The following is a 57,446-nucleotide window of genomic DNA, read 5'->3' on the forward strand; positions in this document are numbered from 1 at the left end:
GAAGCCACGCTATACCAAGCCCTGCTGCGGCCGCGCTGGCGAGCGCCGCGCCGTTGTCGGAACTGAAGCGCCCCTGCGGCTGCACAGTGACGACCTTGTCGCCATCCATAAACCGCCACGCCTCGGCACCAATCAGGGCTTGATGAGCGACGATTTCGTCCGGCGTTTCAGGCGAACCATGCGCTCTGATATAGTCCGGGCTCGCTACCAGCTTGCCGTAAATCTGACCGACGCGTCTTGCAATCAGGTTCGAGTCGCGCAAGGCCCCGACCCGGATCGCGCAATCATAGCCATCCGCAATCAGATCGACGAAGCGATCGCTATAGTCGGCATGGATCTGGAGCCGCGGGTGGTGGCGTGCCATCTCCGCAAGCACGGGTGCAAAGTGTATCGGGCCCGATGTTAACGGGACGGCCACCCGCAGGCGCCCGCGAAGATCACCAGCAGGCGAGATCGTTTCCCGCGCAAGGTCGATCTCGGCACAAATCCTGGCGGCATGTTCTCGAAACGTAGTCCCAGCTTCCGTGAGACCGGCGCCACGGGTCGTTCTTGCAAGAAGTTGGATGCCGAACGCTTCCTCAATCCGGATGAGGCGCCGACTGACCATTGACTTGGAGACCCCCAGTCGACGTGCCGCGGGAGAAACGCCCCCGGCATCGGCAACTTCGACGAAAGACCGTAGATCCTCGATATCCATTCGGCGTTCCCCGCTTTGCGATACGGCCTGGCCTTCAGCTATCGCGCTGCCCTCACGATTGGCGCGACTTCAGTGCCAAGAAGTTCGATCGATCTCTTCATCGCTGCCGTGTCGAGAGAGGCTGTGCTCATCTGGAAGGTGATGCGAGAGACGCCGCCAAGCGTTTCACTGGCCTGCAGCATCTTGGCTGCGACCGTCTGCGGATCGCCGACCAGGAATACGCCCTCCGGACCTGCCATGGCTTCGAACTGCTGGCGCGACGGGGGCGACCAGCCGCGCTCTCGACCGATCTTCGAGGTGAGATGCGCCCAGCCGGGAAAGAAAGCGTCCTTCGCTGCAGTGTCGGTCTCGCCGACAAAACCCATTGCGTGAACGCCGATCTTGAGCACTTCGGGGCTATGCCCCGCGCGGCTGCCAGCTTCGCGATAGAGATCGACAAGCGGACGGAAGCGCTCGAAGCTGCCGCCGATGATTGCGATCATCAGCGGCAGGCCAAGCGCACCGGCGCGAACGAAGGATTGCGGCGTTCCACCCACCCCGATCCATATCGGGAGCCGTGATTGATGAGGACGCGGGAAAACACCTTGCCCCCTGAGCGGTGGGCGAAAACGACCTTCCCAGTTGATGCTCGTCGTCTCGCCAAGCTTGAGAAACAGATCGAGCTTCTCCGCAAAAAGGTCGTCATAATCCCGCGTATCCAGGCCGAAGAGCGGGTAGGCCTCAACGAACGAACCTCGGCCGACAACCATTTCCGCGCGGCCCTTAGAGATCAGATCGAGCGTTGCGAACTCTTGAAAAACCCGCACCGGGTCGGCGGCGCTCAGAACGGTCACCGCGCTGGTCAACCTGATCCGGTTGGTCCGGGCCGCTGCCGCAGCCAGAATGACAGTCGGTGCGGAGTCGAGAAACTCCCCGCGATGATGCTCGCCTATGCCGAACACATCGAGCCCGACGCGGTCCGCGACGACGACCTCCTCGATGAGCTCGGCCATGCGCTCGGTCGCCGAAGGAAGCTTGCCTGTCGCCGGATCCGGGAGGATAGCTGCGAAACTGTCGATACCGATTTCCATTTTTGGCTCCTGGATATTTGCCAGTTTACGCCGGTGACTGACGCTGGAAATTCATCATGCGCACAATCAGGCGGGTGCTTCAGATACTTCGACCTGTCATGAAAAAGGGACGACGAGGTTCAACGCACCGTCCAGGCACTTGCGATACGTTCATCGAGAACCCCGTCATTGTCTGTTAGATTTTAGTGACCGCCTTTGGTGGTCGGCACTGGCGTGTTGAGCAACTGCTGCTCCCAAAGATACGCGATGCCGCTGCCGCTGAAGTGCTGGATGAGAATCTGGGTCAGCTCCTCGACATGCCCGGTGCGCGCCCAATCGCGTTGCCATTCGCCAGCGAGCGCCATCACGGTCATCACGTTCGCGCCGGCCGCGATCATTCTCTGGATGGCAACTTCATGAGACTCCTTTGAAATCCCGCCCGACGCGTCGGTGATCACGGTCACGTCCCAGCCTTCGCCGGCAGCCTGTATCACAGGCATTGCGACACAGACCTCGGTCCACAGCCCAGCGATGATCAGTTGCTTGCGGCCGGTCGCCTTGACGACGTTCACCACATTCTCGTCCTGCCAGGTGTTCACCCAGGTGCGATCGATGACTTCCTGGTCCGGAAATACGTCGGTGATCTGCTTAAAGAGAAGTCCGCCGCGCGCCGCGATCACGCTGGTGAGAATGGTCGGAACATTGAAGGCTTTTGCCAGCTTCGCCAGCGCGGTCGTTTGGTTGACCACAGCTTGCGGGTCATGGCTGTTGAGGTTGGCCAGCTGGTAGGGCTGATGATCTATCAGGACGAGGACGGAGTCTTCAGGGCGGAGAAGTGAATCAAGGCCGTTACGAAAGGTCATGGTTTCATCCTATGTTGGCGGTTTATTGAAGCGCGTTTGCTCAAAAGACATGCGCCCTCCGAGGCGCTGCCGCGGGACGAAACTTGTCATTCCCGTTTGTGATGCGGTAGTGCTCGTTCCTGATGAGCTGTGTCGCAAGACGGGGAACGCCAAAGTGGACATTGAAGACCTGCGGACTTTTGTTGAAGTAGCGGATGCCGGAGGTGTTTCAGCTGCCGCGCTGCGACTTGGCGTCTCCAAGTCTATGGTCAGCCGCCGGCTCATGCGGCTCGAAGCGGAGCTTGGTGTCCAGCTCCTTGCCCGATCCACCCGCGGGGCTTCCCTGACCGAGGCCGGCGCAACGTTTCGGGACTATGCAGCCAGGGTTTCCGCCGAGATCGATGTGGCCAGGGAAACAATTGTGCCCGCCGGTGAGCTCCGCGGTCGCCTCAGGGTTGCCGCGCCACTTTCCTTCGGTCCGACGCATTTCGCAGCGGTGATTGCGCAAATGGCACGCCGCCATCCTCATCTTCAGATCCAGACCTGTTACAGTGATCGTTTCGTGGATCTGATCGCGGAAGGCTATGATTGTGCGATCCGCGTTGGCACCCTTCAGGACTCCAGCCTGATCGCAAAACGCGTCGGTCCCCTCTATGGGAGTTACGTCGCAAGCCCGGATTATATCAAAGCCCATGGCTCTCCGGAGACGCCGGACGAGCTTGTCGCCCATCAGGCTCTCATGCAGGGAACGGAAGCCTGGCAAGTGATGGATGGAGACAAGGTGATAACCGTTCGCCCACAGGGACGCTTCAAGGCCGATAACGGGGCCGCTCTCGCTGTCGCCGCAGCAGCCGGTCTGGGTATCGCCGCACTCCCTGACGACCTCATAAAAGATTATCTCGACTCAGGAGAGTTGGTTCCGGTCATGAAACGCCATCCACCGCCCCCGGCCGGAATATATGTCGTCAGACCGCCCGGGCAGCATCCCGCAAGAAAAGTCCGGGTGCTGACCGAAATGCTGATCGAGTGCTTTGATCACGGCCCTGGTGCCAAAGGGTTACCCCGCATGTAAATGGGTATGCGACAGGAGGCGATTGTATCCTCAAAGTCAGGGCACCATCACAACACGCCCCAGCGGCTTGGCTGTCTCCGCATATTCATGCGCCTTCGATGCGTCGCTCAACGGAAACACGCGATCGATCACGACTTCCACGCGTCCCTCGGCCACGGCCTCGAGAAGTTGGCTGACGGTCCTGTATACGGCCGGCCTCTCGAAAAGCGGCCCCATGAAGACACCGTGAAGCGTTTGATTGTTCTGCATCGGTTGCCAGAGGTCGACATTGAGGCTGCCGCCACCTGCATTCCCGACGAATACGAGGCGACCCTCGGGCGCGAGTGCGGATAGCGAGGCCTGCAAGGTCGAGCCAACCGGATCGAGAACGAGGTCGGCACCCTTACGCCCGGTCAGTCGAAGAACCTCCTCCACGACATCCTTCTCCAGGCGATCGATGACATGTGATGCGCCGAGCTCAGCCAGGCGTGCCTGTCTCTCACTGCCGCTGGCCACGGCGATAACGGTCGCCCCGGCGTCACGCGCCAGTTGGATGGCCGCCAGACCGACGCCGCCAGCGGCAGCCTGAATCAGGACCGTCTCGGTTTCACGCAAGCCGCCTTTGGTGATCAGGCAGTGATAGGCCGTGCCGAAGGAAATCGGCAGCGCGGCGGCCTGTGCCATTTGACCGCCGTCCGGAACCAGCCATGTCCGCGAGGCGGGGACGGACCAGAGCTCCGCATGGGATCCATGCATATCGAAGGCAGTCACCTTTTCGCCGACTGCCCGGTCGCGCACATTTGCCCCGATCGAGATAACGGTCCCGGCAGCAGCATAGCCGACGATCCAAGGGAATTGCTGTGGCGTTGACCGGCGATTGATCAGATCGCCGCCCTCGATCGAAATCGCCTCGACGGCAATCAGAACATCATCCGGCCCGCAAATCGGATCGGGCACATCGGCATATCTCAAGACTGCCGGAGGACCGGGGTTGTCGTAGACTGCGGCTTTCATGCGCTTTTCCTTTTTGATGAGGGAAGCTTGCGATGGAGTACCTGCCGCTGTCTATTTCGACACTGCTACTCCGCTAAACGGCTCAGGAACGGGCCGGACGTGCAGGCGATCCTGGCCGGACATGATGTTACCCTGCACCTGCTCGGACAGTCGCTCGTTGTCCCGTTGACGGACGTCTTTGGCGGCTTCCTCCACGTCAAGCTCGGCATAACCCAATGCGCGAAGGCCCTCCGCTCCCATCAGATACGCGGATTCGACCGTCTCGCGGATCTGATAGTCCACGCCGGCGCGGATCAGGTCCACCGCATGCCCGCGATCATAGCTGCGCACGAGGATCTTTGCCTGCGGGAATTCATGCTGCGCCAGCTCCACGATCTGCATTCCGGCCTTCGGGTCGTCGATGCAGATCATCAGTGCTTCGGCGGAACCCGCGCCGGAATGGCGCAGAGTATCGAGCCGGGTGCCGTCGCCGAAAAAGACCTTGAACCCGAACCGCCCCGCTTCCCGGATCCGGTCGGGACTCATATCAATCACGGAGAGCCTGACTCCCTTGGAAAGCAGCAGTTGCGAAGCGATCTGTCCGAAGCGGCCGAAACCGATGATGAGCACCCGTCCATCGAGATCCCGGGCCGCCTCAACGCCCTCCATAGAGGCCTCGCTTCGCAGCAGCCGGTCTGCCGCGATCATGAGAAGCGGCGTCAGAACCATGGAGAAGATCACGACGGTGGTGAACAGCGCGTTCTCGCGCGCATCGATCACGCCGCCCGCGGACGCGGCGGCGTAGAGCACAAAGGCGAATTCGCCGCCCTGCAGGAACATCGAGGTGCGGTGCAATGCCTGGCGGCTGGAACTGGCAAACAAACGAGCAACTGTATAGACCACGACGCCTTTTGCGACGGTGAATGCGACCAGCATGGACAGCAGAAGCCGCCATTCCGCGGCAACGACGGAAAGGTCGAGCGACATGCCGACGGCCATGAAGAACAGGCCCATCAGCAGGCCGCGAAACGGCTCGATATCGCTTTCGATCTGGTGCCGGTAGCTGGAGCTCGACAGCATCACCCCGGCAAGGAATGCGCCCATCGCCATGGAAAGACCAGCGCCGGCCATCAGCAATGCTGCTCCAAGCACCACCAGCAGCGCACCGGCCGTCATCACTTCTCTCGTTCGCGCACGCGCCAGCAAGGCGAAAAACGGGTTCAGGCCCCATCTTGATACGCCCAGAAGTACCAGTAACGCGCCAATCGCCAGCAAAACGTCCATCCACCCCGACTGTCCTTGGGACAGAGGCGACAGGAAGGCAACCACCGCCAGAAGCGGCACGATCATCAGGTCCTCGAAGAGGAGGATAGATACCGATTTCTGGCCCTCGGCACTCGATATCTCGCCGCGCTCCTGCAGGACCGACATGATGACGGCCGTCGAGGAAAGGACGAAACCTGCCCCTGCGATGAAGGCAACGGGGCGGGAAAGGCCAAAAACCAGCATGCCCGTCAGCGTCAGGGCCGCGGTTGCCGCCGCGACCTGCACGAGGCCCAGCCCGAAAATCTGACCACGCATGGCCCACAGCTTGTACGGGCGCAACTCCAGTCCGATCACGAACAGGAACATCACCACCCCGAGTTCGGAGAAATGCAGAATGGACAGCGCATCGGTGAACAATCCGATCACCGACGGACCGACAAGCACGCCGGCAGCGAAATAGCCCAAAACCGAACCGAGACCGATCCGCCGAAACAAGGGCACCGCGACAACGGCCGCTCCCATCAGAACGATCGCAGGCCCGATCGTCTGCCCCAAGCTCGCTTCAGCCATGCATTCGCCCTTCCGATCTCACATGCTCGAGCAACCGCGCGCCCGCCGAAGATAGACCATACCCGCCATTCAGTCTCCACCGCGTTGGTAGCGTTGCAGTTTTAGGCTGAATAGTCTCCATATTCGCAAAACTGTGTCCCAAAAAGTGGAACGCAATCCCTGATTTCAGCGATACAGCTCTGCAAGTAATCCCGAGTGCAGCGATAAGAGTTGAGGTGACCTACTCTACTACCTGCGCATTCAATTCGCGCGCAAGACCGCGATTGAAGACTGCGGCTGACTGGCACGCCGCCAACCACAGCGAACCGATTGTCATCCGCGACCTGGCGGCCTCTTCCGGCATGAGCGTCACCTCCTTTCACATGCACTTCAAGGCTGTCACGGGATTTAGCCCGCTGGCCTTCCAACGTCATATACGCCTCCTGGAAGCGCGAAAGCTTCTTACCGCCGGGAGCACCAACGTATCGCGCGTGGCATATGAGGTAGGCTACACAAGCCCGTCGCAATTCAGTCGAGAGTATAAGAGCATGTTTGGCACTGCACCCGTGGCTGACCTGCAACGCTGAATCCTGCCTCGGATAGTCCGCCGCTCTTGCGTTGACTTACACCAGCCACGATCTGCGATCCACGGCGTTCCCTTCCGCGTTTATCGGCTTCAGGACGCGCGAGGGCCAAATCCATTCGGCGTTCCCCGTTTAGCGACACAGCTTCGCGCCATGGCGGACTATCGCATCGTTTGTCGAGATGAGATCAAGGCCTCAGGACGTGCACTTGGGAGCATGTCCACCGGCAAACCTGCTCAAGCTCGAAGGGCAGCCAAGGACACATTCATAACCCCTTTAAATCCGCTTTCCGGGTCAATCCACGGAACCTCTCCATGCCTCCAATCTCAATCCCAGGCCTGCCGCTCAGCCGCCGCGATGCCCTGATCGCGGGCGCAGCACTTGCCGCGAGCTTCGCATTCCTGCCGAGCACCGCGCGTGCCGGCAAACATGTCACTTTCAAACTGTCAGAAGGAGAACTCACCATGGGCTTTGTCACGACCAACGATAACGTTCAGATTTTCTACAAGGACTGGGGTCCGAAGGACGCCCAGCCCATCGTTTTTCACCATGGCTGGCCGCTCAGTTCCGACGACTGGGATGCGCAGATGCTTTTCTTCCTGTCGAAGGGCTATCGGGTCGTCGCGCATGATCGGCGCGGACATGGGCGCTCGGAGCAGGTTGCCGAAGGTCACGACATCGACCACTACGCGGCCGATGCCTTTGCCGTCGCCAAGGCGCTGGACCTGACGAACGCGGTTCACATCGGCCATTCCACCGGTGGCGGCGAAGTGGCCCGCTATGTGGCCAAGTTCGGCGAGCCCGCGGGCCGGGTGACCAAGGCTGTCCTGGTCGCCGCCATTCCTCCGCTGATGCTGAAGACAAACGACAACCCCGAAGGCACGCCGATTGAGGTCTTCGACGGCTTTCGGTCGGCACTGGCCAGCAACCGTGCCCAGTTCTTCCGGGACGTCCCGGCGGGCCCGTTCTACGGCTTCAACCGCGAGGGCGCGACGGTCCATGAAGGCGTGATCCAGAACTGGTGGCGGCAGGGCATGATGGGCAGCGCCAAGGCGCACTATGATGGCATCAAGGCCTTTTCGGAAACCGACCAGACAGAGGACTTGAAGGCAATCACCGTGCCGACGCTGGTGCTCCACGGCGAGGACGATCAGGTCGTTCCGATAGCCGCCTCGGCTTTGAAGGCGGTCAAACTTCTGCGGAACGGCTCGCTGAAGACTTATCCCGGTTATTCTCACGGCATGCTGACGGTCAATGCCGATGTGCTGAGTGCGGATATCTTGAAGTTCATTACCAACTGAGAGCCTGCGGGACGGAGCGCCCGGCTCTGTTCCGCAGTTCAGTCGAGTCAGCGCCTTTCCCAGCCCCCCAGCTCGGGTTCCCCGAGCCAATCTCAAAGGAGTCGGTCCATGACCATTCACAAGTTCACCATTGCCGACGCAGCATTCGAGCGCTCGCCAGGGCAGGACGGTGACATCTTCACCGGCAACCTCCTCGATCAGCGCCATGGCGGGCCGGTCACCGTCGGTTTCGGGCGCTACGGGCCAGACCAGATCCTGGAAGAGACGATGGCCGTGCACGACACAATGGTGATCCTTGAAGGAAAGATCACCGTCTCCAATGGCCACAAAACAGTGACGGCAGGCCCCGGAGAGATCATCGCCATGCAGAAAGGCGACAGGGTGACTATCCGCTCCCACGAGAACGGTGCCGTGACCGCTTATGTGACCTATCCTCATTGGCAGCAGCCAGAGGCGTGAGCGGCGATGGGTTGCGTTTGAAAGACCCATCTCGATCTCCCCCCATTAAAAGCTGCCGCCACGTCGCGCACGGAGGATGTCATCCGACAAAGCAGGATTGCAGCCAGCCCTGGCCCTTCAGGGGCGTACCTGGCCACGCAAAAGCCATCCGAAACCGCCTAAGCTAGATATCCCGCCACGGCGTCCCTTTCATATTGATGATGCCGGTTTTGCCTTCAGTCTCGGCGATCGACGACCTGCGGCGTGGGCTGGAATGGAGTAGGAATTGGTTGCGGGGACTCGCAACCAACGATTCCTGCGATTGGTCGAGCGGCATATTCCAAGTTTGGCGGGATAAACTGATCGACCAGAGAGATAGATGTGCCTGCCAAAAGCACGGCGCATGCCATTCTCGACCGACACGGCTGGCTGCGCGACTGCGTCGGAGTTCTTTGGACAAAAGAGGAGCGGCCGTAAAGCGATCAACCGCCTGGCCGCGGTCAGATGGCGATCGACAAGGTCTGCAGCAGCGGTCTAACCTTGTCGAGAAACGCCTCGCTACCGCAGGCGAAGCGCAGCTTCTGGGAAAGCTCCGTTCGATCCCAGTCAATGGTATGCGAGACACCGAGACTTGCGAGAATTGGAAGCGCGGCCATCACATCCCAGGTTGAATCACCAATGGAGAGGTACCCATCGGTCTCGCCAAGCATGACTTCGATCAGCGAGATCGTGGCGGCGCCGCAAAGCCGGAAGCTGATGCCGAGGTCTTCCGAGATGAAGCGAATGGCTTCGAGCCGGTCAGCTGTCGATACCGTGGGATGGAAACTGAAGCCCGTCGATGCCCGCGACATGACGAATGCCGGGAGTGGCTTGATCGGCTTGCCGTTAAGCTGTGCCGGGACCGCCGTCCCGCCCGCAATTGTCAAGTCGCGGGCGGGCGCGTGGATCACGCCGAACACCGGCCGGCGGTTTTCGTAAAGACCGATCGACACCGCCCAGTTCTGGCTGCCGCGGACAAAGTTAAACGTTCCGTCGATTGGATCGATAACCCAGATGCGCCCGGACCTGCCGGGGACATTGCCACCCTCTTCGCCGAAAATGCCATCCTCGGGAAAGGCGTCCCGCAGCTTTCGGATCAGGAGTTCCTCGACCTCCCTGTCAGCTGCGGTCACCAGGTCGAGATGGCCCTTCGCTTCGACCGGCAAACTCGCCAGAGATTCAAAATGGGTCAGGGCCAGCTTTCCAGCGTCCCGTGCGATGCCTTCAACAATGGCCTTGACCGAAATAGAGGAAGAGCGAGAGGCGCGCACATCAGCCACGCGCCAGCTCCTTGAGCCTTGCCATCTGCGCGACATCGTCGCCCATGAGCTGGTCCAGCTGGCCTTCCCGAACCCACTGGACGATCTGAGCCTCGACGTCGATCCCATATTGCATCAGCTTTTCATGATAGCCCCCCGGCAGATAGGTGAAGACGGCAAAATCCTCGTCATGCAGCTGGCGCGCCTCGCCGCTTGCAAAGTGATAGATCTCGATGTTCATCGCATCGAGATCGGCTTGCCGGGCAAGAGCGGCGGGGTCGATCAGGCGCGAATGCATCAGGCCGACGGTCGCCACTTCCGGTATCGCGGCCTTCACAGCCTTCAGCTGAACGAAGTCGAAGGAGGAGAACTGCAGCAGGTCGGCGCAGCCCAGTTCATCGATCAAGGCGCGCAGCTTTGCAATGATCACCTCGTTGCGGTCATAGATCTTCAGTTCGAGCTGGAAGACGATACCCAGTTCACGGCCGAGGTGAAGCGCGTCGCGCAGCAGCGGGATGCGCTCGCCAGCGAATTTCTTGCCGAACCAGCTGCCAGCATCCAGTTTGGAGAGTTCCGCATAGGTCATGTTCTGCACGATGCCGTGGCCGTTGGTCGTGCGGTCGACGGTCTTGTCGTGCATCAGCACAAGCTCGCCGTCGCTCGTCATGCTAAGATCGGTCTCGCAGGTGACGAGCGGTCCGGCATGTTCGAAGGCCTTGCGAAATGCGGCCAGCGTGTTTTCCGGAGCGCCGGCGCTGTGACCACGGTGGCCGCCAACGCGCAAGGTTTCGAGGTTCATTCGGAGCGGATTCATTGTCTTTTCCTTTTTGGACTAACGCAGGCGCGCGTCGAAACGGTCGCGCAAATAGTCGCCGAGCAGGCTGATGGAGAGGGTAGTGAGGACGATGACGACACCGGGGAACGCGGCGATCCACCAGGCTATCGCCAGATAAGTCCGGCCATCGGCCACCATCAATCCCAGGCTGGTCGCCGGTGGCTGGATGCCGAGACCGAGGAAGCTCAATCCGCTTTCGAGCAGGATGATTTCCGGAAAGTTCACAGTGAACTGTACGATGAGCGGGCCGGCGATATTGGGCAGCATATGGCGGAAGTAGATGCGTCGCGGCGGCACGCCGACGATGCGCGCCGCTTCCGCATAACCTTCCTCCAGCGCGCTGATGACGAGGCCGCGCGTTAGGCGCGCATAGCGTTCCCAGTTCTGGAAGCCGACGAGGAAGACGAACAACAACGGGCTGGAACCGAATATGGCGAGCACGCCGAGCGCGATGATGATGAAAGGGATCGACGCCATTGAATCGGCAAATCCCATGAGGACGTTGTCGATCCAGCCACCGAAATGAGCGGCTAGCAGGCCGAGTGTGATGCCGATCAGCGCGCAGACGATCGACCCGGCGAGCGCGATCATCAGCGTGGTCTGGGTAGCAACCAGCACGTTACTCAGCACATCGCGGCCAAGATAGTCGGAACCCAGCAGATGGCTTGCCGACGCGAAGGGCCTCGCGAAACGCGAAAGCGGGTCCTGCGAAAGATAATCGAAAGGCGATATCCAGCGCGCTGTGATGCCGATGGCGACAACGATGCCGATCCACAGGCAGCACAAGCCAATGCTGGTCGGCATGCGGCGGAAGGGAGCCCATAACGAACCCCGGATCGGGCGGGATGAGGTCACGACCGTCATGTCAGTGCTTCCTGATTTTCGGATTAAGGACGACATAGAGAACGTCGACACCAAAGTTGATTATCACCATAAAGGCCGTGAACAGCACGATCATCGCCTGCGCGACCGGCAGATCGCCGGTGCTTGTCGCATTGACGAAGCCGCTACCGAGGCCCGGCCAGGCGAAAACGGGTTCGACAAGAACGGCGCCGCCGAGCAGGCCGCCGGCGACGAAGCCGAGTGTCGTCACCATCGGGATCGCCGCATTCGGCAGGGCATGGCGCAGGATGATCTCCCAGTTCGGGACACCATCGGCGCGTGCCGCCGCGATGTAGGGCTGGCCGAGCACATCGATGAGGGTCGAGCGCATGAAGCGGGCGACAGCGGCGGCGTTGAACAGTGCGAAGGTGGCCACGGGCAGGATCGCATGTCTCCAGGTCGAGCTGCCGGAACTGGGCAGCACGCGGAGCCAGACCGCGAAGGCGAAGATGAAGACTAGGCCGAGCAGGAAGTTGGGAATGCTGTAACCGAGAACGGCGCCTGCCATGACGCCCTTGTCGACGGCGGATTCCCGGCGCACAGCCGCAATGATGCCCGCCGGGATGCCGATCAGCAGGCTGAGGATGACGGCCGGAACGGTCAGGGCGAGCGTCTTGGGGATCCGCTCGCTAACAACCGAGAAGACTTCGCGACCGTCGGCAAATGAGACACCAAAATCGCCTCGCAGCGCGTTAGCGAGATAGAACAGGTACTGTTCGAAAATCGATCGATCCAGCGCCCATTTGGCATTGAAAGCGGCGAGCGCCTCGGGGCTGGCATTGTCGGACAACATTTGCTGGGCCGGGTCGCCGCTCAGGCGCAACACGATGAAGACCAGTGTGACGGTGAAGACCAGCACGACGATCGCCCTGAAGGCACGGGCAACAATGAACCCGGTCATCGCGCTATTTTCTTCTGTTGCGGCGCAGTTGCCTGCGATTTGATCGGCCCGACGAACTCATCGGCCCGGTGGCACGCCGCCTGCTGTCGGTCGAATGCCCGGAGCAGCGGCGTCTCGACAGCGCACCTGTCGATAGCAAAAGGACAGCGCGATCGGAAAGCGCAGCCCTGCGATACCTTGCCGGCATCGAGTTCGCCCTTGATCGGCGGCTCGATACTACGGATCGATGAGTCCATGGTCGGTACAGAGGCGAGCAGCGCGCGCGTGTAGGGATGACGCGGATGTTCATAGACGGCCCTGATGTCACCGGTCTCGACGATGCGGCCGAAGTACATCACCACGATGCGATCGACCAGATGGCGCACGATCCGGAGATCATGGGTGATGAAGACATAGGCGAGATCCAACTGCTGCCAGAGCGATCTCAGCAGGGCCACGACCTGGGCTTGCACGGAGACGTCGAGCGCGGAGACTGCCTCGTCGAAGACGACCAGCTTCGGGTCGAGGATCAGCGCACGGGCAATGACGACGCGCTGGCGCTGGCCACCGGACATCTGGTGCGGGAAGCGGTTCATCATGGCGCCGGACAGGCCGACGCGCTCCAGCATCGCGGCCGTGCGCTCATAGGCTTCGGTCCGACCGGCGACACGGTGGACCAGTATTCCCTCGGCGACCTGCTCGCCGATCGTCATCTGCGGATTGAGGGCCGACAGCGGGTTCTGCTGTACCAACGATGTGCACTTGCGGAATGTCGTCCAGTCCTGCGCGCTGCGGTCCCTGTGGTTGACACCCTCGAACCACACGTCGCCGCGGGTCGGCGGCGTGAGGCCGAGGAGAAGGCGGCCAAGGGTGGATTTTCCACTTCCCGATTCACCGACGACGCCAATGCGTTCGCGGGCCATGAACTCGAAGCTGATGGAATCGGCCGCCAACTGGCTGGTCGGCCTGGCGAAGAAGCCGGCCTTGTGACGATAGGCTCTGGTCAGATCACGGGCAAGGAACAGAGGCGTGTTCATGCGGCCACCGGATGAAAACAGGAGACCTCGTGAACGGGACCGATCATGGCGGGAGCAGGGAAATGGGCGGCACATTCGCCGCTCGCGCGCGAGCAGCGCGGATGAAAATGGCATCCCCCGGGAAGGCTGTCGAGAAGCGGAACGGAACCGGGAATGGGAACGGGCGGTTCGAGATCGGCGGGATCGATGCTCGGCATGCAGGTGATCAGCGCGCGGGCATAAGGATGCGCCGGGCGCAGCAGCAACTCGGCCACGGGCGCGGTCTCGATGATCTTGCCGCAATACATCACGGCCGCGCGGTCAGCGAGCCGGGCAATGACGCCGAGATCGTGGGAGACGATGATCAGAGCCATGCCCGTCTCGGCCTTCAATTCCTCAAGCAGGTGCAGAATCTGGGCCTGCATTGTGACGTCGAGCGCTGTGGTCGGTTCGTCGGCGATCAACAGTTGCGGCTTGGCTGCCAGCGCATGGGCGATCATCACACGCTGGTTCATGCCACCGGAAAACTGGTGGGGATAGGCGCGCAGCCGGCTTTCGGCACGGTCGATGCCGACCCGTTCCAGCAGCCGCATGGCTTCGAGCCGGGCGTCGTTGCCCTTCAGACCCTGATGCCGGTAGAGCGCAGATTCCAGATAATATCCGATCGTATGAACCGGGTTGAGGCTGCTGGTCGGATCCTGAAAGATCATTGCGATCGTCGGATCGGCGGCCTTGCCTGACTTCAACAGGTCGCACGCAAACTCGATGCTGCCGCCGGTGCGGGCGATCCCGCGCGGCAGCATGTTGGCGATCGCATAGCAGGTCATGCTCTTGCCGCAGCCGGACTCACCGACCAGGCCGAGCGTCTGTCCGGCCTCTAAGGAAAAGCTGATCCCGCCAATGATCGTCACGTTTCGTGCAGGGACCTCGACGACGAGATCGCGGACGGTCAAGAGCTTTGACATGGGTATTCTCCGGGAAGCGGCGCGCACAAATGCGCGCCGCCGATGCACTGGATTGTTGTTACGAGAAGCTGAGGTTGTTGCGGAATTCCATCATCTCGAAGCTGATCGGCTTCCATTTGACGTCCTTGCGTGCGGCATAGACGTCGAACGGCTGGTAGAGAATGACGGCAGGTGCCTCCTCCTCGAAGAGGTCACGTAGGCGGTTGAAGGCATCAAAACGCTCCTTGCCGTCAGGCAGTTGGGCCACCTTCACACAAAGCTCGTTGAATTCCGCCGGCGCTTCCCAACCCCAGCGCTTCTGGACGCCACGGCCGGGACCGAATTCGGACACCATGGTCGTGTATGCGTCGGTCAGCGACATGCCGTTCGACCAGTTGCGTATCATGACGTCGTCGTCCTTCGGGCTTGCACCCGGAGCGTAGATTTTCGGCTCGACGGTCACGCCGATTTTCTTCCACATCTCGATCATCATCATCAACGCGGGGATTGCGTTGGCGTAGTAGTTGCCCATCGTGTGATAGGTGATCGGCATTCCGTCGTAGCCGCTTTCCTTGACTAGGCGCTTGGCTTCCTCGACATTGTACTCCATCGCACGGCGATTAGGATCGAAGGTCTTGCCCATGTGCGGGAAGTTCATGCCATTGGGGATGGACGCCTTGTTCTTCCACAGGGATTCGACCATCAGCGGACGGTTGACGGCGAGTGCCAGTGCGCGGCGAAGGGTCTTCGACTTGAACATCGGCTTGTTCATGTTGAAGGTGAACATGTGGAAGTTCTCGATCAGCGTGCCCCGGGTTTCGATGTCCGAATAGCCGTCGATCAGCGCCATGTCGTCGGGCGTCAGGGTGGTGATGATGTCGTATTCGCCGCTGATCAGCCCGGCAACGCGGGTGGCGGGCTCGGCCACCACCTGATAGGTGATCTTCGAAGCGGTCGGCTTCTCGCCCCAATAGGCATCGTTCGCTTCGAGGACCACACGGTCATTGGCGACGAATTCGAGGAACTTGTAAGGACCTGTGCCGACAGGCTTGTTGCCGAAGGCGACCGCGCCGAGGCTCTTGTAATACTCCTTCGGGACGATGCGGCCGAGCCAGGAGGCAAGAAACCGTTCGATCAGATAGGACGGTGTCTTCGTGCGCAGCACGACCGTATGCTTGTCCTCGACGACGGGCTCGTCCCAATCCGGCGAAAAGTTGCGCCCGTTCGGGATTGTCTTGATCGCCTCGTCGCCCCACAGGCGCTCGGACGAAAAGGTATAGGCGACATCGTCAGCGGTCAGTTCGACGCCGTCATGGAACTTGACGTTCCGGCGCAGCTTGAAACGCACCGATCTGTCGTCGATGCGCTCCCAGCTCTCGGCAAGCTGCGGCACGAGTTCGATGCCGTTGCCCGTCGCGCCATTGCCGAACCAGTCGCGGGTGATCAGCGTGTCGAAGATCTGGTTGACGATGCGGGGGCCGACATTGCTAATGGCATTGATCGGCTCAAGGGAGGCGGGCACCCCGTTCACGCCGATTCTCAATTCGCGCCGGTCTTGCGCGAAGGCGAACTTCAGGCCGGTCGTCGATGCCAGCGCCGCGACGCCTGCACCGATGATGAACTTTCTGCGGTTGGTCTTGAGCATCTAATATCTCCTGCGTGGCAAGATGCTGTTGATCGAAGGGGATGAATCAGTCCGCTATGACGAACTTCTTGCGCAGCTTCTCGGGGGCTGCGTCGATGATCGACTTGGCACCGCGATCGGTGACGATGGCGCCCACGTCTTCGATCTTCGCGACCACGGACATGCTGGATTTCGTGAATTTCGAATGGTCGGCGACGACGATAACCCGCCGAGACACCTCCATCATGGCCCGGGCTATGCTCGCGTTCATGGGCTCGACGGTGCATACCAGTCCGCGATCGACATCGATCGACGCTGCATTGAGTATCAGCTTGTCGACATTGAACTGACGGATGAACTGCTCGGCCAGCGGCCCGCGGAAGGATCGGTTTGTTCCGGTATATTCCCCTCCGACCGAGTAGATGCTACGCCCCTCTTCACGCGTCAGTTCGGCAACGATATCGAGACCGTTCGAAATAATTGTAAGGTTCTTGCGTCCGCCCAGTTTCCTCGCGACTTCCAACGCCGTAGTGCCGGCGTCGAGGATCACCGTGTCGCCGTCGACAATCATCCCCGAGACGACGGCGGCGATGGCGGCCTTCTCTTCCTGGTTCAAAACGGAACGGGCCGCGTTTGTCTTGTCCTGCGCGACCTGATTGACACTCACAGCGCCGCCATGGGTGCGACGGAGCAACCCAGCACCCTCAAGATCGCCGAGATCACGGCGGATCGTTGCCACCGACACGTCAAACCGCTCAATCAGCGTGCGCAAATCGAGAAAATTACGTTCACGCAACAGCTCGACGATCTTTGCCTGACGATCCTCTGCCTGGGTCAGCAATGGCCCGCTCCCTGCAACTGAATGACGTATATCGCTCATACACGAGCGATATCTATCGGCGATCAATGACAAGGATGTGACGTATTTGGGCAAATCTGCCCTTTGAAAATAAATGTTTCCGACAAAACCAACCCAGCCAGGCACCTGGTTGAGCGAAATCGATCATGACGCACTCGATCTTGGCGGGGGCCTACATGTCGCGCGCGGGCGCACTACGTCGTTACGGCTACGAAGGTAGCGTAGGATTATCACGAGGGTAGGATTTGAACCTGCTGACAAAGCGTCGCCTGACCATTGGCAGCAGCGTGTGAGCTCGAGACAGTGGGGGTTTCTGATGGGTTACGACAACGTTGCTTTGACGAAGCGCAGCGCGATACCTCGACAGCCGTAGAATTCAAAATCGTCGCAGACATCGAGTTTGGTTCCACAAGCTCGATGTCCGTTGCGCAACTGATAGCATCAGTGACAACAAGTCGAGCGTGCTACCCTTAAGACGCCTTCGCCCTGGTCTTTCTTGCGTTGGCGTGCATGGGGCCATCATCGTCGGATGGTGGGTTTTTCAAGGCCTCGATCATGGCCGCATGGCTGTCGATGATCGCATCGACATCGGAGCCGAGCTTGTGGTTGCGGTCGAGCAGGCGCTGCATGGCTTCCGCGGGAATGGAGACGACCGTGCTCGGCTCATCCGCGGTAAGGCTAACCGGGCTTCGCGAATTGCGTAGAGCTTCCCGGATGGCGAAGATCTGTCCCGGCAGGAGACGGCCGATGCTGCGCTGGCCGGCCGGCAAGGCGACCGACATCGAAAGCGCGCCCTCCAGCACGATATGAAAGAGCGTTGCCGGCGTGTTCTGCTCCTGCAGCGTCTCGCCTGCGGAATAGCGCTCGATACGGGATTCTTCCGCCAGCTCTTCAAGCCCGGTGACTGGGCCGCGAAAGGCACCGCTACTGACGATGAGCCGCAGGCGCTCCTCGGCTGTATTCCCCCAGTCGACCGGCGTTTCCATCACGGCGACTGCGCCGCCGCTGCCCGTGCGCATGATCGAAATCCCATGCCGGGGCAGAACATGCCACATGCGGTCGATGAGGGCACTGCGAGCGCTGCCGATCTTGCCGGGCGCATCCACCATGACCCCGACCGAATAGCGGATTCCGCCGGCGGTCCATTCCTCGATCTGGCAAAATGCGCTGTCGGGACCGGTACTTTCGGGCACGCGCCTCGCCACGTCCAACAATGCGGAGACCACCTGCTGCGGCCGGTGGCTGGATGGGATCATGATCGAAATCTGCGAGGGGAAGGGACTGCCGTTGCGTACGATCTTAAGTGCGCTGCCAGCAAGCTCCGATGTCGGCACCACGACCTGCTGCCCGTCCGCATCGAGCGTCACGGCGCGCCAGTCCACCTGGGAGACACGCGCGAAGCCATCGTCGCGCTGCAGCCAGTCGCCAATTGCGAAGTTGCGGCCCGAAAGCACGATGAGCCCGTTGGCAAGCCCGCCGATCACGTTCTGGAGCGCAAGGCCGAGCACCACCGATCCGACACCGAGAGCCCCGAAGAGGGTGGCGAGATCAACATCCCAGACGAACGAGACGATGAAGGTTCCGCCAACGATCGCGATGGCGACCGCCGCCAGTTCGTAGAAGAGCTTCGGCGCTTGGCTCTCCGTCCGGCCGCGGAGTGCGAGCAGCAATATCTGGCCGAGCAGCAGGACGGCATAAAGCACGAAAATGCCGACGGCGGTATCGATCAGCCGGATCGCGAACCCGTCGGAGGGAAAGGAGGAAAGTTTGTGGATCAGGATCCACAGGGCCACTGCCGGCAGGACCCAGTTCTGGATGACCCGGAGCGGCCGGCCGAATTCCGATGCCTCGGCCCGCCGCTCGATCTCGGAAATGACAAGCGTCAGGAGAGGGTAGCCGACAACAACAACGCCAGCCCAGGCTAGAATGTCGAACCAGGAACCCTCGCTCATCGCCTTCTCCTCCTCTCAATCTCGGCGTCTTTCCTCGCCTCAAGCATTAACGGCGACCGCTTGCCTGGCGCCCGCCAGGCGCTGCCAGGTGTCAATCTTGTCCGAACCGCTCATCACGATCTGGCTTTTTTCCTGGAACCCGCCGCCTTCCGGCAGATGCTCGATGACCGTCTTCGTCACCCTGACCGTATTCGGGTCCGCGTCGAAGACGATGCGGCGGGCCCTCAGCACGGTGACACCCCACATGCTGTAGATCGTTCGCTGGCGGCCGACGAGACCGACCTCAACATCGCCGAAGGTGACGCCTGCCTTGATCGCCAGCGGAATGTTCCAGCTCCGCGCATGACGCGCGACGATGTCAGCGACGGTATCGACAAAGGCGAGGATGCGATTCGCCCCGTCCAGGCGGGGCGTTGAGAGACCGCAGGCGGCGACATAGGTCTCGCCGAATGTGTGGATCTTCTCCACATTGGCGGCGGCAGCCGCCTCGTCGAGATCGCCGATGAGCTCGTTGATCAGCTTCAGCGTATCCTCGGATTTCTCGGTGACGAGGGTGTTGATGCCGTCGATATTGATGACGGCGACGGCGACGTTCCTAACGGTTTCGGCCGCGGCCTGCTCGCCCTCCTTCATCCTTTCGGCGGCGATCTCCGGGAAAACGTTGCGCAGCAACGCCTCGTATTCTCCGGTCTTCTGGGCGATCTTCGCGCTGCGGGCGGTGATTTCGTCGGCCATGGTGTTGAAGGCTCGGCCAAGCTCGCTGAACTCGTCGCTGCCGGAAACCTCTATGCGCGTCGTCTCGTCTCCCGCGGCAAGCCGGTTAACCCCGCCGAGAACCTCCCGGATCGGCCGGGTAAAGGCGCCGGCGGCGAAAAGCGAGACAAGGGTTAGGACCGCCGCAGCTCCTGCGGCGACCTGCGCCAGGCGCTTGCGGAAATCGCCCACCGGCGCCAGCGCCTCGTCCGCGTCCTTCTTGGCGACGATGCCCCAATCCATGCCCATGGCATTGACCGGCGACCACGAGGCGAGTGCTTGAACGCCCCGGTAATCGGAAATGATTGCCGTGCCGGAACGTCCCTCCAGCGTCTCCTCGGCCGCGACGCTCTTGACCGGCTGGTTCAGGATGGGCGAATTGAAGCGGCGGATGCGTTCGATCGCCTCTTCGCCAACTCCCATCTCCTGAAGACTGGCGTAATAGGCATCGGGGCTTTCCCTCTGGAAGCGCGACGCGCTGCGCATGGTGCGCTGCGGCCCGACCAGATAGACCTCCCCCGTTCGGCCAAGTCCGACATCCGCCCAGCCTCCGTCGAAAGTCATCACCTCGTCGATCTTGTCGATAGCGACCTCGGCGGCCAGCACGCCATAGAGCTGCCCGTCCCGCGCGATCGGCGTCGCCACGAAGGCGGCGGGCGCGAGATAGCTCGGCAGATAGGCGCTGAAATCCTCGAGTGCCGCGGAACCCTCCGCCGCGCCTTTCTTGAGGGCGGCTGCCACGGCCCGGCCAAGTCCCGATTGCGCCAACGGCCCGTTGAAGACGTTTCCGCCGAGATCGATACCCTTGTAGACGGAATAGACGACATTTCCGGTCGTCGCATCGATCAGGAAGAGGTCGCCAAGTCCTCCGGCCTCGGCGGTCTTCCGGAAGAAGGTGTGATAGCGCGCATGCGCAATGTCGTAGTGATTTGCAGAAGGGCCCGAAAGCAGGTCCACCTTCTCGTCGGCCGGGCGCTCGTTGCGGGCGATATAGTCGTTCTGAAGCCGCAGGCCCGCGGGATCGCTCGGCATGTAGGAGAGAACGTCAGGCTCCGCGGTTGTCAGCCCCTTCACCCTGGCCAGCACCTCGTTTTCGTAAAAAGCAGTCAGTTCCGGCAGGGGTTCATTCTCTCCGCCGAGAACGCGATAGCTGCTGCCGAGCACGATCATCGCGTCGGCCGTCACCGGCGCCTGGGCGAGCGTCAGGAAGTTCAGCTCCGTTTCCGAGAAGTAGCGTTCGATCTCCGCCTTCTTGCTTTCCTTCAGCGTCGTGAGCTGGTCGAAGATCGCCGACCGAAGGGAGGTCGAACCGCTGCGGTCCGCGACGAGGCCGGTTGCGGCGATCAAGGCGATGCCACTCAGAAGCAGCAGGGCCAGAAGTTTCGATCGTATGGAGAGTTGGCGCAGCATATGAGACTTCCTGATAGAAAATCGACTGAGTGCCGAACGTGTCCGGCGGCAATCAACGCGGCGTCCATCAACCGATGGAAGAATCGATCTCGAGCAATCGCGGCCGGCCACGAAAAGGTGGCGGGTAAGAAAAATAACTCCGTCAGGTGTATTGATGATGCCATGAAAGGCAGAATTATCAACAGGCTAAATCTTGTAATGGGCGGCAGCCTTCCGGAAGCATACTGCCCGGAAATTTTCGGATGCCGTCGCCGACCGCAACGACAGGTGGAACGGCCGCCCGCAATTCGGCCGCCGCCCACTCTTCGATCTTGCTCTTGTCCGGGCTCCTCAGATGTCCCAATCTGACGAAGCCACGGAACCGCTCGCGACCGGCGCATCCTCCAGCGAATATGCCCTTATATAGTCGACCTTGAGCTCGGCCCCATCCTGCAGGGCCGCACCCGGAGTGCCGGCCGTGCCGCCGACCGCAAGGTTCACCAGCATGTACATGGGATCGTGCATGTCCGCCGGCGTATCGGCGCGTGCGATCGCCACATCGTCGAAATACCAGACGATCTGATCCTCATCCCAGAGCACGCCGTATGTATGGAAACCATCCGTGCTCGGAACCTTGACGGCGCTCGTCTCGCTGGTGCGCGAACCGGTCTCCTGCGTATGAACGGTCACGTGCACCGTATTCGGGTCCTGGCCCCGCATCTCGACCACATCGAGTTCGGGCGGCCATGAACCGTCCGCGGGCAGGAGCCAGAAGGCCGGCCAGGTGCCCTGATCGGTCGGCATGTCGGCCCGGATTTCGAAGTAACCGTAGGTCTGGGCGAAGGAGGAATAGGTATTGAGCAGGCCGGAGGTATAGTCGTAACCGTTCACTTCCTCGCTGATCGCGTCCGGCGTCGGCGCTGCCGTGATCGTCAACACGCCGTCGCCGACCGAGAACGGATTGACCGACGAGGTCCCCGCATAGGAGGGGTTGATGTACCACTGCAGCTCGCCGTTCTCGGTCAGCGTGCCGCCGTGTTCGGGAGCCCACCAGAATTTCGCATCCCAGGTGCCCTGGTCTCCGTTTCGCAGCGACAAGCTGTCGAATTCATCGGCAAATGTCTGCGTGAATCCGGAGCGGTCGAGCGTCAGCTGGAACTGATCGGCGCTGAGGTCGGCGGCCGTCGTGTCGGCGAGAACGAGGCTCTCCCCATCGCCCAGCGCGATCCGGAGATTGGCTCCCTCCTGGGTGGAGCTGCCGACGATCTGCTCCAGCGACGAAAACGCATAGCCGTTCAGGCGGATCGTATCGTCGCTGCCGAAATCGGTGATGAGATCGCTGCCATTGCCGCGCGTGAATATGAAGGTGTCGGCGCCCCCGCCGCCGATCAGCACGTCGTTTCCACCGCCGCCGTCGATCGTCTGGCTTCCCGATCCGCCGGAAATGATGTTGTCGATTTCGTTGCCGAAGGCGTAGCGGCCATCGCCAGTGACCCTCAGGTTCTCGAAGTTTTCGGGAAGCGTGTAGCTCATCCAGGTGTCGATGGTATCGACGCCGGCGCCGGGGGCTTCGACCGCGCGGTTGATGTTCGAATAGAGGTAATAGATATCGTCGCCCGTACCGCCATACATGGTCACGTTCACGGAGGCGTCGCCCCAGATCGAGTCATTGCCCGCCGTGCCGTAAAGCTCCGGCCCGGAGCCTCTGGCGGAGAACCAGGCGCCTGACGCACCGCTATAGAAAAGCGTGTCGCCGACGGCATTCTGTATCGTTTGGGGCATTGTCTACTCCTTTGGTGATCGTCAATTTTCGAAGACGCCCGTGCCTGCAACTTCTCCGGCACGGGCGGCGTTTGCGGCTATTCCTCCCTGAATGCGCGGGCCATCTGGTCCGCGAAAGGTTTCGCCAGATAGGCGAGAACCGTATGCTCGCTGGTGCGGATGAAGGCCTCCACCGGCATGCCGGCGGCGGGCATCAGCTTGCCGAGCCGCGACCACTCCGCCGATGGCACATGGACCCGGATGCTGTAGTAATTTTCGCCGGTACGCTCGTCCTTGGTCAGATCCGCCGCCACGCTCATGACCTGACCCGTCAGTGCCGGCGTGGTGGGCTGATTGAAGGCGGAGAAGCGCAGCTCGACATCCTGGCCGACGCTCACCTGATCCCTGTCGCGCGGCGAAAGCCTGAGTTCCGGGGTCAGCGCATCGCGGTCGGGCACGATCCGCATGACGGGCTCTCCGGGCGTGACGACGGCACCGGCGGCATGAACGGCAAGCTGATGAACGATCCCCGCCTGCGGCGACCGGATATCGGTCTGTCTCAACTGGTCCTCGGCCGCGACCAGCCGCTCCGAATATTCCCCGGTTTCGGCTTGGGCCCGGCGAAGCTCGTCCGACACCTCGCTGCGGTGATCGTCGCCGATCTGGATGATCTGCAGTTCGGTTTCGGCGATCTTTCCCTTGATCTCAGCCGACGAGGCCACGAGGCTGCCGAGTTCGCCTTCGAGGTCCGCCGCCTCGCGTTCGAGCGCATAGACCCTGGTGCCGGGAATGACGCCCTGTTCCGCCAACGGCCGCAGGCTGGAAAGCTCCTTTTCGATAATGGCGATCGCCTTGCGCTTTCCCTGCTGCTGCGCCGTTAGCCCCTCGGCCTGCATGCCAAGCTGGCGTATGCGTTCGTCGAGCTGTGCCTCGCGCCCTTTCCGGGAGGAACGGCGATCGGCAAAGAGCTTGCGCTCTTCCTCCATCACGCTCGCGTCGGCCCCGGCCGGGGGGGCAGGGAAAGCGATCGCTTCCCTGCCGTCGCGCTCGGCGGTCAGCCGCGCGATGCGGGCCGAAAGCTCAAAGAGCCGTCTCGACACGATGGCGAAATTCGCGCGCATCTGCGTATCGTCGAGGCGAATGAGCACCTCTCCCGCATCGACGCGGTCGCCGTTCTTGACGAAAAGCGCGGCAACCGTCCCGCCGCGCTGATGCTGGACCGGCTTCGGATAGCTATCGACCACGAGGGTTCCCGCCGCGATCACCGCCCCGCTGAGATTGATCGTGGCGGCGAGCCCTCCGAGGACGCCGACCAGCAGGATGATGCCGGCGAGAGCCAGCATCGTCAGGCGGCGGATGGCGCGTTCGGCCAGTGGGGCGCGCACGTTCATCATTCAGCCGCCTCCGCGCCGGCGCGAAGCAACCGGACTGCCGTGCCTGCGGCCTGCGCCGGCGTCGGTTTCAGCACCTTGTCCTTCGGGCCGAAGGCCTGCACCTGACCGCCGGCGAGAACCAGAACCTTGTCGACGGCCGCAAGGGCACTCGGGCGATGCGCGATCACCAGCGCGATCCCGCCGCGCGCCTTGATACCGGCAACCGCCTGGGCAAGTGCCGCATCGCCTTCCGCGTCGAGATTGGCGTTCGGCTCGTCGAGAACCACGAGGAAGGGATCGCCATAGAGCGCGCGGGCAAGCGCGATCCGCTGTCTCTGGCCCGCCGAAAGTGCCGCCCCCTGCTCGCCGATCTCCGTATCGAAGCCATCCGGAAAGCGCACGATCATCTCGTAGACGCCGGCCCGGCGCGCCGCCTCGATGACCCTTTCCGACGCAGCGTCCGGATCGAACCGCGCGATGTTCTCGGCAATCGATCCCTGGAAGAGCGAAGCCTCCTGCGGCAGGTAGCCGATATGCCGGCCGAGCTCCGCTTCGTCCCATTGCATCAGGCAGGCTCGATCGAGCCGGACATTTCCGCCAAGCGGCTGCCACAGCCCGACGATCGCGCGTGCGAGCGATGATTTTCCCGATGCGCTCGGACCGATGATGCCGATCGCCTCCCCTGCCCTCGCTTCAAATGAAACGTTCCGGATGATCGGCGCCTTCGATCCAGGAGCGGCCAGATGCAGGTTTTCGACCGAGACCAGTTCCTTCGGCCTGGAGAGCGCGACTTCCGGCCCTTTGACCGCCATCGCCGCGTCGAGCGTAAGGAGCCGCAGCCAGCTCTGCCGCGCGGCCACGAAACCGCGCCAGTGACCTATGGCGAGTTCCAGCGGTGCAAGCGCCCGGCTCGCCAGGATGGAGCTGGCGATCATGATGCCGCCCGACGCCTCCTGGCGGATGACGAGGATTGCCCCCACCGCCAGCACCGCCGATTGCAGCATCATGCGGACGACCCGTGAGAAGGTCGAAAGCGAGCCGGTGATATTCGTCGCGCGCAGGTGATTGGCGAGAAAGCGATCGTTGATCCGCGCCCAGCGGGCAGCGAGCCGATGGCCGAAACCCATGGCTGCCGCGGCGTCGCTATTGCGTTTGGCGGCCTCCGCGAAGGCCAAACGCTCGGCCGCGAATTTCGCAGCCTCCCGCGCCGATTTGCGCGACGTCACATCCGCCAGGATCGCGAGAGCGATGAGGAGCAGGGCCCCCGCCAGCGCGGTGACGCCGATCCATAGGTGGAAAAGAAAACACAGGAAGAGATAAAACGGTATCCACGGCAGGTCGAACAGCGCGGCCGGCCCCGGCCCGGACAGGAAGCCGCGCACGTCGTCCATATCCCGTATCGGCTGCAGCCCCGTTGGAGCGAGGCGAGCCCGCGAGGGAGCCGACGTAAGCGAGCGAAACACGGTCTTGCCAAGCCGTTCGTCGACCGACAACCCGACCTGGGCAAGGAGCCTCAGACGGATGAGTTCCAGCACGCCCAGGAATGCGAAGAGCGTCGCCGCGATGATGATCAGTCCGGCAAGAGTGGGCAGGCTGCGGCCTGGAATGACGCGGTCATAGACCTGCAGCATGAAGAACGAGCCCGTCAGGGCCAGTATGTTGATGATGGAACTCGTCAACCCTATCCCGAGAAGCGCCGAGCGCAATGAAGACAGGATGGTGAGCATGGAGGCACGGGGCGGATTTGAATCTATTCCCGGCAATTGGCCCTCGCTACTGCTTGGTCGAAGGAACCGGATCACCAGCCGCGGCGGCGATCAAAGGCCCTGTTTCATCCTCAACCCTGCCGGCGGCAGAAGGGAGAGGCTCGGGAGGCGCAAACGCGATCAATGATGAAACAAATCCGATGGGAGGCCAACCGCCCCATGTCCCAAACTGACCGCCAATCAGAACTATTGCGCTGCAGCATGAACAATATGTCACAGCTTTAAGGCATTATGTTTCGATTTGGGACATCGCTCCGGGATGCCGACACGGAGATTGCGACCCCACCATCGCCGCCTGGACCAGAATGGACGCATTTGCCGTTTACTATAATTTTTACGACCTAATTAACCTTTCGGTAGTGAATTGCCTCCGGGGGCAACGGAGATACAGCCATGCCATATGGAGCGATATTCATTGCAGCTCTCGCCGCCTGCATCCTCACCATCGCAGCGGTCAACGACGACGAGCCGATCGAACAGAAGCCTCGTGATCCGGGAGTTGCCCAGTACCCGAATCCCTGAGTACCCCCCTGAGGCACCGATGAATTATCGCAAACCCGGCGCGCTCAGCTTCGCCATGATGCTGATGGCCTTGATGATGTCCGAGCCGGCGGCCGGTGCCCAGCCCTGCCGGGAAGAAGCCTTCGAGACGGCGAAATACGTCGTCTGCACGCTGGATCCCGCAAAAGCCGACCTGCGATTGTTCTGGAAGAATGGCGATGGCAAGCCGTACCGCCGTTTTTCAAGCCTGTCCGATGCGCTGCGCGCCGAGGGACGGGCGCTGACGTTCGCGGTGAACGCCGGAATGTATCTGCCCGATTTTTCGCCCATGGGGCTTTATGTCGAGAACGGCCGGGAGCTGCGCCCCCCCGATATATCGGACTTTCGGGGCTCGGCTGGCCCGGTACCCAATTTCTACAAGAAGCCGAACGGCGTGTTCTTTCTTGACGGCACAAGCGCCGGCCTGCTCCCGACCGAGGAGTTCTTGAAGCCCCGGCCCAAGGTGCGGTTCGCAACCCAGTCCGGCCCCATGCTCGTCATCCGCAACAAGCTACACCCGGCCTTCATCGTCGGATCGCAAGACAGAACCCGCCGGAGCGGCCTCGGGGTCTGCGGCTCAGGCGCCGTCCGTTTCGCGATCAGCGAGGACAGGGTGAATTTCCATGATTTCGCGCGACTCTTCCGCGACCATTTGAAATGCCCCAACGCGTTGTTTCTCGATGGCGGACGCGGTGTTGGGATTTACAATCCCGCCATGGGCCGCAACGACTACTCCTGGCATGGCGGCTATGGCCCGATCTTCGGGCTTGTCGAATAAGGCGGGAACGGCAGCGCTAATCCCCTTCGACGCCCCGGCGCCAATACGACACGACCAGATGCTCATGCTTTTGCAGGCCGCGCTCGCTGCGGACATGTTTGCGGATGGCGCGAAAGTCGTCGAACTCGCATCCGGCCCAGACATAGACCCTCTCCTCCCCGGAAGGAAACGCGGCGCCTTCCATGGCCGGTAGCAACAGATTTGCCGTACCCGCCGGGGCTCCTCCACGGAACAGCCAGGTCACCTTGAGCCCGACCGGGTGGCGGAGCGGCTGGACTTCCGCTTCGTCCGCAACCTCGATGAAGGCTAGTCCCGTCGCCTCATCGGAAAGAGCCTCCAGCATCCGGGCGATTGCCGGCAAGGCGGTTTCGTCGCCAACGAAGAGATACCAGTCGGCATCGGCCAGCCCGCCGCCGCCCGGACCGGCAATCCCGATCCGGTCGCCGGGCTTTGCGCTTTGCGCCAGGCTCGATCCGGGACCCGCATCCGAGTGGATGACGAAATCCAGATCCATCGTACCGGCCGCCACGTCCACCGACCGCACCGTGTATTTGCGGAACTCCGGACGCTTCGCCGGATCGGACCATTGGATAAGCCCATCCGAGCCGACCGTCGGCCATTGCGGTTCTTGCACATCCGGGCGCTGGACGAGAATGTTGAGATGCAGCGCATCCAGCGGCAGGAAACGTTCCACCCGCTCTCCAAGAAGTGTCAGCCGGCGCATGTGAGGCGTGACATCCCGCACCGTTTTGACTTCCATGATCTCAAAATTCGGTGGACGGGAAATCTCATCGCCTGCTCCTTGCCAGGCAATGTGTGGAGACTGGCCCTCGGCAAACTCGATGATGTGGGAGGCGACCGCCAGCCGGGTGAAATAGATGCCTTCCATGTCGGTCGCCTCGACATCGACCCGAATGGCCTTCCCGTCAGGAACGAAGCGGGCGCTGGAGGTCTTGAAGCGCAGCAGATGCGTGTCCCCCTCCTCCTCCAGCTCGGCGCTGTGTTCGGTCATGTGCTGACAGACCGCCGCGATCACGGTCTTCGGATCGGCAAGCTCGATGCGAGCCTGAGAAAAGAAACCTGCCACGTGCTTCTCCGTTACTTTTGCGTCCGCGCCTCTCAGGGCGTGTGGGGCGTCGGCTCGATGCCGACACAGAACGTCCCTTCCAGCGGGACGGCCAGAAAGCGGCGGTTGATCTCGGCGATCGTCCTTTCCGGATCGACATCCGCCATCGCCTCGGGATGCGTCCACTTGGCGAAGCATTCGAAGACGATGAGGTTGAGCGCCGAGATGGCGAGCTGGTGCGACACGGCGAAAGCGCGGCCCTCCCGCACTGCCGAAAGATTTTCGAGCAGGTTCCTGCTCGTGACCGCTTCAAGCGAACGGCGCGCCGTCTCTTCGTCGATGCCGCCGCCGAGAGCCAGTCCGCTCTGTGCGCCGAGATGGGGGCTGCCCGTGCCGATATAGATGTCCGGATCGGCGCCCACCACGAATTCCGGGCTGAGCTGACTGTCATAGCCGGAGGCAACGTCCGCGCCGATACTGTGTCCGCCCGCAAGCTCGAGATAATGGGAGATGCGGTTGTCCGAGCCGGGCGTGTAGCAACAGAGCGTGCCTGCGTGAACGTCGATCAGCACTTTCGGCCGTTCGCCGATGCCGGCCAGGTGCTCGGCGACCTGCCGGTATTTTGCCCGCACGAAGGCGGCGAATTCGCGTGCCTGATCTTCCCTTCCGATCGCCTGGCCCAGAAGCTCGATGGAGAAGGCAGTCGCCTCCGCGGGGTCGCGTTTCGTGGTCTGCGGACTGTCGAGGAAAATCACCGAAACACCAGCGCGCTCGAGCTGCCCGGCAATCTCCTCCCATTCCGGCTGCCAGAGACTGACGACGAAGAGATCGGGCCTTACCCCAAGGATTGCTTCGGCCAGGGCATTCGACGGAACGACGCTACCGACCTCCGGAATGGCATCGATTCCCGGAAACTTTTCCCGGAACGCCCGGTAGACGCCGCCGTCGATGCGCTGCGGCCTTGCCCATCCGGCGATCCTGGCGACGGGATCGGGATCGATGAGCGCCAGATAATAAAGCAGCAGGCTTTCGTTGGTAACGATCCGGCGGGCCGGCGATGCGAGACGGACCTCGCGTCCGACCGCATCCTTCAACAGGATTTCGGCGCGTGCGGGCTCCATCCAGGAGAGCGCCGCAATCACAGCCATCGCGAGCACGCCCATCGAAGGCAGCAGGGCCCACAGCCTGCGGGCCCATCGCGAAACTATCGGGGCCGACTGCGTCACCATGTGTATTTCAGGCTCGCGGTAATGGTCCGGCCAGCGCCGTAGTTGCAGCTTCCGCCCGTCAGGTTGAGGCAATGGGAGACATATTTCTCATCGAAGAGATTGCTGACGTTCAACTGAACCCTTGTGCCCTTGAAGGATGGATCGAGTGCGCCGAGATCGTATGCGGCGCCGATGTCGACCAAGGTGCGCGAGGGGATGCGCAGATCGTCCAGATAGGTGACGTCGGTCTGATAGGAAGACATGTAGCGGACGCCTGCGCTGAGCGACAAGCCCTCGATCGCAGCCGGCCGATAATTGATCCAGAGGCTTGCCTGGTGCTCGGGCAGGCGCAGGACCTCGTTGCCGACGGCGGCGGCATTGGTTGAGCGCAGGACCTCGGAGTCCGAATAGGCATAGGCGGCCAGAAGGTCGAGTTCGGGGGTCAGTTCATACTTGCCTTCGATCTCGATGCCGCGGATGCGCTGCTTGCCGTCCTGGGCATAGGCGACCGGGTTCGCCGGCCGCGGTCCGATCGGCGTCAGGGCATTCTCATGGTCCAGGTTGAAGAGCGAAAGCGTGACCATGCCGCGACCTTCCGGCGGCTCATACTTGACGCCAATCTCGAACTGTTCCGCCGTTTGCGCCTTGAAGGGATCGCCGGAGGCATCCGTGCCCATCAGCGGCAGGAAGGCGGTGGAATAGCTCGCATAGGGAGCAAACCCGTTGTCGAAGAGATAGGTGAGACCGGCCCGCCAGGTGACGGCATTGTCCTCGGTCGCGACGGTACGGCCGCTGATCCGGTTTTCCGAACTGATATCCGACATGTCGTAGCGAAGACCGAACGTGCCGAGCCAACCGCCGTAGCGGATCTGATCCTGCAGATAGAAACCGAGCTGGTCCTGCGTCTGCAATCCGGAGGCGGTAACCGGGGCTCTCGGATAGTGGAAGCCGTATTGCGGATCGTTGTAGTCGATGCCGGGAACGATGGTACCCATGCCGGTATTGCCGAAATTGGTGCTGGAGAGGCCATGCACGTAATCGACGCCGAAAAGCACGGTGTGGTCGACCGCACCCGTATCGAACCTGGCTTCGAGCTGTGTGTCGACCGCAAAGGTCGACGTCCAGTCGTCGGAGATCGCCGTGACGCGGCTCAGATCGCTCGAACGCCTGCCGGCAAAGGCGAAGGCCGGGTTGACCAGCACCAGGTCCATGTTCTGGTCGGACCGGCCGTAACGAAGGTTCTGCCGCACGGTCCACGTCTCGTCGAAGGAATGCTCGAACGCGTAGCCGAGATGGAAGTAATCGCGGCGGAAGCCTCCCCAGTCCGGATCGCCCAGGAAGACGTCGCGCGGTATCTGACCGGAAGGATTTGGCAGCAGCGTGCCGTAGGCGGGATAGAAGCGCGGATTGAAGACGGGATCGTCGTGCTGATAGTAGCCGTAGAGCGTCAGCGACGTGTCGTCGCTCGGGGACCAGGTGAGGCTCGGAGCGATCATGAGCTGCCTGTCGCGCTCGTGATCGATCTGCGTCTGCATGTTTCTGGCCTGTCCGAGAAGACGATAGCTCCAGTCGCTGTCCTCGGTGATCGGGCCGGTAAAGTCGAAGGACCCCTGCACGCCCCCGAAGCCGGACGTGCCGACCGTCACCTCGCGATAAGGTGTCGGCTGCGGACGCTTGCTCACCTGGTTGACGAGCCCGCCCGGAATCGTGCGGCCGTAAAGCACCGAGGCCGGCCCCTTGATCACCTCGACCCGCTCAAGCGAATGGAGATTGATGCTGGGCGTCGCATAGTTGAGGGGGTCGCCGGCGACCGGCAGGCCGTCCAGCCACATGGTGCCATACGCATTGAACCCCCGGACATAGAGCCAGTCGTAACGAAGGTCGTAGCCGTTCGGATCCGGATGGACGCCGGGCGTGTAGCGCAGGGCTTCGGCCACCGTGTTGACGCCCTGCTCCTCCATCTGGTCCCGCGTGACGACGCTCACCGCCTGGGGCGTTTCGAGGATAGACATATCGGTTTTGGAGGCGCTCCTGCTGCGCTTGGCGACGATCCCCCGATCAGGGCCGGATGCGCCCTCGCCTTCGACGACGATCGTCTGGAGAACGGTTTCACCACTTACGGCCACCCCCGGCTCCTGCGCTTCGGCCGTAAAAGGCGTCATTGCGCATAGCAGCGTGCTCCCAAGAAGTGCCGCCCGCAAGCGATCTCCCGCCGCTCCCAAAGATTGCCGTTGCCCCTGAACCCGCCCGTTTCCCACGATCTGCCACCCTGATCCATGCCAATGATAACTTGACCTGCTTCTTCAAGTTAAATACCTACTAGGGCATGATAGGGCGCGGGAAAACGTCCGGACCTTTGCGCAACAACAAGAAACTTTTGTTGGACATCGAAACAAACGAATAATTCACCGGAACGCGGGCCGATGCCGTAATGACATCGGCCGGTGGAGTGTTGGGCCATGAACGACAAGCTGGCGCACGGCAGGACCGATATGCGGGCGGAGCGCGATCGCACGCGGCGCTTCCGGGTCTGCGACTTCCTGCGGAAGGACGGCGTCGCCATCGCCAGTCCCGACGATCGACTCCTGCCGGACGACACGCTGGTGGAAGGGGACTTTCTGCATGTCGAGCTTCGGCCGGGATTGTTCCTGCATTTCAGCGACGTGACCGAGGAGCGGCCGTTCACGGCCACGTCCGTGCTGCCCGAGGGCTTCTCCTGCATCTTCTTCATGGATGGAATGGTCGATCTGACGCTTGGCGACCGCGGCTTCCACTTCGCCGGACATCGAAAGAACGCGATGACCGGAACGGCCATCATGAGTGCGCGGTCGGAACGCTTTCAGCGCTCCTCCAGGCGTCGCCAACATCTGCGCCATGTCGTGGTGTCGGCCTCGCCGGAATGGCTGGATTTCGACGGATTGACGAAGTTCGGCAGCCCCGCCCAGGGAAAGCGGCTCCTGAACGATCACCTGAGCGAGCATCAATGGGTGCTGACGCCTAGAACAGTTGAACTGGTGCGGCAGATCCTTGAGCCGAGCCCGCTGGCGCCTCAGCTCCACAATCTCTTTCTGGAAGGCCGTGCGGTGGAGATCGTGGCGGAGAGCCTGGCCGCCACCCTGCGGACGGAACCCGAGTTCGACCGATCGGCGCTTCTGACGCGTCAGGACCGCATTAAGCTACAGCGTGCCGCCGATCTTATTCGGGAGAGCCTCGACGCACCGCTCAGCGTCGACATGATCGCGCGCGGAGCGGGCGTCAGCGCCAGCGGCCTGCAAAGGCTCTTCCGGGTATCGGAGGGCGTGAGCGTCTTCGAATATGTGCGCCAACAGCGGCTGGAACGCGCCTATGCGCTTCTGAAATCGAACGAGGTGACGGTACAGGAAGCCAGCGGCATTGCCGGCTATTCCAACCCCGCGAATTTCGCGACCGCGTTCCGGCGCCGCTTCGGGCTGACCCCGCGCGAGGTCGCCCGTCCGGCCGTCACGACCGGGCGCAATTGAGCCGCGAGGCTTCCTTTCAGAACGAGCCGCGACGCTCGCGGATCAGCTTCACCCATGGGTTCGCATGGAAAACGCCCATCAGCACATACATCGTGGCCATTCCACTCAGCGGCGACAACTGGGCATCCGAGCAGAGCATTTCCGCGGAGTGACCGCCGACCACACCCGTCAGCAGAGCCATGACGGCAAAGGTCGGCGAGGCTGCCAGCGGCAGCCAGTCTGCCCCGCGGATCATGTTTTCATGCTCCCCTCCTGGCTCCGGAACGCGGCCTCTCCTGCATCCGACACCGCGACCCATTTCTCGTCGGGTGCGGCATCCGCGACATAGCTGTCGTGCCAATTCCACCACTTGTAGGTCGGGGTTTGGGGATAGCCCTCCGGCGAATCCTCCCACACTTCCTGCCGGCCGAGCGGCGTGATGTCGAGATAGTTCCAGGTGCTCCCCATCTGCTCGTCGCCGCGATTGTTGATGAAATAGGTGCGGAACACGCGGTCACCGTCACGGTAGAAAACGTTCGTGCCATGCCACTCGTCCACACCGAAGTCCGCATCGAAACTGTCGGTGATGGTAAACCACGGAATGTTCCAGCCCATGCGCGATTTCAGCCGTCTGATGTCCTCCTGCGGCGCCCGCGAGACGAAAACCAGAGTGGTGTCGCGGGCATTCAGATGGGCCGGATGGGCAACCTGGTCGGCCACCATGGAGCAGCCCCTGCAGGCATGTTCGGGCCAGCCGAACACACCAAGCTCGAAGAAGGCTCGGTAGACGATCAATTGACGCCGGCCGTCGAACAGGTCGAGCAGGCTGGCCTTGCCCGCCAGCCCCTCGAAGGCATATGCCTTCTCCACGGCCATCCACGGCATCCGCCGCCGCTCGGCAGCCAAGGCGTCGCGGGCGCGGGTCTGGGCCTTTTCTTTAACGAGGAGTTGCTGACGGGCCGCCTCCCACTCCTGCGGCGATACGACCGGTGGTGTCTGCATGGCCGGCTGTCCGCCTTCCCGTCCGTTCCCGACTGATGTAATCATGATATCGATACCTCCTGATTTCGCGAATTCCCGCTCAGCGATGCTGATCTCTGTCTGTGGTGGGATGATTCTGGCATCGGAAATCGAATGGCGGGAGTAACAAGTGTGACGGGATTGCGATGGACTCGCTGATCACGGCCGCGGCACATTCTCTCGCTGCGGGCGATCCTCTCTCCGCTTTGAAGAGGATTGCCTTGCGTAACGACGCACCCGCGCTTGCGCTGCGCGGCATCGCGATGGCGCAACTTGGGGATCTTGTTCGGGCAAAGGACCTTCTCAAGCGCGCTGCACGGGCGTTCGGCCCGAAGGATGCAGTCGCCCGCGCACGGTGCGTGGTCGCGGAAGCCGAAATCGCCCTTGTGTCGCGAGACCTCGCATGGCCCGTCAAGGCGCTCGACGCGGCGCGAGGGGTGCTCGAACGGCGCGGCGATCGGGCCAATGCCGCGCATGCAGGGTGCCTTATGGCGCGTCGGCTGCTGCTGATCGGCCGCCTGGACGAGGCCGTGCGATTGCTCGCCGATATCGATCCCGCGCCGCTCACGCCAGCCTTGAGAGCGAGTTACGAACTCGCCGCAGCGGGGATCGCCATCCGGCGTCTGCAAACGGAGATGGCACGCACCGCGCTCGCCAGGGCCGAGCACGAGGCGCGGATTGCCGGCATCCCCGGCTTGATCGCGGAGGTGGAGAGCCTCTCCCTGTTGATGACCGAACCGGCCGCACGTTTCATCGCACGCGGAGAGGAACGTCATCTTCTGTTGGAGGAGGTCGAAGCATTGCTGGCTTCCGGGGCGTTCGTCGTAGACGCCTGCCGCAATCTTGTAAGAAACAAGGGTACGGTCGTCTCGCTTGCGACCCGCCCGGTTTTGTTTGCTCTTGCGCGAGCACTCGCCGAAGGCTGGCCTGGCGACGTGAGCAGGGATTTACTCGTCAAGCGCGCCTTCCGGGCAAAGCAGGCCGATGAATCGCACCGCGCTCGGCTTCGAGTGGAAATTGGACGGCTGCGGGCGGAACTTAGGACCCTTGCGAAAGTGACCGCCACGGATCGGGGTTTTGCCTTATCCCCGAGCCACGCCGGCGAGGTCGTCGTGCTGGTGCCGAACGCGGAAGAGCAGAATGCGGCGGTTCTGGCCCTGCTCGCCGACGGCGAAGCCTGGTCGAGCTCGGCTCTGGCGATCGCACTTGGTATCAGTGCCCGCAGCGTACAGCGGGCGCTCGAACAGCTTTGGAGGGCAGGCAAGGTGCAGTCGTTCGGACGGGGACGCGCGCGCCGCTGGATGACCCCGCCCATTCCCGGTTTCCCGACAACACTGTTACTCCCCGCTCCGCTGCACAGCGGCTAAAGTCGCGGCAGTTTCATGATCCACGGGGTATCAAGATGAAAAGTTCCAGCGCCGAAATCCTCCGGGAATATGGTCCCTTTTCCGATATCGCCGAGGTGCATGGCCTCACCTTCGATGGCCGTCTCGTCTGGTTCGCGTCCGGTGACAGGCTGAACGCTCTCGACCCGGCCAGCGGAAGCGTCGTGCGCTCCATCGATGTCGCCGCGCATGCGGGGACGGCCTTCGACGGCCGGCACCTGTTTCAGATCGCCGAGGATCGCATCCAGAAGATCGACCCTCAAACCGGCACTGTCCTTTCCAGCATCCCGGCACCCGGAGGCGGTGGTGACTCCGGCCTTGCCTGGGCGGAGGGGACGCTGTGGGTCGGAGAATACCGCAACAGCAAGATTCACCAGGTCGATCCCGAAACGGGCGCTGTCTTGCGCACCATCCAGTCCAATCGCTTCGTCACGGGCGTGAGCTGGGTGGACGGTGAACTTTGGCACGCCACATGGGATGGTGATGGAAGCGATGTCCGGCGGATCGATCCGCAGTCGGGCAGGGTCCTGGAGAAGCTCGATATGCCGCCGGATGCGGGCGTGTCAGGACTTGAGTCCGATGGCGGCGACCAGTTCTTCTGCGGCGGGGGAAGCAGCGGAACGGTGAGAGCCATTCGGCGCCCACACCGGACGGAGTAGCCGGAATTGAGCCAGCCCGGAATGAATAGACATGGCCGGGCTTCCACTTGCATTGGCGGCATTTCTCGCGATGACGAAACGAAAAGCGGTGCCGCACATTGTGCGGCACCGCGATGCACGATCGGGCGAGAATGGTTCGCAACGGAGCGCCATTCCCGCTGACAGCGCGACACTCAGTTGGGGCGGGTAATGCCCTCGTAGTAGTCGCCGCTGTCGGCTTCGGCCGCGACAGCTCCCTTTTCCTTGGCGGAATAGAAGAAGGTCCGATCGTGCTTGATTGCCGGTGCGTTAGCCGCCCGCTGCGAGGAGGCCCCGCCAATGCCTTCGTAGTATTCACCCTCGGCCGCGGCCGAGGCGCCTGCAACGGCGAGGGAAGCGAAAAATGCGATGATAAGGGTATTCTTCATTTTCGTATCCTTTCTGTTCGGTGCAGCGTGTTTGCGACCTGGCTGCTACCGATGTCTTGAATGAACTGCGTTTCAACCGCGGACGCTGTCGTCGCCCATCTGGCGATCGTCGCGCGAGGTGCGCGGACGAACAGACGCGAACTCGGTGCCCGCGCTATCGGTGATGCCGGGGTTCCTGTCATCGATCCCGACAGTCTTTTCCGTATGCCACGTCCGGATGGATGCCTGGCCCTGTTCGGTGGCGCGGAAATGCCGGGGACGGTGGTGAGTGATGCCAGGGTTCCAAGCGTGGCAATGAACACTCACTTCATGGTGTGCTCCTTTCATTTTGCCTGTGGGTTTCAGACGGCTAACTCGCCGCGCTTCGATGGGTGGTACCTAATCCGTGTTTGGTCAGTCATTAGATACCGAAATGCGCATGAACCTATTACCGGTGCTCACAAGTCGAATTCACTCGCGGCTCCGAAGCTCAGTTGGTGGAGCGGGAAGCATTCCATTCGCCGCCGCCCTCAATGCTTCCCGTCATGGTGCCGTCGGTGCCGACCTCTCCGATATAGCGGCGGTCGCCTGCAAGAAAGCTGATCTCCCGGCCGTTCATCCTGGCCTCGCTGATGGGGAGCATCTCCCCGCCCCGGTTCAGCGATCCGGTCAGCATCTGGTAGGTCTGGGTCAGCGTGAGTTCGGCGTCGCCGAGGCGCCAGTTGCCTTCCACTTTGGCGGGGATAATCCACTTGTAGGCATTGCAATAGGTCGTGCAGTCGCCGCCCGCCTCGACCCGCTCGTCGGGCTCCCAGTCACCCATGTCGAACGTGTTGGAAACCACGCGCAGGCCGGGTTCCATGTCCAGCAGGATCGGACGCAATCTGAGGTTCAGTTCGGGCAGCAGGAAAAGGGTGACGACCGTCGCCTCCGAGAAATCCGATTCGAAGATGTCGCCCTGCACGAAGGTTGCGCGGTCGGTCACCCCGGCTGCCTCGGCATTGCGCTGCGAAAGCGCGACCATGTCGGGATTGTATTCGATGCCGTGGGCGCGCGCGCCCAGCCTCGCCGCGGTGATCACCGTGCGTCCATCGCCGGAGCCGAGATCGATGACGTAGTCGTCCTTGGTGACTTCGGCCATTTCGAGCATCCGGTCGACCAACGCTTGCGGGGTGGGCACCCAGACGACATCCTTGCCGGCCTGGCCGACGGAGGGGGTGAACGGCGCCGCCTGATCGGCGGCAGCCGGGCCGATCAGCGTGAAGGGGCTGCCCAATGCGAGGGCAGATACCGTGCAGATAATGGCGGTTCTTCGGAAATGGAACATGGCGGTTCTCCTGGTTGAAGTGCGGTTCGGTCAGTCGGGAGCCGTGACGGCGGTGCGCGCGGGAGAGCTCTTGGAGTGTCCCTTTTCGCCGGTTCGGCGGAAAAACAGGAGCGGCAGGCCCGCCGCCAGGACGGCGAGGCCGATCAGGGCCGAAACGCCGGTATAGGCGAGGCTGGCATGCAGCATATAGGCGCAGGTGAGGCAGAATAGGATCGGCGTCAGCGGATAGAGGGGTACCTTGTAGGGCAGCACCCGCTTGGGCTCGCGAAGCCGCAGAACGAAAACCGCGATGCCGGTGAGCAGCAGGAACCCCCAGAAAACCGGAGCGGTATAATCCACCATCGCCTGAAAGCCGTTGCGCGTGGCCGCGCCCATTCCCACCAATGCGAGCGCGACAATCCCCTGCGCGATCAGACCGTTTGCGGGGTTACTCCCGCGCTCGTCCCACTCGCCGATGCGCGGCATCAGCGTCAGATCGCGGGCCATGGCGAAATAGACGCGCCCGCCGGTGAAGATCGTTGCGTTCAGCGTCGAAACCGCGGCCACGACAATGGCGAGGCTAACGATGAGCGCGCCGGGCGGTCCTGCTACCAGACCCATCATGTCGGCGGCCACCGCCTCGGAGGCGCGAAGCCCGTCGAGTCCCAATATGGAAAGGAGCGCGATATTCGTCAGGACGTAAAGCGCCGTCAGGACGACGGTGCCCAGCACCAGCACCCTGGCGATATTGCGCGGCGCATCCTTGAGCTCGCCGGTGAGATAGGCGGCCTCGTTCCAGCCGCCATAGGTGAGCAAGACGAAGATCATCGCCATGCCGATGGCGGCCGATCCGGGCGCGAGCGCTTCCACTTCCGGAGCCGATCCCGGCGAGCCGAACAGGCCGAAGGCGATGATCGCAACGACGGCGCCGATCTCCACCATCGTGATGACGACTTGCAGCGTCTTGCTCTGCAAGGTGCCGGCGACGTTTATTCCGGTGAACACGACGATCGCCAGCCCTGCGTAAAGAGCGGGGCCGTGCGCACCGAGCGGGAATATCCGCGCGGCGTAATCGCCAAGGACGAAGGCGACGCCGGCGATCGCGCCTGTCTGTATCACGGAGGCGCGCGCCCAGCCGAAGAGCACGGCCATCGGCTTGCCGTAAGCGCGGGAGAGAAAGTGATATTCTCCGCCGGCATGGGGATGCGCGGCCGACAGTTCGGCATAGCACAGCGCGCCGATGAGCGTGACGATCCCACCGGCCACCCAAACGCCGATGAAGGCGAGTTCGCTTTCGACATTGGCGGCGACGATCGAGGGCGTGCGGAAGATTCCGATGCCGACGACCAGTCCGACCATGATCGTGACGGCGTCGAAAACAGACAGCGAGGCTTGCGGAACAGTACGATCGTGTGCCGGCATCCAGAACCCTTCCCTTGAGACAATCGCTTTGCGAGACGGCGCTTGCAGGCCTGGATGATGATCGGCATGTGTCGCAGAGTTCTGTCAGGGAAGGCGGAGTGCTTCTCCGAATGTCGCAGGACCGGCCGCCGACATACTTCGTTACAATTTTTCCCTAGGAGGACATTCGGCCTTCTCCTATTCTCGATGCGTGAGCACCACCGTCAGCCCAACACCCCATATCGTTGTCGTCGATGACCATCGCGACATTCGCGATCTGGTGGGAAAATATCTGGCTCAGCACGGCTACAGGATCAGCCTGGCCGAGAGCGGGGGAGCCCTTCGGCGGCTGCTCGACCGCAGCTCGCCCGATCTCGTCGTGCTCGACGTCATGATGCCGGGAGAGGATGGCTTGTCGATCTGCCGCCAGTTGCGAAGTCGGGGCGAGCTTCCGATCATTCTCCTGACGGCAATGAGCGACGAGACGGACCGCATCATCGGCCTGGAACTCGGAGCGGACGACTACGTCACAAAGCCCTTCAATCCCCGCGAGCTGCTGGCGCGCATCAAGGCGGTGCTCCGGCGCGTCCATAGCCTGCCGCCGCGGCGCGGAACCCTGAAGGTCAGGACCGTGGGCTTCGACCGCTGGGTTCTCGACACGGGACGGAGGGAGATCATCGGCCCCGACGAGATCGCCGTGCCACTTTCGACCGCGGAATTCCGCCTCCTTTCGGTTTTCATCGACCATGCGGGACTGGTGCTCAACCGCGATCAGCTTCTCGACCTGACCGTCGGGCGCGCTGCCGACAGCTTCGACCGCAGTATCGACAACCAGGTCAGCCGGTTGAGGAAAAAGATCGAAGCCGACCCGCGCAACCCTGTGCTAATCAAGACTCATTGGGGCGGCGGCTACAGCTTCACGGCAAGGATCGAGCCGTCATGACTGGCTGGTGGCGACGGAGCTTGGCGGCGCAGTTCATCTGTCTGATCCTGCTTGCGCTTGTGGTCTCCCAGAGCATCGGCCTCTTGGTTTCCTGGGACGAGCGCGGCCAAGCGCTGCGCGCCGCCGCCAAGAGCGAATTCTTGAGCCGCGCCGCCTCGATCGCGAAGCTGGTCGAGGTGACTCCGCCGGAGCTTAAGAGTGATGTTTTGCGGGCAAGCGACACGGCAAGCACGCGATTCTGGATTTCAGCGGACAGCCCGGAAACGGCCCGGGCCTGGCAGGATCTGGCAAGCGCCCAGCTCGCCGCCCCCCTGGCAGGGTTTGCGAAGCTGAACAAGCAGCAGCTCCCGCCGCTGCCGCCGGATCCGAAAGTGCCGAAGATCTACCCGGTGGAAGGTTCCGCCGGCACCGCCGCGGCGGCTAGCACGATCCTGTGGACCGATCTGTCACCGTCGGCCTGGCCCCTGTCGCAGCCTGCGAAATTCGCCTCGCTCAAACGCATCAACGGCATGGGTCTCGCTGTGCAGCTCGGCGGCGGCGCATGGCTGAACGCCGTCGTCTCCAAGCCGATCGCCAACGCCATCTGGACGCAGCAATCGGCCATCTCGCTCGCCATCACCGCGCTCGTTCTTTCCGGGATCGGAATTTTCGTCGCGCGCCGGATCGCCCGTCCGATAAGGCGTCTGGCTGTTGCCGCCGAGGCGCTCGGCCGCGGCGAGGCCGTGCCGCCGCTACCCGAACAAGGGCCGGACGACATTCGCCAGATGACCGAGGCGTTCAACCTAATGCAGGCGCGCCTGCAGCGCTTCGTCGACGACCGGACCCGCATGCTGGCGGCGATCGGCCACGACCTGCGCACGCCGATCACATCGCTGAGGCTGCGCGCCGAGTTCGTTTCCGATCCCGAACTGCAGGAGCGCATGCTGGCGACCCTCGACGAGATGCAGTCGATGACCGAAGCCACGCTTGCCTTCGCCCGCGAGGAGGCGACGCTCGAAGAGACCCGTAGCGTGGACCTCACCGCCCTCATCTCCAGCCTGTGCGACGACCTAGCCGATCTCGGTCTCGACGTGACGTTTGCCTGCGCATCGAGGATCGGCTACCGGTGCCGGCCCGACGCCTTGCGCCGGGCGATAAGAAATCTCGTGGAAAACGCGGTGCGTTACGGCAAGCGGGCGCGCGTCTCGCTCGAAAAGCGCGCCGACAGCCTGACCATCCTCGTCGAGGATGACGGCCCCGGCATACCGGTTGCCGATTTCGAGCGGGTCTTCGTGCCGTTCTTCCGCCTTGAGCATTCGCGCAACCGCGAGACCGGCGGCGTCGGCCTCGGCCTGTCGATCGCCCGTGCGATAGCCCGCCATCACGGCGGCGATATCACGCTTGAGAACATCAGCCGGGGTTTCCAGGCGGCGATCCGGTTGCCGCTGATCGGCCAGCTGAGAGAATTTCCGAATACAATGCCGGTGGGGGCTCAGCCCTGAGAGGGCTTTCCGAAGCGCTCGACAAGCCACTGGATGAAGACCTTCAGCCTGGCACTCTGATGTCTGCCGGGAGCATAGACGACACGGAACGGCAGCGTCGGATGGCTCCATTCGCCCAAAACCTCGACGAGCTCTCCCGACTGCAGGTAGGGCAGGAGGAACGGTCTCAGGTTCTGGCCGACCCCCATTCCCGCCAGGATCATGGCGATCTGGCCATTGTCCTCATTGGCGGAGAATTGCAGGTCGCTGACGAGGTGCCGGTGACCGGATTTCTCGAAGGCCAGCGGTTTCATCCGGCCGTCGGCATGGGAAAAGAAGCCGACCGCAACATGGTTGGCGGCGAGGTCTTCCGGAGACGCCGGCGCTCCCATCCGCTCCAGATAGGCCGGCGAGGCGCAGGTCACGAAGTCCGCATCGAACAGATGCCTTGCGATCAAGGTTTCGTCGCCGATCTCCCCTGCCCTGATGGCGCAATCGACCCCTTCCCCGATGATGTTTGCGGGCCGGTTGCCGATGCCCAGCGCGATGGAGATATGCGGATACTGCCGATGGAAATCCGGCAGATACGGGATCAGGACATTCTGCGCGAAGGTCGGGTGGGACTCGATGCGAAGATGGCCTCTCGGCGTCAGCTTCCTGCCCCGCACGGCGCTGTCGGCCTCATCGACCTCCGCCACCAGGCGCGCCGCATACCGGTAATATTCCTCACCCTCGGCAGTCACCACGACATTGCGCGTGGTCCTGTTCATCAACCTTGCGCCGAGATGCTTTTCGAGATCGGTGACGAGCTTGCTGACCGTCGAGCGCGGCACCTGAAGCTGGTTGGCGGCGCCCCGGAAAGACCCGGTATCGACGACCCGCACGAAGGCCCGCATGGCTAGGAGCTGATTCACGGTATTCCCCCGTTCCGGTCATTGTCCATAATCTTGGACAGAGTTGCTATAAATCCGCTATTTTGTTCCTGTTTTCAATCACCAGCTATGTCCTGTCCCAGCAAGGGTAAACCGATCCGAATTCCCGACAGGAAAGAGTGAGACCATGACAATCGACCCGAAAAACATTCTGCGCCTGAACCTTCCGCAATGGCAGGGCGGGGATCACCCAGACTACAGGATAGGCGCGCGCGTTCTTGCAGCGATCGCGCCGGAGGCGCAGGGACCGGAGGAAACGATTGCGGTGCCCGAAGCCCCGGACGCCACGCGACCGGTCGAGCAGGGCATCGTTTCCCGCAAGCCGCTTCTGGACCAGCTTGCCGCAGCCAGATCGGCGATCGCCCGGCACGATCCCGACGCCATCGTCACGCTTGGCGGCGACTGCCTCGTCAACCTCGCGCCCACGGCATATCTCAGCGCGCGGTATGGCGAGGATCTTGCGGTTCTTTGGGTGGACGCGCATCCCGACGTGATGACCGCGAAGCAGTTCCGCAACGCCCATGCGCATGTGCTCGCCATGCTGATGGGGATAGGCGATCCGGACTTCGTGGCCGCCGTGCCGAAGCCGGTGAAGGGAGACCGGGTTCTTTATGTCGGCCTGACCGAAACCGCGCCCTACGAAACGGATTTCATTCCAGAGCACGGAATGACGCGCCTCAGCCCGGAAGACCTGGCCGGCTCCGCCGAGCCCGTGCTGCAATGGCTGCGCGCCTCGGGCGCGAAGAAGGTCGCGGTGCATTTCGACCTGGATGTTCTCGACCCCTCGCTCTACGACTTCCTTCTCTCGCAGGACCCCGATGCCAAACCGAATGCCTATGAGGGCGTTGCGAAAGGCCGGATGCGCTTCGAGGAGGTGGCCAATATTCTGAAGGCCGTGGATGCGGAAGCCGATATCGTGGGACTGGCGATCGCCGAATACATGCCGTGGAGCGCGATCAAGCTTTCGAAGCTCCTTGAGACGCTCCCCCTCCTCGGCAAACGGTGAACTGGAATACCGGCGGAAGTCGAAAGCCCGCCGGCATTCCAACCCATCCTCAGATATTGCGCCGCTTTCCCTCGATGAGGTCGAGCACCTTGTTGGCGGCATCCAGCACATTGGTGCCGGGGCCGAAGACGGCGGCGACGCCGTGTTCTATCAGGTAATCGTAATCCTGCCGCGGGATGACGCCGCCCACCACGACGATGATGTTTTCCGCGCCCTTGGCCTTCAGCGCCTCGACGAGCTGGGGGCCGAGCGTCCGATGGCCGGCGGCGAGCGAGGACATGCCGACCACCTGGACCTTTTCCCGGATCGCAAGATCGGCTGCCTCTTCCGGCGTCTGGAAGAGCGGGCCGGCAAGCACGTCGAAACCGATATCCCCGAAGGCGGACGCGATGACCTTGGCGCCCCGGTCGTGCCCATCCTGGCCGAGCTTGGCGACCATGATTTTCGGCTTGCCGGAGGCCTTCGCATAATTGGATAGCCGGCTAACGATCGTCCGGTATTCCGGATCGTCGTCATAGGCGGGGCCGTAGATATCGCTCACCACTTCCGGCACGGCCGAATGATCCCCGAAGGCTTTGCGCATCGAATCCGAAATCTCACCCACCGTGGCGCGGGCACGCGCCGCCTCCACCGCGGCTTCCAGAAGATTGCCCTTGCCGGTGCGGGCGACCTCGGCCAGGGCATCAAGCGTTTGTTCGACCTGTCTCGGATCGCGCTGCCGGCGCACCTCCTCCAGCCGCCTGATCTGCGCATTGCGCACGGCGGTATTGTCGATGGCGAGAATGTCGAGCTCGTCCTCATTCTCCAGCCGGTACTTGTTGACCCCGACGATGATCTCCTCGCCGCGATCGACGCGTGCCTGGCGAAGCGTGGCCGCTTCCTCGATCATCCGCTTCGGCAGGCCTTCCGCGACCGCCCTGGTCATACCTCCGAGGGACTCGACCTCCTTGATGAGCGTCCAGGCTTTTTCAGCCAATTCGTTCGTCAGGCTTTCGACATAGTAGGAGCCGGCGAGCGGATCGACGACCTTGGTGACGCCCGTTTCGTGGCTCAGGATGAGCTGGGTATTGCGGGCGATGCGGGCGGAAAAATCCGTCGGCAAGGCCATGGCCTCGTCCAGCGCATTGGTGTGCAGCGACTGCGTGCCGCCAAGCACGGCAGACAGCGCCTCGTAAGCCGTGCGGATGACGTTGTTATAGGGGTCCTGCTCCTGCAGCGAGACGCCCGACGTCTGGCAATGGGTGCGCAGCATCAGCGAGGAGGCCTTTTGTGGCTTGAACTCCTCCATGATGCGCGACCAGAGGAGGCGTGCGGCGCGGAGCTTCGCCGCCTCCATGAAGAAGTTCATGCCGATGGCGAAGAAGAAGGAAAGCCGCCCGGCGAAATCATCGACATTCAGGCCCTTGGCGAGGGCGGCGCGCACATATTCGCGCCCGTCGGCGAGCGTGAAGGCGAGTTCCTGCACGAGCGTCGCGCCGGCTTCCTGCATATGGTAGCCGGAGATCGAGATCGAATTGAAGCGCGGCATTTCCTTCGCCGTATATTCGATGATGTCGGCGACGATCCGCATCGAGGGGTCGGGCGGATAGATATAGGTGTTGCGGACCATGAACTCCTTGAGGATATCGTTCTGGATGGTTCCGGAAAGCTCGGCCCGCGAACAGCCCTGCTCCTCACCCGCGACGATGAAAGAGGCGAGTATCGGGATGACCGCGCCGTTCATGGTCATCGACACGGACATTTCCTTGAGTGGAATGCCGTCGAAGAGGATCTTCATGTCCTCGACGCTATCGATCGCGACGCCCGCCTTGCCGACATCGCCCTCGACACGCGGATGATCCGAATCATAGCCGCGATGGGTGGCGAGATCGAAGGCGACCGAGAGGCCCTTCTGGCCGGCAGCGAGATTGCGGCGATAGAAGGCGTTGGAGGCTTCGGCGGTGGAGAAGCCGGCATATTGGCGGATCGTCCACGGCCTTCCGGCATACATGGTGGCGCGTGGGCCACGCACGAAAGGCTCGAAGCCGGGAAGCGAGTGCAGGTGATCGATCCCCTGCAGGTCGTCGGCCGTATAGAGCGGCTTCACCTCGATGCCTTCGGGCGTACGCCAGACGAGCGTTTCGGGCGATGCCTTCAACTCTTTTTCGGCGAGTGCTTTCCAGTCTTTTATGGTCTTGTCGGTCACCCGTTTCCTCCTCCATGCGCCTTTGGACACGCGCGCCGTCGACGCGGTGTTTATTTATAGTGTTCGGACGGGGCGCTGAAAGCTGCCTCTTGTATTAGTAAAAAGTAGCACCTCTCAGCGCCCCGTTCAGCGATTTTTATCCGCGACTCCGATCCCTCTGCAGTGGCCGCGCAAGGGACATTAAGGCGAGGAACTTGCCGTTTTTAGGCCGAACCCTCTCGCCACCCCATTCACTGTCGCAGCTCAATCCAATAGGACTCTTGAATATCAAGCCATCATTTGCCATCTTGATGGCAGTTCGTATTTATCCTTCTCGGTAGGAGGTAGGAATGGCCGAACCACAGCTTTCCGTCCGCAGCTCAAAGGCGCGCGACCTCGCACACCGGCTTGCCCGCCGTGAAAACCGTTCAATCGCTGATGTGGTCGAACGTGCGCTCGAAGCTTATGAGATCCGCGAAGCGGGGCGCGAGCCCGCCTCTACCTTCTATAGCCGGCTGGCGGCGCAAGCCGGCAGCGACATCGATCTGGAAGCAGTCATTCGCGAAAATCGTCACCCTCATAAGGGCATCGATCTTTGATTTTCCTCGATACCAACGTTGTTTCCGAAACCTTGAAAAAGACGCCGGACGACGCGGTGATTGCTTGGCTGATTCGATACGACGCCGAACTCGCGCTGCCTACCGTAACGATTGCGGAGATAGCATTCGGTATTCAGAAGATCAGGCCCGATCAACGCGCTGAACGGCTAGAGCAGGGATTGTCAGACTGGCGGCGTCGATTTGCCGATCGAATTTTTGGCCTGACAGAAGAGGCCGCGCTGGCCTATGGGAAAATCATGGGCACTGCTGTTCGACAGGGACGCGGGATGTCTGCGCCTGACGGCATGATTGCTGCGATTGCGCGGGTTAACGGTGGCCGTTTAGCGACCCGCAACCTGAGGGACTTCGAGACAGCGGGGCTCGATCTTATATGTCCCTGGGATTTCTGACGCCTGGCCGCAGCAATCGGTTCACGGATTCAGCTGCCCCAGCTTCTCACCACCCGCCCTACTCGAACTCGACGATCAGCTCGTCCACCGCAAGACTCTGGCCGGCGATGGCCGCGACGCGCTTGACCACACCCTGTCTCTCGGCCTTCAGAACGTTCTCCATCTTCATCGCCTCGACGGTTGCGAGCGTCTGGCCGGCTTCGACCTGATCGCCCGCCTTGACCGCGACCGAGGTGATGACGCCGGGCATCGGGCAAAGCAGCATTTTCGACGTATCCGGCGGCAGCTTGACGGGCATCAGGCGCGCAAGTTCGGCCACATGCGGGGAGCGAACCCGCGCCGTCACGTCCATGCCGCGCCAGCGCAGCCGGATTGCGGTTCCGGCGAGATCGACCTTCACGCCCATCGGCTCGCCATTCAGATGAAAGGCTGCGTGACTCCGGCCGGGAAGCCAGCCGCTGGCGACCGAAAAGCGCGCGCCATCGGCGAACGTGACGGAGGTGCCGTCGGGAGAGGTTTCGAGAGCGGCGGGCAGCTCGAAACCCGCAAGCGTGACCACCCATTCCTTGCCGACGACGCGGCGGTGATTGCCGATCGTGCCGGAGATCTGCACCGCGCGCTCCTGCAGCACCTGGTTGACCAGAATGGCGATGGCCGCGAGCTTGCGAGCGGCGGCTTCATCCGGGCGCACGCCGGAAAAACCTTCCGGAAACTCCTCCGCAATGAAACCGGTGGTCAGCCGCCCGGCGCGGAACCGCTCATGCTCCATGACGGCCGAGAGGAAGGGAAGATTGTGGCCGATGCCCTCCACCTCGAAATCGTCGAGTGCCGTCGCCATGGCGTCGATCGCCTTGATCCGGTCCGGCGCCCAGGTGCAAAGCTTGGCGATCATCGGGTCGTAATACATGGAGATTTCGCCGCCCTCGAAGACGCCGGTATCGTTACGCACCACGGTGCCATCCTCCCACCGGCCTTCCAGCGGCGGACGGTAACGAGAAAGCCGGCCGATTGACGGCAGGAAGTTGCGGTACGGGTCTTCGGCGTAAAGCCGGCTTTCGACCGCCCAGCCGGTGAGCTTCACATCGTCCTGGCCGAAGGCGAGCTTTTCGCCGGCGGCGACGCGGATCATCTGCTCGACGAGATCGATGCCGGTGACAAGTTCGGTGACCGGGTGCTCGACCTGCAGGCGGGTGTTCATCTCGAGGAAGTAGAAATTGCGATGGCCGTCGACGATGAATTCCACCGTGCCGGCGGAGAAATAGCCGACCGCTTTCGCGAGCGCCACGGCCTGCTCGCCCATGGCCTTCCGCGTCTCGGCATCGAGGAAGGGCGACGGCGCCTCCTCGATGACCTTCTGGTTGCGCCGCTGGATGGAGCATTCGCGCTCGCCGAGATAGAGCGTGTTGCCGTGCCTGTCGCCCAGCACCTGAATTTCGATGTGGCGCGGCTGAGTGACGAATTTCTCAATGAAGATGCGGTCGTCGCCGAAGGAGGACTTCGCCTCGTTCTTCGACGACTGGAAGCCTTCGCGGGCCTCCTTGTCGTTCCAGGCGATACGCATGCCCTTGCCGCCGCCGCCGGCGGACGCCTTGATCATCACCGGATAGCCGATGGAAGAGGCGATCGTCACCGCCTCCTCGGCATCCTCAATGAGGCCCATATGGCCGGGCACAGTGTTGACGCCGGCTTCGGCCGCTATCTTCTTGGAGGTGATCTTGTCGCCCATGGCCTCGATCGCCTTGACGGGCGGGCCGATGAAGGCAACGCCTTCCTTTTCGAGTGCCGCGGCGAAGGCGGGATTTTCCGAGAGAAACCCGTAGCCGGGATGGACGGCATCGGCGCCGGTCTTGCGGATCGCATCGAGGATCCTGTCGATGACGATATAGGACTGGCTGGAGGGGGCGGGCCCGATATGCACCGCTTCGTCTGCCATGCGCACATGCAGCGCGTCGCGATCGGCATCCGAATAGACGGCGACCGTCGCGATGCCCATCTTCTTAGCCGTTCTGATAACCCGGCAGGCGATTTCGCCACGATTGGCGATGAGGATCTTCTTGATCGCCAAACTCAAATCTCCATCACGTCTTCGAAGGATTCCGGAAAGCTCTGGCGCGCAACCTTCTCGTTGATCACCAGCAGCGCCTCGTAGGAGGTCGGATCGAAATTGTCCTCAGCCGGCACGACCTCGCGGCCGAACAGGAGGTTGAGTCGGCCGGCATCGAGATTGCCGCGCTCGAAGGGTTCCGGGCCGAAATGATGCCACAGTGCGTGCAGGAAGGCGGCGTCCACCTTGTGCTCGATCGTGCCCGGCCGGGCGCGGCGCTGCAGCGGCTTCAAAGGCGTCGCACCCTTTTCGTTCGCCCGACGGATCGTGAAGTGATGGCCATGGCCCGGCATGCCGGAGGGAAAACCCCGATGTTTGGTCATTTCGGGCGGTCTGGGCATCGGGAACTCCTGCGGTATTTCATGGCTGGCGGCCGCCGTCACAGCGGACCTCTAGAGCGGAATCGTGTCGTGTTTTTTCCAATGCGTCGTCACCTGCTTGTTGCGCAGCGAGGCGAAGGCGCGGGCGATACGGCGTCGGGAAGAATGCGGCATGATGACTTCGTCGATGAAGCCGCGTTCGGCCGCCACGAAGGGGTTGGCGAAACGCTCCTCATATTCCTTCGTCCGCGCTGCGATTTTTTCCGGATCGGAGAGTTCCGAGCGGTAGAGGATCTCGGTCGCGCCCTTGGCGCCCATCACGGCGATCTCGGCCGTCGGCCAGGCGTAATTTATGTCCGCGCCGATATGCTTCGAGGCCATGACGTCATAGGCGCCGCCATAGGCTTTCCGCGTGATCAGGGTCACCATCGGCACGGTCGCCTCCGAATAGGCGAAGAGCAGCTTGGCGCCGTGCTTGATGACGCCGCCATATTCCTGCGCCACGCCCGGCAGGAAGCCCGGCACGTCGACCAGCGTGAGGATGGGGATCGAGAAGGCGTCGCAGAACCGCACGAAACGGGCAGCTTTGCGTGAACTGTCGATATCCAGGCAGCCGGCGAGCACCATCGGCTGGTTGGCGACGACGCCAACCGTCTGGCCCTCGATACGAATGAAGCCGGTGATGATGTTTTTGGCGAAGGCTTCCTGGATCTCGAAAAAATCGCCCTCGTCGGCAATCGCATGGACAAGCTCCTTCATGTCGTAGGGCTTGGCTGCACTGTCGGGGATCAGGCTGTCGAGGCGGTTTTCGAGGCGGGCCGGGTCGTCGTGGAAGGGACGGACTGGCGGCTTCTCGCGGTTGTTCAAGGGCAGGAAATCGAAAAGCCGGCGCACCGCTTCCAGCGTCTCGATGTCGTTTTCGAAGGCCGCATCGGCAACGGAGGATTTTTGCGTGTGGGTGCGGGCGCCGCCGAGTTCCTCGGCCGTGACGATCTCGTTGGTGACGGTCTTCACCACGTCCGGACCTGTGACGAACATGTAGGATGAATCGCGCACCATGAAGATGAAATCGGTCATGGCCGGCGAGTAGACCGCGCCGCCGGCGCAGGGTCCCATGATGACGGAAATCTGGGGGATGACGCCGGAGGCCTCGGCATTGCGGCGGAACACTTCCGCGTAACCGGCAAGCGAGGCCACACCTTCCTGGATGCGCGCCCCCCCGGAATCATTGAGCCCAATCACCGGCGCGCCGACGCGCACCGCCATATCCATGATCTTGCAGATCTTCTGGGCATGGGTCTCGGAAAGCGAACCGCCGAGCACGGTGAAATCCTGGGAAAAGACGTAAGTTTGGCGGCCGTTGATCGTGCCCCAGCCGGTGACGACGCCATCGCCCGCGACCTTCTGGCTCGCCATGCCGAAATCGACCGCACGATGGGTGACATACATGTCGAACTCCTCGAAGGAGCCCTCGTCAAGCAGGACCTCGATGCGCTCGCGCGCCGTCAACTTGCCCTTGGCGTGCTGCGCGGCGATGCGCTTTTCGCCGCCGCCGAGGCTTGCTTCAGCCCGCCGCTTCTCGACCTCACCCAGAACTGCGCGCATTGTTCCTCCTCAACATTCCACGACGTTTCTTAGCGTTTCATCCTGGCGGAGAAAATCGCTGAACGAGCATATTCGCGAAAGTATAAGAACTCAGTTCAAAAATCGCCCAATTGCAAGCCGCGCGGCCTTGAATGGCAAGGATCGCTGCGGATCAAATCACGCCCCAAGCCCGAAACCTCCCCCTCCCCGTCAGTTCCCTGAGGTTCAGCGCGCTGGCGATTTTGAGTGCACCCTGCGGCGTTACGCCAAGCGCTTCGGCGATCATTCCGGCCGATACCATTGGCTTCGAAAGGACGAGATCGACCAGTTGCGGAAGCTTCGACGAGGCACGGCGTCCTGCGAGCCGGCGCTGCATCTGCTGGCGGGCCAGAAGCAACCGATCATGCTCCTTCAACCCGGCCTCCGCGCCGGCGGCGATTCCATCGAGAAAGGCGAGTAACCGGTCGTTGCGATCGCGGCTGGCGCGGCGTTCGCGCGGGATGGCTTTCAGTCCGAGGTTGACGGTTGCCAGATGCACCAGGGTGATGCCGGTCTCGCGAAGCAGGGCTGCGGCAAGCAGCCGGCCAAGCCATGGCGCGTGCTGCAGGACCTGCAACTGGTTCCACGCATCGAGCAGAAGCACGGCGCGCAGCATCGGTGGCAGCCCTTCTATTTCAAAAAGCACGGCGCGCCATTCCTCGATGCGCGAATCCTCGTCCCAGTCCGGTTCGTAGACGAGCGGATCGCGCTCCCGTGGGGGCGATGGCGCCGGCGGGGCTGCGGCCAGGGAAAGCAGGGCCTCGCTTCGGGCAAGCACTGCATCGATCTCCGCAAACTCCCTGGCAAGCGGATCGTCGGCATCGTCCTCATCTTCTTTCTCAGTCCCCTCCCCGTCCGCGATCGGCTGCGAGACCTCTTCGACCGCTGCCAACGACGCACCCGACCCGATATCCATGCGGCCGCGCAGATGCCGCAGACCCTCAATGCTGAGCGCCCAGTTGGGTGGATGAGCCAGAATGCGTCGGCGGGTGCGGAGCACATCATGGGCGATGGTCAGCTCATGCGTCGGTGCGCGGATGCCCATGCCGGCATCATGGAGGACGACATCCTCCAGATGCACGAGTTCTCCATCGATCCACATTGAGGCACAGGCATCAGCGAAGTCGGCGCGGCTGATGCAGCCCTCGCGCAAGTCGGTTCGGCTCAGGCGCTCGTCGAGCCGCGCAAGCGCGGCCGTCGTGGCCGCCACCGGTGAAATCAGGCTGTGCAGGGGCAATTTCGCAAGATCGTAACGCATTGATGTTGTTGTAGCTGATTTGCGTTATGAAAGCGAGTGAGCGGTTTGGTTTCATCACCGCCCATTAATCATGCCGTAGCTTGCATCGAAGAAAATTGGAGTGCCTGCCACTCGTCGCCGGTGCCGAAGCTTCTTGGCGAGCTAAGCGCACCTTTCGCTGTCAGGTGCGAATCTGCATGGCAGGATTATAGACCAAGCACATCGTTTTCGCCATACCCCTACACGGCAGCCCCTCCCCTCTCCCCATTTCAGTTGAGCGGAAACTGGTCCGCGAACCGCCTACACCTCCCATGAGGTTCCGCACGCACGACCAAGGTCGGGCAACTGCTGCCGCTGATCATGAAAGTTATAGGATCAGCAGTTTGCCGGTTCGGCGCGCGGTTAAGCGGGAACGTATGTCAATCTGATCACGCTCTCGCCAAATCGGTCGCTCGCCACGAGGCGCAGCGGCGGTTGCGGGCCGGCGAAGAACGGCTTGCCGCAACCAAGCACGACGGGATGGAGGTACAACCGATATTCATCGACAAGACCAAGGTCCGTCAGGCTTCGTGCCAGCTCAGGTCCGGAAACTTCAATCACGCCATCCAATCGAGCCTTGAGACCGCCTATCACCACCTCGATGTCATCAGCGACCAGAGTGGCATTCGGCCCGACGGACTTCAGCGAGCGCGACACGACCCATTTCGGTTGGCTGCGCCAGGCTGCAGCATAGTCGCGCTCCTCCTCGCCCCACGCCGCATGATCTTCGTCCCAATACCGCATCACCTCGTACATGCGGCGGCCGTACACGCTGCCGGCCAAACCGCGCACGTCGTCGATAAAATGACGGAAGAGCGCGGGCTCGGGCGTAAACGCCGTGTGGTCGACATATCCATCCAGGGATTGGTTCAAAGCGAACACGAGCTTCGCCATGCTGCAGGATCTCCTCCCCACATGCCTCAAAAGGTATGAATCCATGCTACGCCGAAATAAAGCCGGTCACAACCAGGCCGTCCTCTCGCTCGCCAGGCCAACCCCACTCCCGGTCGTCCCAACGAAAGGTTATGGCATAATGCCAACCTGCGGCAAGTGTTCGTGAAGCATGGCCGGCTGCTCCACGCGGGGGCAATACAACGCGCCGAGCAGCAGTGGGAGTTGCCACCTGGCAACTCCCAGCTATGTCACCTGAGACCTTGCTCCGAAGAAGGCCAAGCAAAATGGAATACCCGAGATCGATGACCGGGTTACGGCTCGCAGGCAATCGACCCAGGAGCCACGTCCGTCGTTGGGCCGGCGCTAGGCTCTGCACTCATAAATGGAATCTTCTACATCCTGCGCACCGGCTCGCCCTCGCGGGACCTGCCCGAGCGCTATGGCCCCTATACGATCGCTTATAACGGCTACAACCGATGGGCCAAGGCGGGCGTATGGCTACGTGTGTTCGAGGCTCTGGCATCCGCTTCACCACAGTCGATGCAGTTGATCGACAGCTCCATCATCCGCGCCCACCAGCATGCCGCCGGTGGTAAAAAAGGGGCCCGTATCACGCCATCGGCCGTTCTCGTGGAGGACTGACCAGCAAGATCCACGTCGTCGTCGACGAGAACAGACTCCCGGTCCGTGTCGCGCTGACGTCAGGGCAGGCGTCCGATAAGGCTGCGGCGCCCGGACTGCTCGAAGGGCTACCCGCCTCCACCGTCGTCGCCGACCGCGGCTATGACTGGCAGCATCTGATCGACCTGGTCGGCCAGCGCGGCGGACAGGCTCATATTCCCACCCAACGCGACCGCAAGGTTCAGCGATCGGTCGATCCCGAAATCTACCGGCAGCGCAACCTCGTCGAGCGCTTCTTCTGCAAGCTCAAACACTTCCACAGGGTCGCAACCCGCTATGACAAGCTGGCCAGAAACTTCCTCGCAGCCGCCCGACTATGGATGCGGGTTTATGAGACCACTACCTAGCTCTGTTCAGGCAGCATCGTTCACGCGCCCTTCCGATGAGAAGGCGCTCCGCCGAAGTTGCCAGATGGCAACTCCGGCCTTGTTAACTGAATTGCCTCCTGACGACTCGCGACAGGAAGGAGACGGCGTCCGCATCACATGTCCGGTCGTGCCGATTCTGCCTCCTGGGAGAAAAATGCGGGGGGCAAGCGTCGCGACAATAGCTATTCGTCGCCGTGCATGAGAGGGCAGGGCCGCGGATGACGTTGGCTGTTTCGAACGGGCAGGGCAGTCTAAACGTACTTGAAGATCACCTTCGGCATGGTTAATCTTTCATTAACCCTAATTCCCTTGCTAAGAATCGCGACTCGCGGCATCTTCCCTACGAAATATTCATCCATTACGGAGAATTATCGTAGTTATGGCGAAGGCTCGTAGTCAGTTCTCCCCCACACTTACACCAAAGCGCCCGATGACCGAGGTCATCGCCGCCGACGGCGCCGCACTGTCTCAGGAATTGCAGGCAATGCGCCAGGCGCTCTTTCCGCCGGTATCACAAAAGACCCTGCGGTCCTTCTCCTCTGTAGAATCGGCGAAGCTGATTGGCATCGCCGATGCCTATCTTCGGCAACTCTCGCTGAACGGCAAGGGACCGCAGCCGGCCATCAGCCCCGGAGGAAGGCGCTCCTACACGCTCGACCAGATCAACGAGATCCGCGCCGTCCTGGATGAGAATTCCAAGGGCAAACGCTATGTCCCGCACCGGCGTGGCGACGAGCACTGCCAGGTCATGGCCGTGCTCAACTTCAAGGGTGGCAGCGGCAAGACCACGACCGCCGCGCATCTGGCGCAATATCTCGCCCTTCAAGGTCACCGCGTGCTTGCCGTCGATCTCGATCCGCAGGCTTCGCTCACCGCGCTGCACGGCTACCAGCCCGAATACGATATCGGCTCCAACGAGACCATGTACGCCGCCATACGCTATGACGAGCAGCGCCGTCCGTTGAGCGACGTGGTGCGCAAGACCTATATTCCCGGCCTCGATCTCGTTCCCGGCAATCTCGAACTCATGGAATTTGAGCACGACACGCCCCGCGCGCTTGCCGAGCGTTCGGCCGAACCCTTCTTCGGCCGCGTGGCTTCAGCACTGGGCACCGTCTCAGACAATTACGACGTGATGGTCCTCGATTGCCCGCCGCAGCTCGGTTTCCTGACGCTCGGCGCGCTTTGCGCCTCGACCGGGCTCCTGATCACCGCCCACCCGCAAATGCTGGACGTCATGTCGATGTGCCAGTTCCTGCTGATGACATCCGACCTGCTGAGCGTCGTCCAGGATTCCGGCGGCGACCTCGACTATGATTTCATCCGCTATGTGGTGACGCGCTACGAGCCTTCCGACGGCCCGCAAACGCAGGTGGTTGGCTTCATGCGGTCATTGTTCCGCGAGCGCGTTCTGACGAACCATATGCTGAAATCCACCGCGATTTCGGATGCCGGGCTTTCCAAGCAGACGCTTTACGAGGTCGGGCGCGAGAACTTTTCCAAGAACACCTATGACCGCGCGATGGAATCGCTCGACGCGGTCAATGGCGAAATCGAAAGCCTCATCAGGCAGGCCTGGGGGAGGGCGGCATGAGCCGGAAAGACACTCTGAAAGCAATGCTATCCCGGCGGGAGCAGGAGTTGCCAGATGGCAACTCGAATGATGCAGCACCCCCGACGGAAGCGCCGGAAAAGTCGCTGCAACACATACGCTCCGGCGCGGTCGGAGCCATGAGCCGTTCTCTCGGCCATATCGCCAGCGCGGCCGATCAGGCGAGGGCATTGATCGCCTCGGGTTCGGCGGTGGTGGAAATACCGACCGAAAAGATCGAGGGCTCCTTCGTTTCCGACCGTCTGCCTGACGAAGGCGAAGACTATCAGCGGCTGGTCGAAGCCATCCGCGAATCCGGGCAGAAGAGCCCCATCCTGGTCAGGCCTCACCCTTCAAAGCCGGACAGATATCAGATCGCCTTCGGTCACCGCCGCGTGCGGGTGCTCGCCTCGCTCGCTCGTCCCGTCAAGGCCGTCGTCCAGAATCTGACAGATGAAGAGCTCGTCGTCATCCAGGGCCAGGAAAACGCCGCCCGTTCGGATCTCAGCTATATCGAGCGCGGACTTTTTGCGCTCGCTCTCGAAGAGCGCGGTTTCGACCGGCGCGTCATCATGTCCTCGCTGGGAATCGAGAAAACCCAGCTTTCAAAGCTGATGAGCGTCGCGCATTCGCTGCCGCGCACATTGATCGAAGCGATCGGCCCGGCGCCGAAGGCAGGCCGTCCCAGATGGATGGCGCTCGCCGAGCGTCATGCCGAAGGAAAGAACGAGGCGGCGCTCAAGGAACTCCTGCAAAGCACCCGGTTCAGGGATGCTGATTCCGACAGCCGCTTCAGTCAGGTCATGGCTCTGCTCTCCGTTAGAGGCGCAAAGCCGAAACCCGAGACGATCAAGAGCGAGGCGGGAGCAAAGCTCGCATCCGTCGAGCGGAGCGGAACCAAGGTCAATCTGGTTTTTGATGATCGGGCCGCACCTGCTTTTGCCGATTTCGTCGCCTCGCAGCTCGAGCAACTGCATCGCGATTATCTTCAGAGCCGATCGGTCCTCCGGGACTGAGTCATCGCTGTTAGACGAGTTCAACCCGCAAAGGAGCAACCCGCAAAAGAAAAAGGCCCCCAAGCGACCGAAGTCGTGGAAGCCTTCCTCTGATTTCTAGCAAGATCGAGAATCGCATTTCCACGAATCACAGTCAAGAGTCTTTGGCACCGTTTTGGTGAGCGGATTTCTTTTGCCTATGCGTAGGTGAAGGAAAATGGAGAGTGGAACTGTCACGACGCCCTTTGGGCGGCGGTCGATATCGCTTGCCTTCCTGGCAAGTCAAATGCAAGCCGAGGATATCGAGCCCGATTTCCGGCGCAACAAATGGAAGCTTTTCAGGGCTATCTGCGAGGCGCGGCCCTCTCTCGGCGTGACTGATCGAGCGCTTACCGTTCTCGATGCGCTCTTGAGCTTCTATCCAGAAGAGGAGCTTTCCGCCGAGCGGGGGCTGGTCGTCTTTCCCTCGAATGCGCAGCTTTCGCTTCGTGCACGCGGCATGGCCGCAGCCACGCTCAGGCGCCATCTGGCCATTCTCGTCGATTCCGGACTGATCATCCGCAAGGACAGCCCTAACGGAAAGCGCTACGCACGGCGCGACAGGGCAGGGGAGATCGACGAAGCTTACGGTTTCTCGCTTGCACCGCTTCTTTCCCGCGCCAGCGAGATAGAAAGCCTGGCCGCGCGTTCCGTCGCCGATCGGCAATTGCTGAGAGCTGCCAAGGAACGCCTGACGATATGCCGCCGCGA

The 57,446-nt window shown here is 62.0% G+C and carries 52 protein-coding genes (2 of these 52 cut by a window edge); 17 read left to right on the forward strand and 35 right to left on the reverse strand.

The annotated features are described in order from the left end of the window. From YH62_RS24295 to YH62_RS24305, 3 genes are all read right to left on the reverse strand, one after another. A protein-coding gene (locus YH62_RS24295) for a LysR family transcriptional regulator (protein WP_046796891.1) crosses the window boundary here: on the reverse strand, window positions 1-697 show its 5' portion. The gene continues 179 nt to the left of window position 1, outside the view; only the first 697 of its 876 coding nucleotides appear in the window; its start codon is at window positions 695-697; the stop codon falls past the left edge of the window. Window positions 698-735: 38 nt separating this feature from the next. After that, window positions 736-1,767 carry an LLM class flavin-dependent oxidoreductase gene (locus YH62_RS24300; RefSeq protein WP_046796892.1) on the reverse strand — a complete coding sequence of 344 codons (1,032 nt, stop codon included), beginning with the start codon at window positions 1,765-1,767 and terminating at the stop codon, window positions 736-738. Between the two features lie 182 nt (window positions 1,768-1,949). Then, window positions 1,950-2,609, reverse strand: coding sequence for a hydrolase (locus YH62_RS24305; protein WP_046796893.1), 660 nt, complete (start codon window positions 2,607-2,609; stop codon window positions 1,950-1,952). A gap of 154 nt (window positions 2,610-2,763) precedes the next feature. Here YH62_RS24305 and YH62_RS24310 point away from each other — a divergent pair, with 154 nt between their 5' ends. Beyond that, the gene (locus YH62_RS24310; RefSeq protein WP_046796973.1) at window positions 2,764-3,660 is read left to right on the forward strand and encodes a LysR family transcriptional regulator; all 897 of its coding nucleotides are present in this window, start codon (window positions 2,764-2,766) and stop codon (window positions 3,658-3,660) included. A 36-nt stretch (window positions 3,661-3,696) separates the two neighbouring features. Here the strand turns inward: YH62_RS24310 and YH62_RS24315 are convergent, their stop codons facing one another. Further along, a complete protein-coding gene (locus YH62_RS24315; protein ID WP_046796894.1) occupies window positions 3,697-4,653 on the reverse strand; it encodes a zinc-binding alcohol dehydrogenase family protein in 957 nt (318 codons plus the stop codon). Between the two features lie 51 nt (window positions 4,654-4,704). Beyond that, the gene (locus YH62_RS24320) at window positions 4,705-6,468 is read right to left on the reverse strand and encodes a monovalent cation:proton antiporter-2 (CPA2) family protein (protein WP_046796895.1); all 1,764 of its coding nucleotides are present in this window, start codon (window positions 6,466-6,468) and stop codon (window positions 4,705-4,707) included. A 215-nt stretch (window positions 6,469-6,683) separates the two neighbouring features. Between YH62_RS24320 and YH62_RS31060 the strand changes: the two genes are divergently transcribed. From YH62_RS31060 to YH62_RS24335, 3 genes are all read left to right on the forward strand, one after another. Continuing rightward, the gene (locus YH62_RS31060) at window positions 6,684-7,034 is read left to right on the forward strand and encodes an AraC family transcriptional regulator (protein WP_280950079.1); all 351 of its coding nucleotides are present in this window, start codon (window positions 6,684-6,686) and stop codon (window positions 7,032-7,034) included. 311 nt (window positions 7,035-7,345) lie between these two features. Beyond that, window positions 7,346-8,332 carry an alpha/beta hydrolase gene (locus tag YH62_RS24330; protein WP_082118486.1) on the forward strand — a complete coding sequence of 329 codons (987 nt, stop codon included), beginning with the start codon at window positions 7,346-7,348 and terminating at the stop codon, window positions 8,330-8,332. 108 nt (window positions 8,333-8,440) lie between these two features. Further along, complete coding sequence (locus YH62_RS24335; RefSeq protein ID WP_046796896.1) at window positions 8,441-8,791, forward strand: ethanolamine utilization protein; 351 nt, start codon at window positions 8,441-8,443, stop codon at window positions 8,789-8,791. Window positions 8,792-9,270: 479 nt separating this feature from the next. Here YH62_RS24335 and YH62_RS24340 read toward each other — a convergent pair whose 3' ends face one another. The 13 genes from YH62_RS24340 to YH62_RS24400 all read right to left on the reverse strand — a co-directional run bounded on the left by YH62_RS24340 (window position 9,271) and on the right by YH62_RS24400 (window position 26,063). Further along, entirely contained in the window at window positions 9,271-10,089 is an 819-nt protein-coding gene (locus YH62_RS24340) for an inositol monophosphatase family protein (protein ID WP_046796897.1), read from the reverse strand. Further along, the gene (locus YH62_RS24345; protein ID WP_046796898.1) at window positions 10,082-10,882 is read right to left on the reverse strand and encodes a glycerophosphodiester phosphodiesterase family protein; all 801 of its coding nucleotides are present in this window, start codon (window positions 10,880-10,882) and stop codon (window positions 10,082-10,084) included. The genes YH62_RS24340 and YH62_RS24345 overlap by 8 nt, the downstream gene beginning before the upstream one ends. An 18-nt stretch (window positions 10,883-10,900) precedes the next feature. Continuing rightward, window positions 10,901-11,767: an ABC transporter permease gene (locus YH62_RS24350; RefSeq protein ID WP_046796899.1), complete on the reverse strand. Its 867-nt coding sequence runs from the start codon at window positions 11,765-11,767 to the stop codon at window positions 10,901-10,903. 1 nt (window position 11,768) lies between these two features. Beyond that, the gene (locus YH62_RS24355) at window positions 11,769-12,686 is read right to left on the reverse strand and encodes an ABC transporter permease (protein WP_046796900.1); all 918 of its coding nucleotides are present in this window, start codon (window positions 12,684-12,686) and stop codon (window positions 11,769-11,771) included. Then, the gene (locus YH62_RS24360) at window positions 12,683-13,702 is read right to left on the reverse strand and encodes an oligopeptide/dipeptide ABC transporter ATP-binding protein (RefSeq protein WP_046796901.1); all 1,020 of its coding nucleotides are present in this window, start codon (window positions 13,700-13,702) and stop codon (window positions 12,683-12,685) included. Before YH62_RS24360 ends, YH62_RS24355 begins: the two co-directional genes overlap by 4 nt. After that, window positions 13,699-14,646, reverse strand: a complete 948-nt coding sequence (locus YH62_RS24365) for an ABC transporter ATP-binding protein (RefSeq protein WP_046796902.1) — start codon at window positions 14,644-14,646, stop codon at window positions 13,699-13,701. Before YH62_RS24365 ends, YH62_RS24360 begins: the two co-directional genes overlap by 4 nt. Before the next feature lie 58 nt (window positions 14,647-14,704). Continuing rightward, window positions 14,705-16,270, reverse strand: a complete 1,566-nt coding sequence (locus YH62_RS24370) for an ABC transporter substrate-binding protein (RefSeq protein ID WP_046796903.1) — start codon at window positions 16,268-16,270, stop codon at window positions 14,705-14,707. A gap of 46 nt (window positions 16,271-16,316) precedes the next feature. Further along, window positions 16,317-17,090, reverse strand: a complete 774-nt coding sequence (locus tag YH62_RS24375; protein ID WP_245282172.1) for a DeoR/GlpR family DNA-binding transcription regulator — start codon at window positions 17,088-17,090, stop codon at window positions 16,317-16,319. 488 nt (window positions 17,091-17,578) lie between these two features. Continuing rightward, a complete protein-coding gene (locus YH62_RS24380; RefSeq protein ID WP_046796905.1) occupies window positions 17,579-19,060 on the reverse strand; it encodes a cyclic nucleotide-binding domain-containing protein in 1,482 nt (493 codons plus the stop codon). A 39-nt stretch (window positions 19,061-19,099) separates the two neighbouring features. Then, entirely contained in the window at window positions 19,100-21,223 is a 2,124-nt protein-coding gene (locus YH62_RS24385; protein ID WP_046796906.1) for an adenylate/guanylate cyclase domain-containing protein, read from the reverse strand. Between the two features lie 330 nt (window positions 21,224-21,553). Next, complete coding sequence (locus tag YH62_RS24390) at window positions 21,554-22,984, reverse strand: family 16 glycosylhydrolase (RefSeq protein ID WP_046796907.1); 1,431 nt, start codon at window positions 22,982-22,984, stop codon at window positions 21,554-21,556. 77 nt (window positions 22,985-23,061) lie between these two features. Beyond that, entirely contained in the window at window positions 23,062-24,357 is a 1,296-nt protein-coding gene (locus YH62_RS24395; RefSeq protein ID WP_046796908.1) for an HlyD family type I secretion periplasmic adaptor subunit, read from the reverse strand. Then, window positions 24,354-26,063, reverse strand: a complete 1,710-nt coding sequence (locus tag YH62_RS24400; protein WP_046796909.1) for a type I secretion system permease/ATPase — start codon at window positions 26,061-26,063, stop codon at window positions 24,354-24,356. Before YH62_RS24400 ends, YH62_RS24395 begins: the two co-directional genes overlap by 4 nt. A 432-nt stretch (window positions 26,064-26,495) precedes the next feature. Here YH62_RS24400 and YH62_RS31065 point away from each other — a divergent pair, with 432 nt between their 5' ends. Together YH62_RS31065 and YH62_RS24405 are read left to right on the forward strand one after the other, a co-directional pair. After that, window positions 26,496-26,624, forward strand: coding sequence for a hypothetical protein (locus tag YH62_RS31065; RefSeq protein ID WP_280950080.1), 129 nt, complete (start codon window positions 26,496-26,498; stop codon window positions 26,622-26,624). Between the two features lie 19 nt (window positions 26,625-26,643). After that, window positions 26,644-27,420 carry a phosphodiester glycosidase family protein gene (locus YH62_RS24405; protein WP_046796910.1) on the forward strand — a complete coding sequence of 259 codons (777 nt, stop codon included), beginning with the start codon at window positions 26,644-26,646 and terminating at the stop codon, window positions 27,418-27,420. Window positions 27,421-27,436: 16 nt separating this feature from the next. Here YH62_RS24405 and YH62_RS24410 read toward each other — a convergent pair whose 3' ends face one another. The 3 genes from YH62_RS24410 to YH62_RS24420 form a co-directional block, all read right to left on the reverse strand. Then, window positions 27,437-28,507: a siderophore-interacting protein gene (locus YH62_RS24410; protein WP_046796911.1), complete on the reverse strand. Its 1,071-nt coding sequence runs from the start codon at window positions 28,505-28,507 to the stop codon at window positions 27,437-27,439. 32 nt (window positions 28,508-28,539) lie between these two features. Further along, complete coding sequence (locus YH62_RS30870) at window positions 28,540-29,634, reverse strand: ABC transporter substrate-binding protein (protein WP_245282173.1); 1,095 nt, start codon at window positions 29,632-29,634, stop codon at window positions 28,540-28,542. A gap of 74 nt (window positions 29,635-29,708) precedes the next feature. Beyond that, window positions 29,709-31,820 carry a TonB-dependent siderophore receptor gene (locus YH62_RS24420; protein ID WP_245282174.1) on the reverse strand — a complete coding sequence of 704 codons (2,112 nt, stop codon included), beginning with the start codon at window positions 31,818-31,820 and terminating at the stop codon, window positions 29,709-29,711. Between the two features lie 333 nt (window positions 31,821-32,153). Here YH62_RS24420 and YH62_RS24425 point away from each other — a divergent pair, with 333 nt between their 5' ends. Then, window positions 32,154-33,194 carry an AraC family transcriptional regulator gene (locus YH62_RS24425; RefSeq protein ID WP_046796913.1) on the forward strand — a complete coding sequence of 347 codons (1,041 nt, stop codon included), beginning with the start codon at window positions 32,154-32,156 and terminating at the stop codon, window positions 33,192-33,194. A 16-nt stretch (window positions 33,195-33,210) separates the two neighbouring features. Here YH62_RS24425 and YH62_RS24430 read toward each other — a convergent pair whose 3' ends face one another. Together YH62_RS24430 and YH62_RS24435 are read right to left on the reverse strand one after the other, a co-directional pair. Next, entirely contained in the window at window positions 33,211-33,429 is a 219-nt protein-coding gene (locus YH62_RS24430; protein ID WP_046796914.1) for a hypothetical protein, read from the reverse strand. Then, a complete protein-coding gene (locus tag YH62_RS24435) occupies window positions 33,426-34,220 on the reverse strand; it encodes a DUF899 domain-containing protein (RefSeq protein ID WP_046796915.1) in 795 nt (264 codons plus the stop codon). Before YH62_RS24435 ends, YH62_RS24430 begins: the two co-directional genes overlap by 4 nt. Before the next feature lie 119 nt (window positions 34,221-34,339). On the opposite strand from YH62_RS24435, the gene YH62_RS24440 reads away from it, so the two are divergent. Together YH62_RS24440 and YH62_RS24445 are read left to right on the forward strand one after the other, a co-directional pair. Next, window positions 34,340-35,560: a hypothetical protein gene (locus YH62_RS24440; protein WP_046796916.1), complete on the forward strand. Its 1,221-nt coding sequence runs from the start codon at window positions 34,340-34,342 to the stop codon at window positions 35,558-35,560. Between the two features lie 35 nt (window positions 35,561-35,595). Beyond that, window positions 35,596-36,237 (forward strand): PQQ-binding-like beta-propeller repeat protein, encoded by a 642-nt coding sequence (locus YH62_RS24445; protein ID WP_046796917.1) that lies wholly within the window; start codon window positions 35,596-35,598, stop codon window positions 36,235-36,237. 173 nt (window positions 36,238-36,410) lie between these two features. On the opposite strand, the gene YH62_RS24450 is transcribed toward YH62_RS24445, so the two are convergent. From YH62_RS24450 to YH62_RS24460, 4 genes are all read right to left on the reverse strand, one after another. Further along, on the reverse strand, window positions 36,411-36,644 hold the full coding sequence (locus YH62_RS24450; RefSeq protein WP_046796918.1) for a hypothetical protein: 234 nt from the start codon (window positions 36,642-36,644) through the stop codon (window positions 36,411-36,413). A gap of 72 nt (window positions 36,645-36,716) precedes the next feature. Beyond that, window positions 36,717-36,950, reverse strand: coding sequence for a hypothetical protein (locus YH62_RS30305; RefSeq protein WP_137326551.1), 234 nt, complete (start codon window positions 36,948-36,950; stop codon window positions 36,717-36,719). A gap of 163 nt (window positions 36,951-37,113) precedes the next feature. Next, the gene (locus YH62_RS24455; protein ID WP_052760499.1) at window positions 37,114-37,950 is read right to left on the reverse strand and encodes a methyltransferase domain-containing protein; all 837 of its coding nucleotides are present in this window, start codon (window positions 37,948-37,950) and stop codon (window positions 37,114-37,116) included. Between the two features lie 30 nt (window positions 37,951-37,980). Next, on the reverse strand, window positions 37,981-39,351 hold the full coding sequence (locus YH62_RS24460) for an amino acid permease (protein ID WP_046796919.1): 1,371 nt from the start codon (window positions 39,349-39,351) through the stop codon (window positions 37,981-37,983). Window positions 39,352-39,541: 190 nt separating this feature from the next. On the opposite strand from YH62_RS24460, the gene YH62_RS24465 reads away from it, so the two are divergent. Next, complete coding sequence (locus tag YH62_RS24465; RefSeq protein ID WP_046796920.1) at window positions 39,542-40,273, forward strand: response regulator; 732 nt, start codon at window positions 39,542-39,544, stop codon at window positions 40,271-40,273. Next, window positions 40,270-41,754 carry an ATP-binding protein gene (locus YH62_RS24470; protein WP_046796921.1) on the forward strand — a complete coding sequence of 495 codons (1,485 nt, stop codon included), beginning with the start codon at window positions 40,270-40,272 and terminating at the stop codon, window positions 41,752-41,754. The genes YH62_RS24465 and YH62_RS24470 overlap by 4 nt, the downstream gene beginning before the upstream one ends. Here YH62_RS24470 and YH62_RS24475 read toward each other — a convergent pair. After that, window positions 41,745-42,647: a LysR family transcriptional regulator gene (locus tag YH62_RS24475; protein WP_137326553.1), complete on the reverse strand. Its 903-nt coding sequence runs from the start codon at window positions 42,645-42,647 to the stop codon at window positions 41,745-41,747. The two genes, YH62_RS24470 and YH62_RS24475, sit on opposite strands and share 10 nt — an antisense overlap. Before the next feature lie 145 nt (window positions 42,648-42,792). Between YH62_RS24475 and YH62_RS24480 the strand changes: the two genes are divergently transcribed. After that, window positions 42,793-43,671, forward strand: coding sequence for an arginase family protein (locus YH62_RS24480; protein ID WP_046796923.1), 879 nt, complete (start codon window positions 42,793-42,795; stop codon window positions 43,669-43,671). A 49-nt stretch (window positions 43,672-43,720) separates the two neighbouring features. Here YH62_RS24480 and scpA read toward each other — a convergent pair whose 3' ends face one another. Beyond that, window positions 43,721-45,856: a methylmalonyl-CoA mutase gene (scpA, locus tag YH62_RS24485; RefSeq protein WP_046796924.1), complete on the reverse strand. Its 2,136-nt coding sequence runs from the start codon at window positions 45,854-45,856 to the stop codon at window positions 43,721-43,723. 329 nt (window positions 45,857-46,185) lie between these two features. Between scpA and YH62_RS24490 the strand changes: the two genes are divergently transcribed. Beyond that, the gene (locus YH62_RS24490) at window positions 46,186-46,434 is read left to right on the forward strand and encodes a type II toxin-antitoxin system VapB family antitoxin (RefSeq protein ID WP_046796925.1); all 249 of its coding nucleotides are present in this window, start codon (window positions 46,186-46,188) and stop codon (window positions 46,432-46,434) included. Continuing rightward, entirely contained in the window at window positions 46,431-46,844 is a 414-nt protein-coding gene (locus tag YH62_RS24495) for a type II toxin-antitoxin system VapC family toxin (protein ID WP_046796926.1), read from the forward strand. The genes YH62_RS24490 and YH62_RS24495 overlap by 4 nt, the downstream gene beginning before the upstream one ends. 58 nt (window positions 46,845-46,902) lie before the next feature. On the opposite strand, the gene YH62_RS24500 is transcribed toward YH62_RS24495, so the two are convergent. The 6 genes from YH62_RS24500 to YH62_RS30875 form a co-directional block, all read right to left on the reverse strand. Then, window positions 46,903-48,909 (reverse strand): acetyl/propionyl/methylcrotonyl-CoA carboxylase subunit alpha, encoded by a 2,007-nt coding sequence (locus YH62_RS24500; RefSeq protein ID WP_245282175.1) that lies wholly within the window; start codon window positions 48,907-48,909, stop codon window positions 46,903-46,905. A 2-nt stretch (window positions 48,910-48,911) separates the two neighbouring features. Continuing rightward, entirely contained in the window at window positions 48,912-49,289 is a 378-nt protein-coding gene (locus YH62_RS24505) for a hypothetical protein (protein WP_046796979.1), read from the reverse strand. A 51-nt stretch (window positions 49,290-49,340) separates the two neighbouring features. Then, a complete protein-coding gene (locus YH62_RS24510; protein WP_046796927.1) occupies window positions 49,341-50,873 on the reverse strand; it encodes an acyl-CoA carboxylase subunit beta in 1,533 nt (510 codons plus the stop codon). Window positions 50,874-51,024: 151 nt separating this feature from the next. Next, window positions 51,025-52,149, reverse strand: coding sequence for an RHE_PE00001 family protein (locus YH62_RS24515; protein WP_046796928.1), 1,125 nt, complete (start codon window positions 52,147-52,149; stop codon window positions 51,025-51,027). Window positions 52,150-52,530: 381 nt separating this feature from the next. Then, on the reverse strand, window positions 52,531-53,061 hold the full coding sequence (locus YH62_RS24520; RefSeq protein ID WP_046796929.1) for a dihydrofolate reductase family protein: 531 nt from the start codon (window positions 53,059-53,061) through the stop codon (window positions 52,531-52,533). Between the two features lie 749 nt (window positions 53,062-53,810). Beyond that, window positions 53,811-54,002 carry a hypothetical protein gene (locus tag YH62_RS30875; protein ID WP_046796930.1) on the reverse strand — a complete coding sequence of 64 codons (192 nt, stop codon included), beginning with the start codon at window positions 54,000-54,002 and terminating at the stop codon, window positions 53,811-53,813. A 538-nt stretch (window positions 54,003-54,540) separates the two neighbouring features. On the opposite strand from YH62_RS30875, the gene repA reads away from it, so the two are divergent. From repA to repC, 3 genes are all read left to right on the forward strand, one after another. Beyond that, window positions 54,541-55,704, forward strand: a complete 1,164-nt coding sequence (gene repA / locus YH62_RS24530) for a plasmid partitioning protein RepA (protein WP_137326556.1) — start codon at window positions 54,541-54,543, stop codon at window positions 55,702-55,704. Further along, window positions 55,701-56,717, forward strand: a complete 1,017-nt coding sequence (gene repB / locus YH62_RS24535) for a plasmid partitioning protein RepB (RefSeq protein WP_046796932.1) — start codon at window positions 55,701-55,703, stop codon at window positions 56,715-56,717. The genes repA and repB overlap by 4 nt, the downstream gene beginning before the upstream one ends. Window positions 56,718-56,913: 196 nt before the next feature. Next, window positions 56,914-57,446, forward strand: the 5' end (the start) of a protein-coding gene (repC, locus tag YH62_RS24540; protein WP_046796933.1) for a plasmid replication protein RepC. 793 nt of this gene lie beyond the right edge of the window; only the first 533 of its 1,326 coding nucleotides appear in the window; it begins with the start codon at window positions 56,914-56,916; its stop codon lies beyond the right edge, outside the window.

The sequence above is a fragment of the Rhizobium sp. LC145 genome, from assembly GCF_001005825.1.
Lineage (GTDB): Bacteria > Pseudomonadota > Alphaproteobacteria > Rhizobiales > Rhizobiaceae > Neorhizobium.

What these genes read in the sequence shown, in the direction of transcription:
- YH62_RS31065 (WP_280950080.1), top strand. Translation starts at nt 26,496, where the DNA reads ATGCCATATGGAGCGATATTCATTGCAGCTCTCGCCGCCTGCATCCTC.
- YH62_RS24305 (WP_046796893.1), bottom strand. Translation starts at nt 2,609, where the DNA reads ATGACCTTTCGTAACGGCCTTGATTCACTTCTCCGCCCTGAAGACTCC.
- YH62_RS24330 (WP_082118486.1), top strand. Translation starts at nt 7,346, where the DNA reads ATGCCTCCAATCTCAATCCCAGGCCTGCCGCTCAGCCGCCGCGATGCC.
- YH62_RS24430 (WP_046796914.1), bottom strand. Translation starts at nt 33,429, where the DNA reads ATGATCCGCGGGGCAGACTGGCTGCCGCTGGCAGCCTCGCCGACCTTT.
- YH62_RS24480 (WP_046796923.1), top strand. Translation starts at nt 42,793, where the DNA reads ATGACAATCGACCCGAAAAACATTCTGCGCCTGAACCTTCCGCAATGG.
- YH62_RS24445 (WP_046796917.1), top strand. Translation starts at nt 35,596, where the DNA reads ATGAAAAGTTCCAGCGCCGAAATCCTCCGGGAATATGGTCCCTTTTCC.
- YH62_RS24370 (WP_046796903.1), bottom strand. Translation starts at nt 16,270, where the DNA reads ATGCTCAAGACCAACCGCAGAAAGTTCATCATCGGTGCAGGCGTCGCG.
- YH62_RS24365 (WP_046796902.1), bottom strand. Translation starts at nt 14,646, where the DNA reads ATGTCAAAGCTCTTGACCGTCCGCGATCTCGTCGTCGAGGTCCCTGCA.
- YH62_RS24300 (WP_046796892.1), bottom strand. Translation starts at nt 1,767, where the DNA reads ATGGAAATCGGTATCGACAGTTTCGCAGCTATCCTCCCGGATCCGGCG.
- YH62_RS24400 (WP_046796909.1), bottom strand. Translation starts at nt 26,063, where the DNA reads ATGCTCACCATCCTGTCTTCATTGCGCTCGGCGCTTCTCGGGATAGGG.
- YH62_RS24515 (WP_046796928.1), bottom strand. Translation starts at nt 52,149, where the DNA reads ATGCGTTACGATCTTGCGAAATTGCCCCTGCACAGCCTGATTTCACCG.
- YH62_RS24505 (WP_046796979.1), bottom strand. Translation starts at nt 49,289, where the DNA reads ATGCCCAGACCGCCCGAAATGACCAAACATCGGGGTTTTCCCTCCGGC.
- YH62_RS24450 (WP_046796918.1), bottom strand. Translation starts at nt 36,644, where the DNA reads ATGAAGAATACCCTTATCATCGCATTTTTCGCTTCCCTCGCCGTTGCA.
- YH62_RS24385 (WP_046796906.1), bottom strand. Translation starts at nt 21,223, where the DNA reads ATGCTGCGCCAACTCTCCATACGATCGAAACTTCTGGCCCTGCTGCTT.
- YH62_RS24440 (WP_046796916.1), top strand. Translation starts at nt 34,340, where the DNA reads ATGGACTCGCTGATCACGGCCGCGGCACATTCTCTCGCTGCGGGCGAT.
- YH62_RS24460 (WP_046796919.1), bottom strand. Translation starts at nt 39,351, where the DNA reads ATGCCGGCACACGATCGTACTGTTCCGCAAGCCTCGCTGTCTGTTTTC.
- YH62_RS24360 (WP_046796901.1), bottom strand. Translation starts at nt 13,702, where the DNA reads ATGAACACGCCTCTGTTCCTTGCCCGTGATCTGACCAGAGCCTATCGT.
- repA (WP_137326556.1), top strand. Translation starts at nt 54,541, where the DNA reads ATGACCGAGGTCATCGCCGCCGACGGCGCCGCACTGTCTCAGGAATTG.
- YH62_RS24470 (WP_046796921.1), top strand. Translation starts at nt 40,270, where the DNA reads ATGACTGGCTGGTGGCGACGGAGCTTGGCGGCGCAGTTCATCTGTCTG.
- YH62_RS24520 (WP_046796929.1), bottom strand. Translation starts at nt 53,061, where the DNA reads ATGGCGAAGCTCGTGTTCGCTTTGAACCAATCCCTGGATGGATATGTC.
- YH62_RS24320 (WP_046796895.1), bottom strand. Translation starts at nt 6,468, where the DNA reads ATGGCTGAAGCGAGCTTGGGGCAGACGATCGGGCCTGCGATCGTTCTG.
- YH62_RS24425 (WP_046796913.1), top strand. Translation starts at nt 32,154, where the DNA reads ATGAACGACAAGCTGGCGCACGGCAGGACCGATATGCGGGCGGAGCGC.
- YH62_RS24455 (WP_052760499.1), bottom strand. Translation starts at nt 37,950, where the DNA reads ATGTTCCATTTCCGAAGAACCGCCATTATCTGCACGGTATCTGCCCTC.
- YH62_RS24350 (WP_046796899.1), bottom strand. Translation starts at nt 11,767, where the DNA reads ATGACGGTCGTGACCTCATCCCGCCCGATCCGGGGTTCGTTATGGGCT.
- YH62_RS24395 (WP_046796908.1), bottom strand. Translation starts at nt 24,357, where the DNA reads ATGATGAACGTGCGCGCCCCACTGGCCGAACGCGCCATCCGCCGCCTG.
- YH62_RS30870 (WP_245282173.1), bottom strand. Translation starts at nt 29,634, where the DNA reads ATGGCTGTGATTGCGGCGCTCTCCTGGATGGAGCCCGCACGCGCCGAA.
- YH62_RS24335 (WP_046796896.1), top strand. Translation starts at nt 8,441, where the DNA reads ATGACCATTCACAAGTTCACCATTGCCGACGCAGCATTCGAGCGCTCG.
- YH62_RS24435 (WP_046796915.1), bottom strand. Translation starts at nt 34,220, where the DNA reads ATGATTACATCAGTCGGGAACGGACGGGAAGGCGGACAGCCGGCCATG.
- YH62_RS24315 (WP_046796894.1), bottom strand. Translation starts at nt 4,653, where the DNA reads ATGAAAGCCGCAGTCTACGACAACCCCGGTCCTCCGGCAGTCTTGAGA.
- YH62_RS24355 (WP_046796900.1), bottom strand. Translation starts at nt 12,686, where the DNA reads ATGACCGGGTTCATTGTTGCCCGTGCCTTCAGGGCGATCGTCGTGCTG.
- YH62_RS24345 (WP_046796898.1), bottom strand. Translation starts at nt 10,882, where the DNA reads ATGAATCCGCTCCGAATGAACCTCGAAACCTTGCGCGTTGGCGGCCAC.
- YH62_RS24405 (WP_046796910.1), top strand. Translation starts at nt 26,644, where the DNA reads ATGAATTATCGCAAACCCGGCGCGCTCAGCTTCGCCATGATGCTGATG.
- YH62_RS24380 (WP_046796905.1), bottom strand. Translation starts at nt 19,060, where the DNA reads ATGAGCGAGGGTTCCTGGTTCGACATTCTAGCCTGGGCTGGCGTTGTT.
- YH62_RS24510 (WP_046796927.1), bottom strand. Translation starts at nt 50,873, where the DNA reads ATGCGCGCAGTTCTGGGTGAGGTCGAGAAGCGGCGGGCTGAAGCAAGC.
- YH62_RS24490 (WP_046796925.1), top strand. Translation starts at nt 46,186, where the DNA reads ATGGCCGAACCACAGCTTTCCGTCCGCAGCTCAAAGGCGCGCGACCTC.
- YH62_RS24390 (WP_046796907.1), bottom strand. Translation starts at nt 22,984, where the DNA reads ATGCCCCAAACGATACAGAATGCCGTCGGCGACACGCTTTTCTATAGC.
- repB (WP_046796932.1), top strand. Translation starts at nt 55,701, where the DNA reads ATGAGCCGGAAAGACACTCTGAAAGCAATGCTATCCCGGCGGGAGCAG.